50 protein-coding genes and 1 pseudogene (2 of these 51 cut by a window edge) are annotated in these 56,496 nt (G+C 71.5%); 31 read left to right on the top strand and 20 right to left on the bottom strand.

Annotation, left to right across the window (positions count from 1 at the left end):
- A protein-coding gene (locus ACF09C_RS24185) for an amidohydrolase family protein (RefSeq protein WP_392094157.1) crosses the window boundary here: on the bottom strand, nt 1-1,474 show its 5' portion. It extends 155 nt beyond the left edge of the window; the window shows 1,474 of its 1,629 coding nt (coding positions 1-1,474); its start codon is at nt 1,472-1,474; its stop codon lies beyond the left edge, outside the window.
- A 14-nt stretch (nt 1,475-1,488) separates the two neighbouring features.
- On the bottom strand, nt 1,489-2,787 hold the full coding sequence (locus tag ACF09C_RS24180) for an amino acid deaminase (RefSeq protein ID WP_392094155.1): 1,299 nt from the start codon (nt 2,785-2,787) through the stop codon (nt 1,489-1,491).
- Between the two features lie 280 nt (nt 2,788-3,067).
- Here ACF09C_RS24180 and ACF09C_RS24175 point away from each other — a divergent pair, with 280 nt between their 5' ends.
- The 4 genes from ACF09C_RS24175 to ACF09C_RS24160 all read left to right on the top strand — a co-directional run bounded on the left by ACF09C_RS24175 (nt 3,068) and on the right by ACF09C_RS24160 (nt 6,956).
- On the top strand, nt 3,068-4,153 hold the full coding sequence (locus tag ACF09C_RS24175) for a sugar kinase (protein WP_392094366.1): 1,086 nt from the start codon (nt 3,068-3,070) through the stop codon (nt 4,151-4,153).
- Complete coding sequence (locus ACF09C_RS24170) at nt 4,150-4,911, top strand: IclR family transcriptional regulator (RefSeq protein WP_392094153.1); 762 nt, start codon at nt 4,150-4,152, stop codon at nt 4,909-4,911. Before ACF09C_RS24175 ends, ACF09C_RS24170 begins: the two co-directional genes overlap by 4 nt.
- Nucleotides 4,908-5,318: a RidA family protein gene (locus ACF09C_RS24165; protein WP_362423577.1), complete on the top strand. Its 411-nt coding sequence runs from the start codon at nt 4,908-4,910 to the stop codon at nt 5,316-5,318. Before ACF09C_RS24170 ends, ACF09C_RS24165 begins: the two co-directional genes overlap by 4 nt.
- 171 nt (nt 5,319-5,489) lie before the next feature.
- Nucleotides 5,490-6,956: a GntP family permease gene (locus ACF09C_RS24160; protein WP_392094151.1), complete on the top strand. Its 1,467-nt coding sequence runs from the start codon at nt 5,490-5,492 to the stop codon at nt 6,954-6,956.
- A gap of 65 nt (nt 6,957-7,021) precedes the next feature.
- Here ACF09C_RS24160 and ACF09C_RS24155 read toward each other — a convergent pair whose 3' ends face one another.
- Complete coding sequence (locus ACF09C_RS24155) at nt 7,022-8,359, bottom strand: M14 family metallopeptidase (protein ID WP_392094149.1); 1,338 nt, start codon at nt 8,357-8,359, stop codon at nt 7,022-7,024.
- Between the two features lie 308 nt (nt 8,360-8,667).
- Here ACF09C_RS24155 and ACF09C_RS24150 point away from each other — a divergent pair, with 308 nt between their 5' ends.
- Nucleotides 8,668-9,942 (top strand): serine/threonine-protein kinase, encoded by a 1,275-nt coding sequence (locus ACF09C_RS24150; protein ID WP_392094365.1) that lies wholly within the window; start codon nt 8,668-8,670, stop codon nt 9,940-9,942.
- A gap of 73 nt (nt 9,943-10,015) precedes the next feature.
- Here ACF09C_RS24150 and ACF09C_RS24145 read toward each other — a convergent pair whose 3' ends face one another.
- Nucleotides 10,016-11,710, bottom strand: a complete 1,695-nt coding sequence (locus ACF09C_RS24145; RefSeq protein WP_392094147.1) for a chitinase — start codon at nt 11,708-11,710, stop codon at nt 10,016-10,018.
- Between the two features lie 394 nt (nt 11,711-12,104).
- Here ACF09C_RS24145 and ACF09C_RS24140 point away from each other — a divergent pair.
- From ACF09C_RS24140 to ACF09C_RS24080, 13 genes and pseudogenes are all read left to right on the top strand, one after another.
- A pseudogene (locus tag ACF09C_RS24140) lies at nt 12,105-12,965 on the top strand (hypothetical protein); the annotation flags it as partial.
- 364 nt (nt 12,966-13,329) lie between these two features.
- Nucleotides 13,330-14,046, top strand: a complete 717-nt coding sequence (gene cpaB / locus ACF09C_RS24135) for a Flp pilus assembly protein CpaB (protein WP_392094145.1) — start codon at nt 13,330-13,332, stop codon at nt 14,044-14,046.
- A gap of 7 nt (nt 14,047-14,053) precedes the next feature.
- Nucleotides 14,054-15,346 (top strand): CpaE family protein, encoded by a 1,293-nt coding sequence (locus tag ACF09C_RS24130; protein WP_392094143.1) that lies wholly within the window; start codon nt 14,054-14,056, stop codon nt 15,344-15,346.
- Between the two features lie 3 nt (nt 15,347-15,349).
- Entirely contained in the window at nt 15,350-15,727 is a 378-nt protein-coding gene (locus tag ACF09C_RS24125) for a TadE/TadG family type IV pilus assembly protein (protein ID WP_392094141.1), read from the top strand.
- A complete protein-coding gene (locus tag ACF09C_RS24120) occupies nt 15,724-16,176 on the top strand; it encodes a TadE/TadG family type IV pilus assembly protein (protein ID WP_392094139.1) in 453 nt (150 codons plus the stop codon). Before ACF09C_RS24125 ends, ACF09C_RS24120 begins: the two co-directional genes overlap by 4 nt.
- Before the next feature lie 5 nt (nt 16,177-16,181).
- On the top strand, nt 16,182-17,525 hold the full coding sequence (locus tag ACF09C_RS24115; protein ID WP_392094137.1) for a CpaF family protein: 1,344 nt from the start codon (nt 16,182-16,184) through the stop codon (nt 17,523-17,525).
- 15 nt (nt 17,526-17,540) lie between these two features.
- Nucleotides 17,541-18,482, top strand: coding sequence for a type II secretion system F family protein (locus ACF09C_RS24110; RefSeq protein ID WP_392094135.1), 942 nt, complete (start codon nt 17,541-17,543; stop codon nt 18,480-18,482).
- A gap of 22 nt (nt 18,483-18,504) precedes the next feature.
- Nucleotides 18,505-19,392, top strand: coding sequence for a DUF5936 domain-containing protein (locus tag ACF09C_RS24105; RefSeq protein ID WP_392094133.1), 888 nt, complete (start codon nt 18,505-18,507; stop codon nt 19,390-19,392).
- 12 nt (nt 19,393-19,404) lie between these two features.
- A complete protein-coding gene (locus ACF09C_RS24100; RefSeq protein ID WP_392094131.1) occupies nt 19,405-20,106 on the top strand; it encodes a response regulator in 702 nt (233 codons plus the stop codon).
- A 159-nt stretch (nt 20,107-20,265) separates the two neighbouring features.
- Nucleotides 20,266-20,481 (top strand): Flp family type IVb pilin, encoded by a 216-nt coding sequence (locus tag ACF09C_RS24095; protein ID WP_392094363.1) that lies wholly within the window; start codon nt 20,266-20,268, stop codon nt 20,479-20,481.
- Between the two features lie 5 nt (nt 20,482-20,486).
- Nucleotides 20,487-21,146 carry a pilus assembly protein TadG-related protein gene (locus ACF09C_RS24090; protein ID WP_392094362.1) on the top strand — a complete coding sequence of 220 codons (660 nt, stop codon included), beginning with the start codon at nt 20,487-20,489 and terminating at the stop codon, nt 21,144-21,146.
- Between the two features lie 20 nt (nt 21,147-21,166).
- Nucleotides 21,167-21,754: a hypothetical protein gene (locus ACF09C_RS24085; protein WP_392094129.1), complete on the top strand. Its 588-nt coding sequence runs from the start codon at nt 21,167-21,169 to the stop codon at nt 21,752-21,754.
- An 11-nt stretch (nt 21,755-21,765) separates the two neighbouring features.
- Nucleotides 21,766-22,371 (top strand): OmpA family protein, encoded by a 606-nt coding sequence (locus ACF09C_RS24080; protein ID WP_392094127.1) that lies wholly within the window; start codon nt 21,766-21,768, stop codon nt 22,369-22,371.
- Nucleotides 22,372-22,824: 453 nt separating this feature from the next.
- Here ACF09C_RS24080 and ACF09C_RS24075 read toward each other — a convergent pair whose 3' ends face one another.
- The 3 genes from ACF09C_RS24075 to ACF09C_RS24065 all read right to left on the bottom strand — a co-directional run bounded on the left by ACF09C_RS24075 (nt 22,825) and on the right by ACF09C_RS24065 (nt 25,155).
- On the bottom strand, nt 22,825-23,364 hold the full coding sequence (locus ACF09C_RS24075; protein WP_392094125.1) for a GNAT family N-acetyltransferase: 540 nt from the start codon (nt 23,362-23,364) through the stop codon (nt 22,825-22,827).
- Nucleotides 23,365-23,893: 529 nt separating this feature from the next.
- Nucleotides 23,894-24,361, bottom strand: a complete 468-nt coding sequence (locus ACF09C_RS24070) for an HIT family protein (RefSeq protein ID WP_392094123.1) — start codon at nt 24,359-24,361, stop codon at nt 23,894-23,896.
- 236 nt (nt 24,362-24,597) lie between these two features.
- On the bottom strand, nt 24,598-25,155 hold the full coding sequence (locus tag ACF09C_RS24065) for an endonuclease domain-containing protein (RefSeq protein WP_392094121.1): 558 nt from the start codon (nt 25,153-25,155) through the stop codon (nt 24,598-24,600).
- 916 nt (nt 25,156-26,071) lie between these two features.
- Between ACF09C_RS24065 and ACF09C_RS24060 the strand changes: the two genes are divergently transcribed.
- Together ACF09C_RS24060 and ACF09C_RS24055 are read left to right on the top strand one after the other, a co-directional pair.
- Nucleotides 26,072-26,437, top strand: a complete 366-nt coding sequence (locus ACF09C_RS24060; protein ID WP_392094120.1) for a hypothetical protein — start codon at nt 26,072-26,074, stop codon at nt 26,435-26,437.
- 148 nt (nt 26,438-26,585) lie between these two features.
- On the top strand, nt 26,586-27,761 hold the full coding sequence (locus ACF09C_RS24055; RefSeq protein ID WP_392094118.1) for a hypothetical protein: 1,176 nt from the start codon (nt 26,586-26,588) through the stop codon (nt 27,759-27,761).
- Between the two features lie 77 nt (nt 27,762-27,838).
- Here ACF09C_RS24055 and ACF09C_RS24050 read toward each other — a convergent pair whose 3' ends face one another.
- Nucleotides 27,839-28,231, bottom strand: a complete 393-nt coding sequence (locus tag ACF09C_RS24050) for a DUF192 domain-containing protein (protein ID WP_392094116.1) — start codon at nt 28,229-28,231, stop codon at nt 27,839-27,841.
- Between the two features lie 40 nt (nt 28,232-28,271).
- Here ACF09C_RS24050 and ACF09C_RS24045 point away from each other — a divergent pair, with 40 nt between their 5' ends.
- Nucleotides 28,272-29,042, top strand: coding sequence for a prepilin peptidase (locus ACF09C_RS24045; protein ID WP_392094115.1), 771 nt, complete (start codon nt 28,272-28,274; stop codon nt 29,040-29,042).
- Between the two features lie 46 nt (nt 29,043-29,088).
- The gene (locus ACF09C_RS24040) at nt 29,089-30,576 is read left to right on the top strand and encodes a DUF2079 domain-containing protein (protein WP_392094114.1); all 1,488 of its coding nucleotides are present in this window, start codon (nt 29,089-29,091) and stop codon (nt 30,574-30,576) included.
- A gap of 33 nt (nt 30,577-30,609) precedes the next feature.
- Here ACF09C_RS24040 and ACF09C_RS24035 read toward each other — a convergent pair whose 3' ends face one another.
- The gene (locus ACF09C_RS24035) at nt 30,610-31,785 is read right to left on the bottom strand and encodes a winged helix DNA-binding domain-containing protein (RefSeq protein WP_392094113.1); all 1,176 of its coding nucleotides are present in this window, start codon (nt 31,783-31,785) and stop codon (nt 30,610-30,612) included.
- Between the two features lie 97 nt (nt 31,786-31,882).
- Between ACF09C_RS24035 and ACF09C_RS24030 the strand changes: the two genes are divergently transcribed.
- Nucleotides 31,883-32,335: a winged helix-turn-helix transcriptional regulator gene (locus tag ACF09C_RS24030; protein WP_392094112.1), complete on the top strand. Its 453-nt coding sequence runs from the start codon at nt 31,883-31,885 to the stop codon at nt 32,333-32,335.
- A 435-nt stretch (nt 32,336-32,770) separates the two neighbouring features.
- Here ACF09C_RS24030 and mgrA read toward each other — a convergent pair whose 3' ends face one another.
- On the bottom strand, nt 32,771-33,808 hold the full coding sequence (gene mgrA / locus ACF09C_RS24025) for an L-glyceraldehyde 3-phosphate reductase (protein WP_392094111.1): 1,038 nt from the start codon (nt 33,806-33,808) through the stop codon (nt 32,771-32,773).
- A 110-nt stretch (nt 33,809-33,918) separates the two neighbouring features.
- Here mgrA and ACF09C_RS24020 point away from each other — a divergent pair, with 110 nt between their 5' ends.
- The 5 genes from ACF09C_RS24020 to ACF09C_RS24000 all read left to right on the top strand — a co-directional run bounded on the left by ACF09C_RS24020 (nt 33,919) and on the right by ACF09C_RS24000 (nt 39,816).
- On the top strand, nt 33,919-34,680 hold the full coding sequence (locus tag ACF09C_RS24020; RefSeq protein WP_392094109.1) for an isoprenyl transferase: 762 nt from the start codon (nt 33,919-33,921) through the stop codon (nt 34,678-34,680).
- A 329-nt stretch (nt 34,681-35,009) separates the two neighbouring features.
- Nucleotides 35,010-36,332 (top strand): PhoH family protein, encoded by a 1,323-nt coding sequence (locus ACF09C_RS24015; protein ID WP_362428619.1) that lies wholly within the window; start codon nt 35,010-35,012, stop codon nt 36,330-36,332.
- A 431-nt stretch (nt 36,333-36,763) separates the two neighbouring features.
- Nucleotides 36,764-37,453 carry a transglycosylase SLT domain-containing protein gene (locus ACF09C_RS24010; protein WP_362428616.1) on the top strand — a complete coding sequence of 230 codons (690 nt, stop codon included), beginning with the start codon at nt 36,764-36,766 and terminating at the stop codon, nt 37,451-37,453.
- Nucleotides 37,454-37,567: 114 nt separating this feature from the next.
- The gene (locus ACF09C_RS24005; protein ID WP_392094107.1) at nt 37,568-39,124 is read left to right on the top strand and encodes an AI-2E family transporter; all 1,557 of its coding nucleotides are present in this window, start codon (nt 37,568-37,570) and stop codon (nt 39,122-39,124) included.
- Nucleotides 39,121-39,816 (top strand): hypothetical protein, encoded by a 696-nt coding sequence (locus tag ACF09C_RS24000; protein ID WP_392094106.1) that lies wholly within the window; start codon nt 39,121-39,123, stop codon nt 39,814-39,816. The genes ACF09C_RS24005 and ACF09C_RS24000 overlap by 4 nt, the downstream gene beginning before the upstream one ends.
- 120 nt (nt 39,817-39,936) lie before the next feature.
- Here ACF09C_RS24000 and ACF09C_RS23995 read toward each other — a convergent pair whose 3' ends face one another.
- Nucleotides 39,937-40,470: an alkyl hydroperoxide reductase gene (locus tag ACF09C_RS23995; protein WP_147980985.1), complete on the bottom strand. Its 534-nt coding sequence runs from the start codon at nt 40,468-40,470 to the stop codon at nt 39,937-39,939.
- A 6-nt stretch (nt 40,471-40,476) separates the two neighbouring features.
- Nucleotides 40,477-41,031: a peroxiredoxin gene (locus tag ACF09C_RS23990; protein WP_137993611.1), complete on the bottom strand. Its 555-nt coding sequence runs from the start codon at nt 41,029-41,031 to the stop codon at nt 40,477-40,479.
- A gap of 131 nt (nt 41,032-41,162) precedes the next feature.
- Between ACF09C_RS23990 and ACF09C_RS23985 the strand changes: the two genes are divergently transcribed.
- Complete coding sequence (locus ACF09C_RS23985) at nt 41,163-42,128, top strand: LysR substrate-binding domain-containing protein (RefSeq protein WP_392094104.1); 966 nt, start codon at nt 41,163-41,165, stop codon at nt 42,126-42,128.
- Nucleotides 42,129-42,172: 44 nt separating this feature from the next.
- On the opposite strand, the gene ACF09C_RS23980 is transcribed toward ACF09C_RS23985, so the two are convergent.
- Genes ACF09C_RS23980 through ACF09C_RS23970 form a run of 3 tightly spaced genes read right to left on the bottom strand, consistent with a single transcriptional unit; the run spans nt 42,173 to nt 45,722 of the window.
- The gene (locus ACF09C_RS23980) at nt 42,173-44,521 is read right to left on the bottom strand and encodes an FtsX-like permease family protein (protein WP_392094102.1); all 2,349 of its coding nucleotides are present in this window, start codon (nt 44,519-44,521) and stop codon (nt 42,173-42,175) included.
- Nucleotides 44,518-45,201, bottom strand: a complete 684-nt coding sequence (locus ACF09C_RS23975; RefSeq protein ID WP_362428599.1) for an ABC transporter ATP-binding protein — start codon at nt 45,199-45,201, stop codon at nt 44,518-44,520. Before ACF09C_RS23975 ends, ACF09C_RS23980 begins: the two co-directional genes overlap by 4 nt.
- Complete coding sequence (locus tag ACF09C_RS23970; protein WP_362014608.1) at nt 45,198-45,722, bottom strand: PadR family transcriptional regulator; 525 nt, start codon at nt 45,720-45,722, stop codon at nt 45,198-45,200. Before ACF09C_RS23970 ends, ACF09C_RS23975 begins: the two co-directional genes overlap by 4 nt.
- A 262-nt stretch (nt 45,723-45,984) precedes the next feature.
- On the opposite strand from ACF09C_RS23970, the gene ACF09C_RS23965 reads away from it, so the two are divergent.
- Nucleotides 45,985-48,192: a transglycosylase domain-containing protein gene (locus tag ACF09C_RS23965; RefSeq protein WP_392094100.1), complete on the top strand. Its 2,208-nt coding sequence runs from the start codon at nt 45,985-45,987 to the stop codon at nt 48,190-48,192.
- 81 nt (nt 48,193-48,273) lie between these two features.
- Here ACF09C_RS23965 and ACF09C_RS23960 read toward each other — a convergent pair whose 3' ends face one another.
- The 4 genes from ACF09C_RS23960 to ACF09C_RS23945 form a co-directional block, all read right to left on the bottom strand.
- Nucleotides 48,274-49,716 (bottom strand): catalase, encoded by a 1,443-nt coding sequence (locus ACF09C_RS23960; protein WP_392094098.1) that lies wholly within the window; start codon nt 49,714-49,716, stop codon nt 48,274-48,276.
- Between the two features lie 146 nt (nt 49,717-49,862).
- Nucleotides 49,863-51,845 (bottom strand): SpoIIE family protein phosphatase, encoded by a 1,983-nt coding sequence (locus ACF09C_RS23955; RefSeq protein ID WP_392094096.1) that lies wholly within the window; start codon nt 51,843-51,845, stop codon nt 49,863-49,865.
- Between the two features lie 289 nt (nt 51,846-52,134).
- Complete coding sequence (locus ACF09C_RS23950) at nt 52,135-52,800, bottom strand: DUF402 domain-containing protein (RefSeq protein WP_392094094.1); 666 nt, start codon at nt 52,798-52,800, stop codon at nt 52,135-52,137.
- A gap of 44 nt (nt 52,801-52,844) precedes the next feature.
- Nucleotides 52,845-54,248 carry a class II fumarate hydratase gene (locus ACF09C_RS23945; RefSeq protein ID WP_392094092.1) on the bottom strand — a complete coding sequence of 468 codons (1,404 nt, stop codon included), beginning with the start codon at nt 54,246-54,248 and terminating at the stop codon, nt 52,845-52,847.
- A 105-nt stretch (nt 54,249-54,353) separates the two neighbouring features.
- Here ACF09C_RS23945 and ACF09C_RS23940 point away from each other — a divergent pair, with 105 nt between their 5' ends.
- Entirely contained in the window at nt 54,354-55,880 is a 1,527-nt protein-coding gene (locus ACF09C_RS23940; protein WP_392094090.1) for a ricin-type beta-trefoil lectin domain protein, read from the top strand.
- A gap of 85 nt (nt 55,881-55,965) precedes the next feature.
- Here ACF09C_RS23940 and ACF09C_RS23935 read toward each other — a convergent pair whose 3' ends face one another.
- Nucleotides 55,966-56,496 carry the 3' portion of a lipoprotein gene (locus tag ACF09C_RS23935; protein WP_392094089.1) on the bottom strand. 111 nt of this gene lie beyond the right edge of the window, so the window shows 531 of its 642 coding nt (coding positions 112-642); its start codon lies beyond the right edge, outside the window; its stop codon occupies nt 55,966-55,968.

Below are 56,496 nucleotides of genomic sequence, written 5' to 3'. Positions count from 1 at the left end.
CCGGGTCGAAGAGGACCAGGTCCGCGACGTAGCCCTCGCGGACCAGGCCGCGGTCGGGCAGGCGCAGGCGGGCCGCCGGGCGGGAGGTCAGGTGGGCCACGCACTCCTCCAGGGTGAGGACGCCCTCCTCGCGCGCGTACTTCCCCAGGTACTGCGGGAACGTTCCGTACGCCCTCGGGTGGGGCTTGAAGCCCTGGAGGATGCCGTCCGAACCGCCCGTGTGCACACGGTGGCGCATGATCGTGCGGACGTTCTCCTCGTGACCGACGTGCTGGAGGATCGTCGAGCCGAGCCGGTCGTCGATCAGGAGACGGCGGGCCGTGACCCACGGGGCCTCGCCGCGTATGTCGGCCGACTGGGCGATCGTCCTGCCCACGCACGACGCCAGGCCCGGGTCGCCGACCCCCGAGATCTCGATCGTGTCCCACTCGATCGGCACCCCGTGGCAGCCGTCCGAGCCGACCTCCTCCAGGTGGTGGCGGATCCGCTCCGCCGTCTCGTCGTCCTTCAGACGGGCCAGCAGCGCCTCCGGGCCGCCCTCCGCCGCCCAGCTCGGCAGCATCGCCACCAGGGTCGTGCACCCGGGGGTGTAGGGGTAGGTGTCCAGGGTGATGTCGGAGCCGCCGGCGAGGGCCTCGTCGAGCAGGGCCAGGAGCTCCGGCGCCCTGCCCTTGTTCACACCGAAGTTCATCGTCGCGTGCGCCAGGTGCAGCGCGCAGCCCGCGTCCCGGGTGAGGGCGACCATCTCCTCGTACGCCTGGAGCGCACCGGCGCCGTACGAGCGGTGGTGCGGGCAGTAGTAGCCGCCGTACTCCGCCACGACCTTGCAGAGCTCGCCGAGTTCGGTGTCCTTCGCGTACATCCCCGGGGTGTAGGTGAGGCCGGACGACATGCCGACCGCCCCCTGCTCCAGGCCCTCCGCCACAAGACGCCGCATCCGGTCCAGCTCGGCGTCGGTCGCCGGGCGGTCGTCCCAGCCGACCGCGTACATCCGCACCGTCCCCTGCGGGATCAGGTACGCCGCGTTGACCGCGATGCCCCGGCCGCCGTGCGAGCGGTCCAGGCGGTCCAGGTACTCGCCGACCGTGCGCCAGTCGAAGTCGATGTCGGAACCGTCGCCGTTCCAGCCGGTGATCGTCCGGCGGACCTCCGCGAGCGTGCGGTCGTCGACCGGGGCGTACGACAGGCCGTCCTGGCCGAGCACTTCGAGGGTCACGCCCTGCGCGGCCTTCGCGGTGTGCTCCGGGTCGCGCAGCAGCGCGAGGTCGGAGTGCGCGTGCATGTCGATGAAGCCGGGGGACAGGGCGAGGCCCTCGGCGTCCAGGACGCGCCGGGCGGTGGGGCGCTGGCAGCCCGCCGCCGCGCCCTCCTTGACGATGGCGGCGATACGGCCGCCGTCGACGGCGACATCGGCGCGGTACGACTCCCCGCCGGAGCCGTCGATGACGTCCACGTCGCGGATGACGAGGTCCATGGTGGCCGGCTCCTCTAGAAGAACGTACGGATGTAGTCGACGACCGTGCCGTCCGCCTCGACCAGCGGGATCAGCTGCCACTTGTCGAAGGACGTGCACGGGTGGGACAGGCCCATGCCGAGCCAGTCGCCGACCTCCAGCTCGGCGCCCTCCTCCGTACGGACCCAGCCGTGCTGGTCGGAGAGGCCGGTGACCGTGAGGCCGTCGGCGGGGCGGATCGCGCCGGTGCGGGCGTCGCGGACGACCTGTGCCTCGGGGAGGTCGAGGTCGTACGCGGCGTCGCGCTTGCCGCCGTTGGTGAAGGCCTGCTCGGCGCTCGGGCGGGAGACGACCTGCGCCCAGAGCCGGAACGCGGGCTCCAGCGCGCCCTCCTCGGGGACCCGGTTGAAGGGGGTGAGCTTGCGGTAGTGGCCGGAGTCGTGCGAGACGTACGCGCCCGAGCGGAGCAACTTCAGTACGGGAAGGGAAAGTTCGGGGATCTCGGCGAAGACGTCGGCGACCGCGTCGAACCAGGCGCTGCCGCCCGCGCTGACCACGATCTCCCCGATCCCGGCGGAGAACCGGCCCGCCTTGTCGAACTCGACGGCCAGCGAGGTCAGTCGGCGCAGCCAGGCGTGGACGCGCTCGGCGTCCGCCTTCGGTACCTCGCCCTCGTAGCCCGCCACGCCGACCAGGCGCAGGGTGCGCGTGCCGGCGACCGCGTCCGCGACGGCGGCGCAGTCGGCCTCGGTACGGGCTCCGGTACGGGCCCCCTCGCCTGCGCCCAGTTCGACGACGACGTCCACCGGGCGGGCCGCGCCGGCCTCGGTGAGGGCCGCGTCCATCAGCTCGACCCCGCGGACCGAGTCGACGTAGCAGATGAAGCGGAAGCCGGGGTCGGCGTCGAGCTCGGCGGCCAGCCAGCGCAGCGCGGCGGCGTCGACGAGCTCGTTGGCGAGGAAGATCCGGGCGATGCCGTGGGCGCGGTAGACCCGGGCCTGGTGCGGGACGGCGGCGGTGATGCCCCAGGCGCCGTGCTCCAGCTGACGGTCGAAGAGCTGCGGGGCCATGGAGGTCTTGCCGTGCGGCGCGAAGGCGAGGCCGTGGTGCTCGGCGTAGGCCTCCAGGAGGCGCAGGTTGTGCTCCAGCGACTCGGCGGAGAGGGCGAGGACGGGGGTGGTGAAGCCGCCGGTGAAGAGATTGCGCCGCTGGGCGGCCAGCTCACCGACGGTCAGCCCCTCGGCGTCGGGCGGCAGGGCCTTGAAGCGGTGGTCGACGCGTTCGTCCGCGAGCCGGTGGGTGGCGGTGGGGGTGGGCTGCTGCTTGTCCTGCATGGGGCTCCTCCAGGCGTCGCCGCGTCGGTGCGCCGCATCGGTGCGGCGCGTCGGTGCGGCGCATCGGGCGTCGCATCAGTGTGTTGCATCAGCGCGTCGCATCAGGGCGTTGCATTATGTGCAACAGCCATTGCGTATATCGCTTAAGGGTGTCTAACATCCGGGCCAACGCCGGGTCAATGGACCCTCATGATCGACAAGGAGCCCGCAGGTGACCGTGGACGGAGACCGACCGACCGTGGACGCGCCACCCGTGGACGTCGTCTGCCTCGGCGAGTCCATGGTCACCTTTCTGCCCTCGCGGCCGGGACGCCTCGCCGACGTGCCCACGTTCACCCGCGCCATCGGCGGCGCCGAGTCCAACGTGGCCTGCGCGCTCGCCGCGGCCGGACACCGCGCCAAGTGGGTCAGCCGGGTGGGCGCGGACGGCTTCGGCGACCACCTCGTCGAGGCGATCGGGGCGTACGGGGTCGACGTGTCGGCGGTCGGGCGGGACGCCGAACGGCCGACCGGGATCTACTTCCGCACCGCCACCGACCGGGCGACGGCCGCGCACGAGGTCGCGTACTACCGCGCCGGGTCCGCCGCCTCCGCGATGTCACCGGCGACCGTCCCGTACTCCTCCGTCGCGGACGGGCGGATCCTGCACCTGTCGGGGATCACCGCCGCGCTGTCCGAGGAGAGCCTGGAACTGATGCGCGCGCTGACCGAGCCCCGGGCGGGGCGGCCGGTCGTCTCGTTCGACGTGAACTTCCGGGCCGGGCTGTGGCGGGACGCCATGGTCGGTGGGCGGGTGCTGCTGGAGCTCGCGCGCGGGGCCGACCTGGTCTTCGTGGGGGAGGACGAGGCGGAGGAGGCGTGGGGGCTCGAAGGGCTCGACGCGATCCGGGACGCGCTGCCTGAGCCGGCCGAGCTCGTGGTGAAGCGGGGGGCGGCGGGGGCGGTCGTGTTTGAGAGCTGCGCTGGGCCATTCCCCACCCCGCCCCTTCCCGAACTGGGGGCTCTGCCCCCAGACCCCCGCGCCTCAATCGCCGGCGGGGCTGGATTTGCCGGCGGGGCTGGATTTGTCCCCGACACCGTGACCGCCGTCCCCTCCCCCCGGGTCGACGTCGTCGCCGCCGTCGGGGCCGGGGACGCGTTCGCCGCCGGGTTTCTGTCCGGGACCCTGCGCGGACTGCCCGTGCGGGAGCGCATCCGGCACGGGCACCTGATGGCCGCCGCCGCGCTCACCGTGCCCGGAGACCTCGCCTCCCCTCCCGCCCGCGACCACGCCGACCGGCTCGTCGCCCTCGACGCCGCCGCCTGGGAGACACTGCACCTCGGCCCCGGGTGGACGGGGGAGGACCAGGAGGTACGTACACCATGAGTCAGACTGTCGACCGCGCGCTGAGCATCCTGCCGCTGCTCGCCCAGGGACCCGCCGACCTCGGTCAGGTCGCCGACCGGCTCGGGGTGCACAAGTCCACCGCCCTGCGCCTGCTCCGCACCCTCCACGAGCACGGTCTCGTCTACCGGCAGCAGGACCAGCGCTACCGCCTCGGCGCCCGCCTCTTCGCCCTCGCCCAGGAAGCCGTCGAGAACCTCGACATCCGCGAGATCGCGCACTCCCACCTCACCGCGCTCAACGAGCAGATCGGACACACCGTCCACCTCGCGGTCTACGAGGAGAGCGAGGTCCTCTACATCGACAAGGTCGAGAGCCGCTACCCGGTCCGGATGTACTCCCGCATCGGCAAGCCCGTCGCGATCACCGTCGCCGCCGTCGCCAAGCTGCTCCTCGCCGACCTCCCCGAGCCCGAGCGGCGTGCCGTCGCCGGCAAGCTTGACTACCCCATGTACACGCCCCGTTCGACCCCCAACGCCGCCGCCTTCCTCAAGGAGCTGGCGACCGTACGCGAACAGGGCTGGGCCACCGACCTCGGCGGCCACGAGGAGTCCATCAACTGTGTCGCGGCGCCCATCCGGGGCGCCGACGGCCGGGTCGTCGCCGCCATGTCGGTCTCGGCGCCCAATGTGGTCGTGACCGCCGAGGAACTCCTCACCCTGCTCCCGCTGGTGCGCCGCACCGCCGACGCCATCAGCCGGGACTACTCAGGCAACACCCCTACCAAGGACCGGACATGACCGAGAAGATCGCGCTCACCCCCGCCACCCACACCGCCCCGCCCGCGAAGTTCTCGCACGGCGTCAAGAAGGGCAACATCCTGCAGGTCGCCGGCCAGGTCGGCTTCCTGCCGGCCGTCGAGGGCCAGCCGCCGACGCCCGCCGGGCCGACCCTGCGCGAGCAGACCCTGCAGACCTTCGCCAACGTCAAGGCGATCCTGGAGGAGGGCGGCGCGAGCTGGGACGACGTGATGATGATGCGCGTCTACCTCACGGACGTCGACCACTTCGCCGAGATGAACGAGATCTACAACGCGTACTTCGAGGAGCAGGGACTCAAGGCCCCCGCCTCGGCCCGTACGACCGTTTACGTCGGCCTGCCCAAGGGGCTCCTCATCGAGATCGACGCCCTCGCCGTCCTCTCCTGAGCCCACGCCGGACGCACCGCCCGGGCCGGAGCCGGACCCCGATCCAGAGCCCGCGCCCTCACACCCCCCACCACCTGAGCTGATTCCGCTGAGCCCGCCGCTTCACGGCACGGCGTCCGTCCCCGGGACGCCGTGCCGCGCTCCCCCCTACCCAAAAACGAGGCCCCCGCCATGCTGCTCGCCGCCGCACCCCCCGCCGCCGAGGCGCCACCCCACACCGGAGGACTGCTCCTCCTCATACCCGGCACCGCCGGACTGCTGACCGTCGCCGCCCTCGGCATCGCCCTCCTGCTCTTCCTGATCATCAAGGTCAGGCTGCAGCCCTTCGTCGCGCTGCTCGCCGTCTCCATCAGCGTCGGCCTCGCCGCCGGACTCTCCGTCACCGAACTCTTCGGCACGGTCCAGAAGTCCGCCGCCACCTCGGTCATCGAGAACGGCATGGGCGGCATCCTCGGCCATGTCGCGATCATCATCGGCCTCGGCACCATGCTCGGCGCGATACTCGAGGTCTCCGGCGGAGCCGAGGTGCTGTCCTCCCGCCTCCTCGGCCTGTTCGGAGAGAAGCGCGCCCCGCTCGCGATGGGCCTGACCGGCCTCATCTTCGGCATCCCCGTCTTCTTCGACGTCGGCATCTTCGTCCTCGCGCCGATCGTCTACGCCGCCGCCAAGCGGTCCGGAAAATCGATTCTGCTCTACTGCATGCCGCTGCTCGCCGGCCTGTCGATGACCCACGCCTTCCTGCCGCCGCACCCCGGCCCCGTGGCCGCCGCGGGACTGCTCCACGTCTCGCTCGGCTGGGTCATCCTCATGGGCGTCGTCGTCGGCGTCCCCGCCGTCCTCGCCGCCTGGGCCTACGCCGCCTGGATCGGCAAGCGGCTCTTCGTCGAGGTCCCGCAGGACATGCTGGAGGCCGCCGAGGACGCCAAGGCCCAGGTCGCCGCCGAGCGCAAGGACGGCGCCTCCGAGGCGCCCGTCTCCCTCACCACCGTGCTCCTCATCATCGGTACGCCGCTGGTCCTCATCCTCGCCGCCACGTTCTCCTCCATCGCCCTGGACGAGTCGACCGCCCGCTCCGTGATCGAGTTCTTCGGCAACCCGTTCGTCGCCCTGACGATCGCCCTGGTCCTCGCCTACTACCTGCTCGGCATCCGGCGCGGCTGGACCCGCAAGTCCCTGGAGCAGGTCTCCACCTCGTCCCTGAAGCCGGTCGGCAACATCCTGCTCGTCGTCGGCGCCGGCGGTGTCTTCGGCGCCGTACTGAAGGCCAGCGGTGTCGCCCAGGCGCTCTCCGACACCTTCAACGACGTCGGTCTGCCCGTCATCGTGCTCGCCTACCTGATCTCGCTCGTGCTGCGCGTCGCCCAGGGCTCGGCGACGGTCGCGATCGTCACCACGGCCGGTATCGTCCTGCCGCTGGTCGAGGGCGGCGACCACTCGCAGGCCTTCCTCGCCCTCGTCATCATGGCCATCTCGGCCGGCTCGATCTTCGCCTCGCACGTCAACGACGGCGGCTTCTGGATCGTGTCGAAGTACTTCGGCATCTCCGAGCGGGACACCCTCAAGTCCTGGACCGTCCTGGAGTCGGTCCTCTCCCTGGCCGGATTCGCCGTCGCCGCCGCGCTCAGCCTGGCCGTGTAGCGGGTACGACAGGCGAGGGCGCCCCCGGAGTTCCGGGGGCGCCCTCCTCGTACGCGTACCGAGCGTCAGCTCGTGCAGTACTGCGCCTGCTTGCCGATCGAGCGGTACATGCAGTCCGCGTTCTCCAGAAGCTGGAGGACGGCGTCCCGGTTACGGCTCGTCTCGCGCTCGATCACCTCGTCGGGCGGGTAGAAGCCGCCGTTCCAGGACGAGGCCGGATACATCTCGAAGGTGTACCCGAAGATCTTCTGCGCGCCCCACAGCCAGTCGTCGATCGACCCGTCCGTGATGTAGAGGTCGCTGGACTGCTCGGCCGTGTAGCCGTTGCTCGCCGCCATCTTCCCGCCGACCGCCGCGAACGCGTCCCGGTCGTCCTGCGTCAGGCCCGGCGCGGTGTTCGCCGTGGTCCAGCCGTACGGCCAGAGCACCAGCTCGCTGTACGTGTGGAAGTCGATGCCCGCCTTGATCTGCTGCTTGCCGCCCACCACGCGCGAGCGGACGAAGTCGGCGACGACCTTCACCTCGGGGGCCGACTCGGGGGCCGTGCCCCGGTAGGTCTCCGAGCTCTTGGTGCCCGAGGAGCCGCCGCAGCAGCCCCACTTGTAGTCCCAGTTCCGGTTCATGTCCGTACCGACGTAGGAGGAGCCGGCGTTGGGCTGCCGGTTCTTGCGCCAGCTGCGGTACGAGCCGGAGGCGATGTCGTACTCGCCGCCGTCCGGGTTGAGGTCCGGCACGATCCAGATCTCGCGGTTGTTCACCATGTTCGTGACCCGGCTGTCGGTGCCGTAGCCCGCGCCGAGCTCGCGCAGCAGATACAGCGCCATCTCGACCGTCAGGTGCTCGCGCGCGTGCTGGTGGTGCGTGAAGAGGACCTCGGGCTCGGCCTCGTCCGTGCCCACGTTGTCGCTGACCTTGATGGCGACGATGTCCCGGCCCTGGTAGGTCTTGCCGATGACCCGCTTGTTCATGAGGGTCGGGTACTGGGCGATGCGCTGGTCGATCTCCGCGTTCATCTCGGCGAAGTTGTGGTACTTCGAGTCGGCCGAGGGGAAGTCGAAGGGTTCGACGGCCAGGCCCTTGACCGAGCGGTCCGGCGGCGCGGGCAGCGCCTCCGGGCGGTGGCCGAGGGCACGGAGCTTGCGCAGCTGGGCGGCGTTGGCGCTGACGACGACGCTGTGGTCGTCGGCCTCGTCGATGGAGACGCCGGTGGCGGCGAGCGCGGTGCGTTCGGCGACGGTGGACGGGCCGTGGATCTCGTACTGGCGGATCACTTCCTCGGCGGCGGGGGTCGGCTCGGATTCGGCGCCGGCCTGCTGGGCGCCGAGCGAGAGCGGCGCCGCGAGGGCGAGCGCCAGAAGGGCCGCGAGAGCGGCGGACCTTCTGCCGCGGGTTCGAAGTCGCATGCTGTCTCCTGGGTGGGGAGGGTGGGGGGTGCGACAGGCTGTGCGGGTTCGCTGTGCGGTTTCGTCGTGCGCTTTCGTCGTGCGCTTTCGTCGTGCGCTTTCGTTCTGCGGGTGTTGCGGTGCGGATGCTCTGTTCGGGTGTCTTGCGCGGGTGTTCGGGCACATGGTGCGGCCATGACATGGACGGGTCAAGAGTGTGGTTCGGCCACGATCGCCACGGTCGCCTCCGTGACGGGCTGACAGGAGATCACATCGGACGGCGAAAAGGCCGAAAGGGCGGCCCTTCGGCGATACTGTGCCGCGTGGGGATGCTGATCGGCACGTACGAGATCGAACGCAAACTCGGCGAGGGCGGCATGGGGACCGTCTGGCTCGCCCGTTCGCGCGGCGGCCGCGCCGTCGCCGTCAAGGTGGCCCGGCCGGAACTCGCCGCCGACCCCGGTTTCCGTGAGCGATTCCGGGCCGAGATCGTCGCCGCCCGGCGGGTCGGCGGCTTCCACACGGCGCAGGTCGTCGACGCGGACCCCGAAGCCGAGGCGCCCTGGCTCGCGACCGCCTATGTTCCCGGCCCCACCCTCGCCGGCCTCGTGGCGGCCGAGGGCCCCATGGACGAGCGGCGGCTGCGCGGGCTGGGCGCCGCGCTCGCCGAGGCCCTGGAGGCCATCCACGGCTGCGGGCTCGTCCACCGCGACCTCAAGCCCGGCAACATCGTCATGGCCGCCGACGGCCCCCGCGTCCTCGACTTCGGGATCGCCCGCGCCCTGGAGTCGACCCGGCTCACCGCCACCGGATCGGCCTTCGGGACCCCGGGCTACCTCGCCCCCGAGCAGGCTCTCGGCGAGGAGGTGACCGGCGCCGCCGACGTGTTCGCCCTCGGCGGTGTCCTCGTCGCGGCCGCCGGCGGGCGGGTGTTCGGCGACGGCACCCCGATGGGCCTCATGTACCGCACGGTCCACGAGGCCCCCGACCTGGGTGCCGTACCGGAGGAGCTGCGCGAGCTCGTCGGGCGCTGCCTCGCCAAGAACCCGACCGAGCGGCCCACCCCCGCGGAGCTGCTCGACGTGCTGGCGGGTGCGGGTGCGGGTGCGCAGGCGAGTGCGGTTGCAGGTGCGCAGGCGGGTGCGGCGCCGACGCCGACCGTCGTGTCGGTGCCCGCACCCGCTGCGGGTGACGCCGTGCAGGACGCCGTGCCCGCGCCCACGTCCGCCGCGGGCGGCGGTGTCCAGGACGCCGTACCCGTACACGTACCCGTACACGCGCGGCCCACCGTCGCCGTACCGCCGCCGCCCGCGGCTCCGCCCGGGCCCGCGCCGACGTTCGAGGCCGCCGACGGGGCGTCCGGGATCGCCGTCGACGCCGAGGGCGTGGTCTTCGTGATCGCCGACGTCGAGGCGGAGTTCGGCTGGGAGGAGATCGGGTCCGTCACGTACGCGCGGACCCGGCGCGGCCGGCGCCTCGCCGTCACCCTCACGCTGTACGACGGCTCCACCTACACCTGCGACGTCGACGGCCGCGGCGCCGAGCGCGCCGCTGCGTGGGAGCGTCATCTGGACCTGGTCCTGAGCCGCTATCTGCCCGCCTGACGGACATGGCGCGGCGCCGCCACCGGAGGGTGACGGCGCCGCGGTCCGATCGGTGTCGCGGGTCGTGCGGGTGTTACGGCAGGTTGTGGACGTGCGGGCCGACCGCGTTGGACCAGGCGTTGCCGGCCGTCGCGTCCCAGTTGGTCGACCAGGTCATCGCGCCGCGCAGGTTGGGCCAGGTCTGCGAGGGCTTGAAGGAGCCGCAGTTGGTGCCGCGGGCCAGGCAGTCGAGCGCGTTCTTCACGATCGACGGGTCGACGTAGCCGCTGCCCGCGCCCCGGGTCGAGGCCGGCACGCCGAGGCCGACCTGCGAGGCGTCGAGGCCGCCCTGGAGCTGGATGCAGGCGAGCGCGGTGAGGAAGTCCACCGAGCCCTGGCTGTACACCTTGCCGTCGCAGCCGAGCATCGAACCGCTGTTGTAGTACTGCATGTTGACGACCGTGAGGATGTCCTTCACGGCCAGCGCGGTCTTGAAGTACTCGGTGCCCGTGTTCTGCATGTCGATGGTCTGCGGGGCCATCGTGAGGACCATCGAGGAGCCGGCCTTCGCGGAGAGCTGGCGCAGCGCCTTCGTCAGGTACGTGGAGTTGATGCCGTGCTCCAGGTCGATGTCCACCCCGCTGAAGCCGTACTCCTGCATCAGGGCGTACGCGCTGTCGGCGAAGGCGGTCGCCGAGGCGTCACTGTTGATGGTGACGTTCCCCTTCTCGCCGCCGACCGAGATGATGACCGACTTGCCCGCGGCCTTCTTCGCGGCCACGTCGGCCTTGAAGTCGGCGACGGAGGCGTAGCCGACGGCCGGGTCGAGGTTGAAGACGATCTGGCCGGGCGTGGTCGTCGAGTCGGCGAAGGAGACGGCGATGATGTCGTACTGCGCCTGGACGTCCCGCAGCTTCTGGACGGTGGCGCCGTTGTTGAAGTTCTGCCAGTAGCCGGTCAGGGCGTGCTTCGGGACGGACGGGCCGGGGCCCGGGTTCGTCGTACGGGCCGAGACGGCCGTCGACTTGGCCGACTCGCCGGCGGCGTTGGTCGCCGAGACCTGGAACTGGTACGTCGTGTTGGCCGCGAGGCCCGCCACGGTGGCGGAGGTGCCGGAGACGGTCTGCGCGAGGGACCCGTCCCGGTACACCTTGTAGCCGGTGGCGCCGGTGACCGCGTTCCAGCTCAGGCCGACCGAGGAGGACGTGATCGAGCCGGTGGCGAGGCCCGCCGGGGTCGCCGGGACGACCGGGTCGGGGTCGACCGGACCGCCGCCGTCGGGGCCGAAGACGGAGACGTCGTCCACGTGGTAGGCGGCCTGGCCGTACCAGCCGTGGGTGTAGACGGTCACCTGGGTGGTGCTCGCGCCCGTGGTGAAGGAGGTGGTCAGCTGCTTCCAGGACGGGCTGTCGGGGGTCCAGGTGGAGACGTCGGTGGTTCCGGTGCCGGTCGCGCCGAGGTAGGCGTACCCACCCTGCACCCAGGCGCTCAGCGTGTACGTCGAGTTGGGCTTGACGGTGACGACCTGGCTGCAACGGGCGTTGTCCTGGCCGGCCGGGGTCGCCTTGAGGGCGCCCGCCCCGGTCCGTACGGGCGAGGAGACGGCGGCGCCGCTGCCCGCCGTACAGCTCCAGTTGGACAGGCCGGACTCGAAGCCCGCGTTCCTGGCGACGTTGACGTCCGCGGCCTGGGCCGTGCCGGTGCCGCCGACGAGGCCGAGGCCGGAGCCGACGGCGAGCGCGAGAGCGCCGCCGATCCATCTGCGCGAGCGTGTGGTGGTGCGGTCCACTTGCTGCCTCCGGTGGGGGAGATGGGGGAGGGGAGGGGAGGGGAGGAGAGGGAAGGGAAGGGAAAGGGAGGTAGGTAGGTCACGGTGGCCACCGTTGGGGCAACAAGCTGGTCCAGACCAATCGAGTTGTCAAGACCTCTGGCGCGGAAGGGGAGTTGGGCCGGTGGGTCTCAGGGCCCATGGCGGGCCCACTCCCGGGCCCAGGCCGGGACCCAGAGCGAGGCCCAACGCGGGGCCCAGTCCCGGACCCACCACAAGACCCATCCGGGCCCAGATTTCACGTTGCGCTTGCCGGATTGTGTGTTCACCAGCCCACAGGTCGTGGATAAAGTGCACAGCATCGCGCTGTGCAGTAACGCGGTGAACGCAGTGAGTCATGGCGATGTGCTGCGCCATGGGACATGGGGACTTGGGACTTGGGGACGGGGAGCCCGACGTGCCGACAGCTATCGCGGTCACCAGTGCCGACCTGGTGCTGCCACCGACCGACCAGCAGACGCCCACCGCCGCCGTCCTGCCCGCGCCCGAGACCCAGCCGCTGGCCTCCGCCGTGGCCGACCTCCAGCTCCTCCTCGACCGCTACGGGCATGTGATCGTCCTCTGCCCGACCTCCCTGCCCAAGACCGCCGAGCAGCGGCTGCACGCCATCCGCTCCCTCCTGGAGAGCGACCGGATCGCCCTGGTCAAGACCGACCTGCCGCCCCTGGGCACCGCCGTACTGGCCCGGCAGCTGCGGCAGCTCTCCGCCTGCGACTTCAGCCCCGGCGTCATCGCCTCGGCGGCCCGGCTGCTCACCCACTACATCTACGCCGGCGCGGTCCTCGGCTCCGTCGCCAAGCTCGACCGGGTGCCGGTCACCCTGAAGTCGCACGTCAAGGGCTGGCTCCCGGGCGCCCAGTTCGCCGTGCTCGCCGCCCCCACCCCCCAGCTCCTCCGGATCGGCCCGGGCGTCGCACCGCCCGCGGGACCCGAGTTCGCCACCCAGCTCCTCGTCGCCCGCGGCCAGCTCCAGACCGACTGGGCCACCGGCACCCTCGCCCCCACCTGGCAGGTCCAGGCTGTCCACGAGGCGCCGCTGCCCGCCGAGTCGCCCCGCTGGTGGGGGACCGGGCGACTGGTCGAGTTCACGGCGTACCTCCCCGACATCGCCGTACTCCACCGGCTGGTCGCCTCCGTACGCCGCGAGACCTGCAACTGGTGCCGGATGGAACTCATCGGCGACCGCTGCGGCTTCTGCTCCGCGCCCTGGTCCGCGCTCGCGCCCACAGCGCCTTCGCCGGCCCGGGCGTCCCGGGCGGCCCCGGCGGTCGGGACGGCCGCGCCCGCGGGTGCGCGGTCCGTCGCGCCGGCGGCGCCGGAAGCCGACCGGTCCCTCGCCGCACGCCAACGCCGCGCGCTGGCCTCCCCGGCACCGACGGCGCCCGCGGCAGCAACTGCACTCGCGGCACCTGCCGCACCGACGGCACCTGCCGCACCGACGGCACCCGCGGAAGCCCCCTGGCCGTCGACGCCGTCACCGCCACCGCCCGGAGACATCCCGCCCGCCGCGTACCCCGTCCGCTGAGCCATACGTACCCGTCCGCCGAGCCACACGTACCCCCGATCGAGGTTGTCCGGCAATGAACTCCCGCCAGCGTCGTGGCGTCATCCTGCTCCTGCTGTCCGTCCTGTGCGCCCTCGCCGCGTTCGCCGGCGTCCTCTCCGTCATCGACGACGTCAACTCCAAGGTCGGGCCCGAGGTGACCGCGTACCGCGTCAAGGCCGACGTGGCACCCCACACCCCGCTCAGCGACGGGCAGTTCGAAAAGACCTCGATGCCGGAGCGCTGGCTGTCGAAGACCGCCGTGACCAACCTCGACCAGATCAGGGGGAAGATCGCCGTCACCACACTCAAAGCCGGCTCCCTCCTCCAGTCGGACATGATCGTCCAGCGGCCCGCGCTCCGGCCCGGCCAGCAGGAGATCGCCATCATGATCGACGCGGCCACGGGCGTCGCGGGCAAGATCACCGCCGGCTCGACGGTCAACATCTACGCCACGTTCGCCGGCGAGAAGGGTGGCAAGGCCGCCCAGTCCAAGGTCATCGTCAGCAACGCCCGCGTCATCGACGTCGGCAAGCTCACCCCCATCTCCGACCGCAACGACCGCAGCAACGGCCCCACCGAAGCCGTACCGATCACCTTCGCCCTCTCCACACTCGACACCCAGCGCGTGGCCTACGCCGAATCCTTCGCCGAGCACGTACGACTCGCCCTCGTCGCCCCCGGCGCCACTCCCGGTGGCGAGCCCACCCTCACCCCCGACGACCGCACCTACACGCTCGACAAGGACAAGTGAGGCCGGTATGACCACCAGGATCCTGCCGGCCGTCGCCGACCCCGACGCGGCCCGCGCCGTCATCAGCCTCCTCAGCCAGCTCCCCGGCGCCGAACCCGCCCAGCCCGTCGCCGACTCCACCCAGCTCGTCGACACCCTCGCCCGGCTGGCCGCCCAGTCCCTCGACGAACTCCCCGAAGTCGTCCTCGTCCACGAGCGGATCGGCCCCGTCCCGGCCCTCGAACTCGTCCGCGAGGTCGCCCTCCGCTTCCCCGCCGTCGGCGTCGTCCTCATCACCGCCGACGCGAGCCCCGTCCTCTTCTCCGCCGCCATGGACTCCGGCGCCCGCGGCCTTGTCACCCTCCCACTCGGCTACGAGGAGCTCGCCAGCCGGGTCCAGGCGGCCGCCCAGTGGTCCGTCGGCGTCCGCCGCCACCTCGGCGGCGGAACGGACGTGTTCGCCGGCCCCGGAGGAACCGTCGTGACCGTCAGCGGCGCCAAGGGCGGCGTCGGCACCACCGTGACCGCCGTCCAACTCGCCCTGGCCGCCCGCGCCTCCGGCCGTGACGTGGCCCTCGTCGACATGGACCTCCAGGGCGGCGACATCGCCTCCTACCTCGACGTCCAGTTCCGCCGCTCGGTCGCCGACCTGGCCGCCGTCGACGACCTCTCGCCCCGCGTCCTCCAGGAAGCCGTGTACGTCCACGAGACGGGCCTCGCGCTCCTCCTCGCCCCCGGCGAGGGCGAACGCGGCGAGGACGTCGCCGACCGCTCCGCCCGACAGATCATCGGCGCCCTGCGCGCCCGCCACGACGTCGTGGTCGTCGACTGCGGCACCTACCTCAACGGCGCCAACGCGGCGGCCGTCGAGACCGCCGACACGGCGATCCTCGTCACCACCCCGGACGTGGTCGCGGTGCGGGCCGCCAAGCGGACCGTACGGATGTGGGACCGGCTCCAGATCCGCAAGGCGGAGGAGACGACCGTCCTGGTCAACCGGCATACGCGCGGCACGGAGATCCAGCCCGCCCTCATCCAGAAGATCACCGGAACGCGGATGGCGGGCGTCGTCGTCCCCGCCAACTTCAAGGAGCTGCACGGCGTCGTCGACGCGGGCCGCCTGCACGAACTCGACGCCCGGTCGACCGTGAAGCAGGCCCTGTGGTCGCTCGCCGGCGAGCTGGGCCTCGTCGGCCCGCCGCCCGGCGCGGCCGCCGACCAGCGGCCCGCGCTCGGACCGGGCAAGCAGGCCGGGAACGGCAGGCAGGCCGGAACCGGCAGGCAGCTCGCCCGGCTGACCCGCGGCAAGGGCGGGCGCTGAGCCATGCCGACGAACCGGGGCGCGGCGCGCGGGGACGACAGGGGGCAGGTGGCCGTCGAGTTCCTCGGCATGGTCCCGCTCATCCTGATCACGCTCGTCCTGCTCTGGCAGTGCGTCCTGGTCGGCTACACCTTCACGCTCGCCGCCAACGCGGCCGACGAGGCCGCCCGCGTCTGCGCGGTGGGCGGCGACTGGGACGCGGCGGGGAAGCGGCACGTGGGCGAGGCGTGGTCGGCTCGGGTCAGCTGCCCCGCGTCGGGAGACCTGGCCCGGGCGACGGTGAAGCTCAAGGTCCCGGTCCTCGTCCCCGGCACGGTCTCGTTCCCGTTCTCGGTGACCGGTGAGGCCGGAGCCGTACGGGAGGAGGTGACCGGGGGATGACCGGACGACGGGACACCGGCACACGAGGGGGCCGCGTGCGCGACGGCGTGCGCGAGGGCGTCCGCGATGGCGGTCAGGCCCGTCGCGTGCGTGACGGCGTGCGCGACCGCGGTCAGGCCGCCGTCGAGTACCTCGGGTTCCTCCCCGTCCTCCTCCTCGTCGCCCTCGCCGGCATCCAGCTCGGCATCGCCGCCTACGCCGCCCAGCAGGCCGGCACGGGCGCGCGCGCCGCGGCCCGGGCAGCGGGCCACGACGATCCGACGCTCGACCCGCGGACGGCCGGCCGGTCGGCGATGAGCGACTGGCTCACCGCACGCGTCGGGGTGAGCGAGGGCGGCGGCGAGGCCGTCGCCACCGTCACCGTGGACATCCCGTCCGTCGTCCCCTTCTGGGACTTCGGGAACATCACGAAGCGCGCCACCATGCCCGTACCCGAGGAGGGCGAGTAGCTGCCATGAGTCTGCGAGCCCGGATCAGCACCCCCGACGACACCGGCGTCGGCGGAGCCAGGGAGGACGGCCACCTCGTCGCCACCTTCCGCGCCAAGCTCCTGGAGGAGATCGACCTCACCGAGATGTCCGCGCTCGTCGCCACCGAACGGCGCGCCCGCCTCGAACGCGTCCTCGGCCACATCATCAGCCGCGAAGGCCCGGTCCTCTCCACCGCCGAACGCGCCCAGCTGATCCGCCGCGTCGTCGACGAGGCCCTCGGCCTCGGCGTCCTCGAACCGCTCCTCGAAGACGCCTCCATCACCGAGATCATGGTCAACGGCCCCGACCAGATCTACATCGAACGCGCCGGCCGGGTCGAACTCCTCCCGCTCCGCTTCGCCTCCCACGAACAACTGATGCAGACCATCGAGCGGATCGTCTCCACCGTCAACCGCCGCGTCGACGAGTCCAACCCGATGGTCGACGCCCGGCTCCCCTCCGGCGAACGCGTCAACGTCATCATCCCGCCGCTCTCCCTCACCGGGGCGACCCTGACGATCCGCCGCTTCCCGCGCGCGTACACGCTCCGCGAGATGGTCGGCCTCGGCTCGCTCGACGAACAGATGGTGCTGCTGCTCGCGGGTCTCGTCCAGGCCAAGTTCAACGTGATCGTCTCCGGCGCCACCGGCACCGGAAAGACCACCCTCCTCAACGCCCTCTCCGAACTGATCCCCGACGGCGAACGCGTCATCACCATCGAGGACTCCGCCGAACTCCAGCTCCGTCAGGCCCACGTCATCCGCCTGGAGAGCCGCCCCCCGAACATCGAGGGCCGCGGCGCGGTCACCATCCGCGACCTCGTACGCAACTCCCTGCGCATGCGCCCCGACCGGATCATCGTCGGCGAGGTCCGCGGCGGCGAAACCCTCGACATGCTCCAGGCCATGTCCACCGGCCACGACGGTTCCCTCGCCACCGTCCACGCCAACTCGGCCGAGGACGCCCTCATGCGGCTCCAGACCCTCGCCTCGATGTCCGAGGTCAAAGTCCCCTTCGAGGCGCTCAGGGACCAGATCAACAGCGCCGTCGACGTCCTCGTACAGCTCACCCGGCACCCCGACGGCACCCGCCGCGTCACCGAGATCGCCGTCCTCGCCTCGCGCGGCCGCGAACGCTTCACCCTCGCGACCGTCTGCTCCTTCCGCGCCCAGCCGCTCGCCGCCGACGGCCGGGTGTACGGCGCGTACGCCTACCACCCGCTGCCGCGCCGCGTCGCCGACCGGCTCTACCTGGCCGGCCAGCCCGTCCCGCAGGCCTTCGGCGTCGCCACGTCCGACGACCAGCTGACCACCCGAGAAGCGCAGTAGGAGGAGGGCACACACATGCTTTCGTCGACGTGGCCGGTGACCGGCATCGTGCTGCTCGCCTGCGTCCTCGGGGTGCTCGGCATCCACACGTACGCGCGCGGCACCGCCGACCGCGCCGCCCTGGTCGCCCGGCTCGCCCAGAGCGGCGAGGCGGAGAACACCGGGCGCCGCAGGCGCCGTTTCCGTACCCTCGACCGGCGCCTGCGGCGCACCGCGTTCGGCCGGAAGCTGGAACTGCGGATCTCCGCCACCGGCCTCGACGTGACACCGGGAGAGTTCGTCGCCGCCATGACGGTGCTCGTGCTCGCCCTGTGGATCGCGGGCCAGGCCGTCCTCTCCCCGTTCTTCGGCCCCATCTGCGGCCTCGTCGGCATCTGGGTCGCCCTGGGCTTCCTCAACTGGCAGCGCCAGAAGCGCATCGAGAAGTTCATCAACCAGCTGCCCGAACTGTCCCGGATCCTGGCCAACGCCACCCAGGCCGGACTCGCCCTGCGGATGGCGCTCAGCATGGCCGCCGACGAACTCGACGCACCGGCCGGCGACGAACTGGAGAAGGTCGCCCAGCAGCTCGCCGTCGGCACGTCCATCGACGACGCGCTCGGCGAACTCGCCGAACGCCTCCCGTCCCGCGAACTCGTCGTCCTCGTCACCACCCTCGTCCTCGCCAACAAGGCGGGCGGCACGGTCGTCTCCTCCCTCCGCAACCTCACCGAGACCCTGGAGGAGCGCAAGGAGACGCGCAGGGAGGTCCGTACGCAACTGTCCCAGGTGAACCTCACGGCGTACGCGGTCCCGGTGATCGGCATCGGCTCCCTCCTCCTCATCGACAACATGCAGCCGGGCGCACTGGACCGGATGACCGGCTCGGGCCTCGGCCAGGTCGCCGTCGTCGCCGCGTTCGCGCTCTACGTCGTCGGCTTCGTGATCATCCGCCGCTTCTCGAAGATCGACGTATAAGGGACCGGAACCGGAACTGACCATGGACCTCCTCCTCGCACTGGCCGCCGCCCTGTCCGTCACCGGCATCCTCTACGGCATCCGGCTCTACCGGGCCGACGCGAAACTCCCCGACGACCTCCAACTCGCCCTCGAGATCGGCTCCACCCGCACCGGCGCCGTCTACTCCGTCGTCGACCGGCTCGGCATGCGCTACTCGGCCGCCGTCCTGCGCGCCATGGGCCCTAAGCGCGTCGCCACCGTCCGCCGCCGCATCGACCTGGCCGGAAACCCCGGCGGCCTGACCATCGACCGCTACGGAGCCCGGCGCGCCGTCTACGGCTTCCTCGGCGGCTTCGGCGGCCTGATCATGCTCTCGGACGGCGACGTCCTCGTCGCGCTGCTGCTCTTCGCCTTCGGCGCGTTCTGGACCGAGGTCGGCATCTGGTCGGCCATCCGCATCCGCAAGGACCAGATCGAACGGACCCTCCCGGACTTCCTCGATGTCCTCGCGGTCGTCGTCTCCGCCGGCCTCGGCTTCCGCCAGGCCCTCGACCGTGTGGCCGAGAAGTACGAAGGCCCCTGGGCCGACGAACTGCGCATCACCCTCCGCCAGATGGACATGGGCGTCAGCCGGCGCCAGGCCTTCGACGAACTGCGCCGCCGCAACGACAGCGAACAGGTCGCCCAGTTCGTCACCGCCCTGCAGCAGGGCGAGGAACTCGGCGCGCCGATCGTCGAGACGCTGATACAGATCGCCAACGACATGCGCCGCACCGACGCGCAGAACGCCCGCAGGAAGGCCGCGAAAGCGGTCCCCAAGGCCACGATGGTGATCACCACGCTCATGGTCCCGGCGACGATGATCCTGCTCGGCGCGGGCCTGTTCCTCGGCTCGGGCACCAACCTCGGCTCGATCACGGGGGAGTGAGGTGAGGACCCGATGACGCTCAGAGTGCTCGTCGCCGACGACAACCCGGTCGTCCGCGCGGGCCTGCGCGCCCTGCTGGACGCCGCGACCCCCGACATCAGGGTCGTCGCGGAGGCGCGCGACGGCCGCACGGCGATGGACGAGACCCGCCGCACCCGCCCCGACGTCGTGCTCCTCGACGTCCGCATGCCCGTCGTCGACGGCCTCACCGCCCTGCCCCACCTCGTGCGCGTGGCCCCCGTCCTCATGCTCACGCACAGCGTGGAGACGGAGATCGTCCAGGAAGCCCTCCGCCTGGGCGCAGGCGGCTACCTCGTCCACGGCGAATTCACGGCGGAGGAACTGGTGACAGCCGTCCGCGACGTCCGCGCAGGCCGAGCCCGCTTCACACCGACGGCGGCGAACGCCTTGGTGGGCGTGGTTCGCGGTGCGACTGCACACGGCGGCGTACGGCCAATTGTCTCGACCCACCGCAGATTTCCCACACCCTCTTCGCAGCTGCAACCAAATGTGGCACGCTTTGGGCTGAGCGTGAGGGAGGGGGAGGTGATGGACCTGATCGCATCGGGCCTCAACAACCGGCAGATCGCCGACACATGCTTCATCAGCGAGAAGACGGTCAAGAACCACATCAACCGCATCTTCGCCAAACTCCACGCCACGTCGAGAAGCGAAGCCATAGCAGCCTGGCTGGGAACAAGGGCAGCCTCATGACCGCGGACGCCGGCGACGTTGGCGACACCTCCGTCAAGAACCCCTGGGCCCGTGTTTGGGCCTACGGGCCCTGTGGGGAGGAGGTGGTGTTGACGTACCGTGCCCGTGCCGAACTCGGCAGCGGCACGGGGATGTACGAATCCGGAGGGGACGACGACCATGAGCGACCTCATGCTGAAGGCTGCGACGAAGGCAAAACTGCACTTCGACACCTGGACCCGCACGAGGACGACCAACGACCGCGGCCAGACGGCGGTCGAGTACCTGGGGATCATCGTGGTGGTCGTGGCGATCGTGGTGGCGATCAGCGGGACGGACATCGGCAACACGATCAAGACCGCCATCTCGAACGAGATCGCCGACCTGATCGACTAGTTCGCATTCGCAGAAGTGCGGATGCAGGGCAGGCGTTTCCTATCTACATCACAGTCATGGCGGGTCTGCTCTTCCTCGCATTCGCCTACTTCGTGGTCGGGCAGGCAGCTGCGACGCGGAACGGTGCGCAAACTGCAGCGGACGCGGCGGCGCTGGCTGCGGCTCAAGACGCCCGTGATCAGCTGAGGGATGGCTGGGTTTCGGTCATTGCTGACCCTTCTCAATGGGGTGAATTCCTGGCGGGCGGAGAGTACGACGTCGAGGCCGCATGCGATCGTGCTGCCTCCTTTGCGGCGAAGAACGGCACAGAGCTCTGGGGAGAAGGCTGCGTCGCTCTTCCCGCCGGGGACGACGGGTTCAGGGTGGAGGTGCGCACTCTGGAATCCGTCGGCCGCTCAGTCATTCCCGGAACAGAGAGCCAGCATGCTGTGGCCGCGGCGACCGCAGTGCTGAAGCCGCTCTGCACGTTTGACGCTCCTGAACCGACCCCCGAACCTGAGCCGTCTCAAGCGGACCCGGACCCGGAGCCCGACCCGGAGCCTACGCCGACCCAACCCGCCCCGATCGTCGGGCTCACGTGCGACGGTGTCTCGTGGACGATCGACCCCGACGATCCGGAGCTTCCTGGCGCTGCAGATCTCTTCACCGTTCGACTGGCCGGCTGACAAACGAAGGAATCCCGTTCATGAGTTCTCGGTACGCAACGACGGCCCTCAGAAGGTGGGTTGTGGCGGTCACAGCGGCCGGTCTGGTCCTCGGCGTAGCTGGCTGCGGGAGTGACGACGATCCTCCGACGACCCCTGCTTCCGCGAGCTCCTCCAAGCCCAGAGGCGAAGGCGACAAGGAGCCTCAGTCGGAGGAGCCACAGGCGCCTGAGGAAACCTTGGCTGTACTCAATGGACAGGACGGCTTCGAGTTGACGATCACGTCGGTCCAGCGCGACGCCGGGGGCTTCCTGACTGTCAAGGGAAGGCTGACGAATACCTCGGAGAGGGCCAGGGCGCTTCCTGCGGGAGTGAAGGGCAATGAGACCGAAGTGCTGGAGCACGGAAGCTCCTTGGGAGGTGCGACTCTGGTGGACGCCATCGGGAAGAAGCGCTACTACGTCCTCCGAGACACGGACGGCAGGCCACTGACCACCACCGGCCTCGACATCTTCCGGGCGCAGGCCTCGTCCGAGGTCTTCATGCAATTCCCCGCACCCCCCGCCGGCACCACCGAAGTCACCTTCCAACTCCCCACCTTCGAACCCGGCACCATCAAACTCTCCTGACGGACGCCGCCATGACACCCCGCCGCCTCGCCCCCCTCGCCGCCCTCACCCTCCTCCTCTACGCCACCGCCGCCGGCCCCGTCCTCGCCGACGATCCCCCCAACTCCACCTCCAGCGCCTCCCCACCCCCCGAGATCGACGCGAACTCGCCCGAGCTGATGCTGCCCGACGGGGCCACCCTCGCCGCGCCCAAGGTCCTCGACATCAAACAGGTCGTCGAGGAGGAGGGCGGCGAACAGCGGCGCGAGGACACCAACGTCGACGTGACCTTCGCCCTGCAGGCCGAGGTGCTCTTCGCCAAGGACAGTGCCAAACTCGGCCCGGCCGCCACCGCCCGTATCGCAGCCATCGCCGTCGAGATCAACAAGCAGAACTCCAGCCGCGTCCGCGTCTTCGGATTCACCGACGACCTCGGGACGTACGAACACGGGCTCAAGCTCTCCAAACAACGTGCCGACGCCGTGCAGCAGGAGCTCGCCAAAACGCTTGACCCCGGCAAGACCTTCGACATCCGCGGCTACAGCGAGGACTACCCGATCGCCTCCAACGCCACCGAAGAAGGCCGCACCAAGAACCGACGGGTCGAGATCTCGTTCCCCCGAACGTCGAGCAATTGAGGGAGCCTCGCCGTCCACGCCGACATGCGACACGTCCTCGGCGCGGAGAGGTGGCCCGGGGCGGGCCCGGTACGTGAGTCTCTGGCGCCGGCCGCCCTCGTTCCGAGCGTGGCACCCTCCGGCGGTGCGTCAAGGGCGCTCCCTGCGGTCGCGTCGGCTCCGCCGATTCCGCTCCGCTCCACCCTTGACCCACCACCTCCGGGCGCCCTTGGACACTCGGAGGGCGGCCCGGGGTGAGGGCCGCGCTGGAGCCCGTCCGGTGCCCGGGGCCGCGCAGCGGCTGCAGGTCAGAACGGCGCGGCAGCGCGATGGGGCGGCCCGGCCACGGCTCAGCGTGGAACGCCGGGCTGGTGGCAGAGGCTCGTACTCCGCTGGTGACGGTCCGGTGAGCGGCGAGCGGCGAGCGGCGAGCGCCAAGCGGCGAGCGGTAAAGCGGTGAGCGACCCGGGCGGATCAGAGCGGCGCGAGGAGCATGAGGATCTCATCGCGGTCGTCGCCGGCGGCGAGCCACAGAGCGCCGGGCCACCGACCGACCTCCCTCCACCCGAGCCGCCCATAGAAGTCCTCCAGGCCGGCACCGCCCCGAGCGGCGAGGCGCAACTGCTCCAGCCCCATCTCCTCCTTGGCGACCCTGCGCACCTCTTCCAGGAGGGCACGCCCGACACCCCGTCCACGTACGTCCGTACGAGTCTGAACGTGGTGGACGGTGCCCCAATGCGCGATCAGCTCGAACCGGTCGCGACGGACATTGAGCCACCCTGCGAGTTCCCCGTCCAGGGAGGCCAGGAGCAGCCGGCTCGTATCGGGTGAGAGCGACTGGGCCAGGCGATCGAGAGCCGGAACCACCGTCGCGGCGTCGACGGGCGCGAAGGGAAACCCTGCCGCTCCACCCGCATTCGTCACCTCCACCCAACACGCGGCGAGCGCGCGCCGCAGCCGCGGTGTCGCGTCGTCCGGAGAGACGAGTTGCTGGAAAGCGAGCACGGAGGCCATTCCGCGATCATGCCACCCACCCTCGACCGTGTACGCGCCCCAGTTCGGCCGTAACTGCGACGTACTAGAAGAGAGAGCGGCACGGCACGCCGCCGGGAACCGTATTCCCGCCGCCACGCGGTCAGTTCGCTGCGCTTACGGCACCGCTAGCTGCCCATACGCCGTGGCCGCACTCACTCGTCGCTCATACGATCCCGGCATGACGAATACGGCGTGGCGCGTCGCTCTCGGCGCGGTGGCTGCCGGCAGCAGGTGCCTTCTTCGGCGCCGTCTCGTGTCTTCTCATGGGCCAGCAGACGCGGCACTGGGTCGCTGCCGCCGTCCTGGCGTTGATCGGGTCCGCCCTGCCGCCGCTTGTCGTCCACCTGCGGAATCGCATGCGGCGTGCCGGGCGTCGAGCAGATGCGAACGGCTAGCCGTCCTGGACGCGGGCCGGGCTCGTCCGCGTAGAGGGAACCATGCGCGGGGTTCGGCCAGACCGCGCAGATCGGGAACGGGTTCGGGTTCTGACTCGGACCCGGTGATCGGGTCAATGAGCCTTCGGGTGCCCCTGAAGTTGAGCGCGGAGTGAGTGGGCGATCCGGTCTGCCTGGTCAGGCGTCACTCGCTCCTGCTCCGGCCGCCGAAGCAGCTCGAAGATGCCCGGCCCACGATGCTCCCGCTGCAGATCCGTCATGCGCGGAACGATGTGGAAGTGCACGTGCGCGAAGCCTTCGGCTTCGGCGAATTGCACGACATAGGTCTTGGTGCAACCCGTCACGCTCCGCAGAGCACGGGAGAGTTTGACCTGCCACACCCCCAAGGCAGCCGCCTCGGCGTCGGTGAGGTCATGAACCGCGGCAACGTGACGCCGAGGCAGCAGCACCAGCCAGCCGGGCAGCGCGGTGTTGAAGGCGTGGACCACCCGCCAGTGCCGGTCATGAGCCACGCACTCGCGTGGTGGAAGGTCGTCGAACCCTGCTTCTTTGCTGCATGGGTAGCAGTCGGGAGTCGTCATGAACTGAGAGCGTATTGACGCGTACCCGCCCACGGTGCCGTGCCCCGGACCGAGCTGCCGCGCCCGGCCCCCACCCCGGCCGCCCTCCGAGTGTCAAAGGGCGTGCGGAGGTGGGCGGTCAAGGGTGGGCGCAGCCCATCGCGTAGCGACGCGACGCAGGAGCGCCCTTGAGGGCCCGCCGGAGGACGCCACGCTCGGAGAGAGGGCGGCCGGTGCCAGAGGCTCACGTGGGACGCTCACGTCAAGTACCCCAGCGTCGCGCGGATCGTGGCGACCACGGCGTCCGGGCGGCGGAAGACGTCCTGGGCCGTGAAGCGCAGGACCCGGCGGACCTCCGGGCAGTCGGCGAGGTCGTTGTAGCGGCGGACGTCGCGATCGTGGGCCTGGCGGGTGCCGTGATAGGCGTACCCCTCGATCTCGACGGCCAGCCCCGCCCGCCGGAACAGGAAGTCCGGGCGCAGCCTGCGGCCTGAGCGGGACCCGAGGAGTGGCTGGGACTCCGGGCGCAGACCGGCGTCGCGCATGTGGAGGCGGGCGACCGTCTCCGCCGGCGAGCCGCACGCCGGGTCCGCGAGCTTCAGCCACCTCCGGGCCGGGGCGGCACCGGGGCGAGGCGCCGCCAGCTCGGCCACGAGCTGGGCGTGGTGGACGAGCGGTTCGCGGCGGACGCCCCGGACCGTGCGCCGGGACAGCGCCGAGTCCGCCACCACAACCGCCGCCTCGCGTGTCACGCACCTCCGCATCAGGTCGCCGACCGTCCGCGCCGGACCCGTCGTCCGGAGACCCGCGCGCATGACGCAGTCAGCGTCGGCCAAGTAATCCGTGGAGTACACGCGCACGCCCTCGGCCGACCTAGACGAATGCGGACGGCTCACGGTGAACTCGACGACATCCACTCCGCCAAAACCGCCAGGACTACCAGAGCCGCCAAAACCGCCAGAACCGCCAGAACTACGCGAGCCGCCAGAATCGCCGGAGCCGCCGGAGCCGCCGGAGCCGCCGGAGCCGCCGGGGCCGTTCGCGCCGTCCGTACCGCCCGTGCTGCGCGCTCCGTCCATGCCGTCCGCGTTGCCGGCGCTGGTTCGGCAGCCGTTGGCCCCGGGGCTGCCGCGCCCGCCCGCGCCAGCCGCACGGACCGGCCCACCTGCACCGCCCGGTCCACCCGCACCGTCCCTGCCACCCCGGCCAGCCGCGCCACCCCACCTACCCGCGCCGCCCGCGCCGCCCGCGCTGCCTGTCCCACCCGCGCCGCCCCGGCCGTTCGGCCGGTCCGGCGTGCCACCTCCTCCCGGGGGGTCCCCCACCCCCACCCCCTCCCCCCAACCCCCGAGTACCTCGATCCGGTGCAGTGCTGCCGCCGTGCCGTGGCTGCACACCAGCTCCGGGCGGAGCAGTTGGTGGGCGCGGGCGCGGACGCGCCAGTCGACGTCCTTGCCGGGGACCGCCCACGCGCCGCGGCAGATGCGCTGCCAGCCCTCCGCGCGCAGCTGTCTCCCGATCTGGCCGCCGCCCATCGGCCACCCCGCTTCGTACGCCCGCACCGTGAGGAGCACCCCGCCCCGGGCGACCCTCACCAACTCCTCCGTCTCTCCCGCCATGACTCAACGATCCACGGACGGGGGATTATTCGCATCCCCTGTGGATAACTCCTGCCGTCATGCCGCATCCTGGTGCGAACGGGCGCAGGGCCCGCACCGAAGTGGACTGCCGATGACGACCACATCCCCCAGCGTTCGGCTGGTCAGCGACCTGGTGACACACATCCCCGAGTTCCGGGGAGCGTACGAGTCCCATGTCTTCAGCCAGGGCGGTGTGCTGCCGCACGTCTTCTTCTGGGACGTCGTCCAGAACTGCGTGCGCTCCTTCCTCGGGGAGGATCCGGGCGCGGCCGACTGGCGGCGCACGCTCGACTTCCTGGAGGAGCAGAGCGCGCGCGGGGAGCTCGGTGTCGACGAGGTCATCGTGACCTCGTTCCTCAACGACCTGCCGTACCCGCACGAGCCCGGCCACGCCATCGTCCAGGAGCTCGGCCCCGTCATGGCGGCGAGGTTCGTCCGCATCCGCCCCGGCGGCTGACAGCCCGCCCCCGAGCCGGCCCCGGACCTCCTCCCTCCCCGGACCTCCCCCCGACACCGCCCTCCCGGGCCCCCTCCGCGCGCCGGACATAATCGAGCGCATGTCCCCAGACCGGCCCCGTCCACCCGGCGAGCCCGATGGAAGCGACGTGCCCGATGCGCGCCGATCCGTCGAAACGCCCGCCGCCACCCCCAGCCCCACCCCCGTTCGCACCTCCACCCCCGTTCGCACCCCCACCCCCGTTCGCACCCCCACCCTCGCGCTCGTCGGCTACGCCGCCACTCGCGCCATCGGCCTCGCGATCCTCGCTCTCGCCGCCGTCGCGACCGGCAAGGACGGGCTGCACCGGCTGAGCGGCCGCTGGGACTCGGTCTGGTATGTGCGCATCGCGGAGAACGGCTACGGCCACCAGGTCACCCTCGCCGACGGCAGCGTCCACTCCGACCTCGCCTTCTTCCCCCTCCTCCCCGCGCTCGAGCGAGGCCTGTCCGCCGTCCTCCCCGTCGACGCGGCCACCGCCGGGCTGCTCGTCTCCTGGACGGCCTCGCTCGCCGCCGCCTGGGGTATCTACGCCGTCGGCGCGCATGTCGCGGGACGGCGGGCCGGGGTCGTGCTCGCCGTCCTCTGGGGCGTGTACCCGACAGCGTTCGTCCAGTCCATGGCGTACACCGAGACGCTCTTCACCGCTCTCGCCGCCTGGTCGATCCTGGCCGTGCTGCGCGGGCGCTGGATCCTCGCCGGCGCGCTGTGCGCGGTCGCCGGGCTCACCCGGCCGACGGCCGCCGCGCTCATCGCCGCGCTGGGCATCACGGCCGTCGTCACCGTCGTACGGGAACGGAAGCTGCCCGCCCGCATGGTGGCCGGTGTTCTCCTCGCGCCGCTGGGCTGGCTGGCGTACGTCGTCTACGTGGGCGTCCGCGAGGGCAGCGCCACCGCCTACTTCGACGTCCAGGCCGCCTGGGGCAACTCCATCGACGGCGGGGTCGCCCTCGCCCGCTTCATCTGGGGCCTGCCGCCGCTCGCCGGGCTCGGCCTGGTCGCCGCGCTCGCCCTGCTCGGCTGGCTCGTCGTCCTCTGTGTACGGCAGAAGCAGCCCTTGCCGCTCCTCGTGTACACGATCGCGGTCGTGGTGATCTCGCTCATCGGCGCCGCGTACTTCGGTTCCCGGCCGCGCCTGATGATGCCCGCGTTCGGGCTCCTCCTGCCGCCGGCCGTGGCGCTCGTACGGCTCCGGCCCCGCAACCAGGTCCTCGTGCTCACCGGCCTCGCGCTCGCGTCCGGCGCCTACGGCGCCTTCACGCTGCTGGGTTCGGGACCTCCGTGACCTGTACGTACGCGCACTCCGACACGCGTACTCCGACACGCGTACTCCGACACGCGTACTTCTACACGCGCACTCTCCTACACGCGCACTCCTACGCGTACACCCTTCCGCAGTCCCCAGCCCGCCATGGTCCCCGCCTCCGCCTCCAGCACGTGCCGGGCGCGCGGGCGCACCAGGCCGAGCCGTCCGGGCTTCATGGTCACCACGTCGAGGACGGTGAAGTCGCGGTCCAGGTATGCCACGTCCAGGGCGAAGCGCATGCCGAAGGTGTGGATGCTGTTGGTCGGGGTGATGAGCATCGCCCCGTCGATGCCGTCCCTGCCGAGCAGGCCGCGCCGCCGGGCCCGGTAGGAGGCCGCGATCTCCAACGGGATGGGTGGGATCGGGCGGGCCGGTTCGGTCCCTGAACTGTGATCGTCCCCTACGAGCAGGCTCCCCGTGCCGTCGCGCCACTTCCCCGGTCTCCCCATGGGGGAGACGGTAGCGGTGCGGCTGGGTAGGGTGCGGCGGGTGTTCGCCACGCTGATCGCCGTCGCCGCGCTCTGGGGTGCCGCAACCGGGCTGCTCGTGCCGCGCGCCGCGTACCGGCTGTCGGTCGAGCCGGAGGAGCCGTGGCGCGACACCTGCGAGGCCGGTCACGTCCTGGCCGGCCCGGCGCGCGGCTGGATCGGCGCCCCGGGCTGCCCGGCCTGCCCCGGACGGCCACGTTCCCCCGTCCCCGCGCTTACCTCCACCCCCGCCTACGCCCTCACCCCCGTCCTCCTCACCGCCCTTTCCTGCGCCGTGCTCGCCGCCGCCACCGGGCCCCGGCCCGAGCTTGTCGTGTGGCTGCTCTGCGCGCCGTTCGCCGTGCTGCTCGCGACCGTCGACGTGCGCGTGCACCGGCTGCCCGACCTGCTCACGCTCCCGCTCGCCGCCGCCACCCCGCTCCTCCTCCTGGGCGCCGAACTCCTCCCGTACGACGCCGGTTCCTGGCTCCATGCGCTGCTGGGCGGAATCGCCCTGGGGGGTGGCTACTTCGTGCTGCACCTGATCCGGCCGGGAGGGATGGGCTTCGGCGACGTCAAGCTCGCGCTCTCCCTCGGCGCGGCCCTCGGCTGGTACGGCTGGGGTGTTCTCTTCGCCGGGACGTTCGCGGGCTTCCTCCTCGGCTCGCTGTACGGGCTCGGTCTCGTCCTCGTCCGCCGCGGGAGCCGGAAGTCGGCGATTCCGTTCGGGCCCTTCATGATCGGCGGGGCGCTGCTCGGGCTGCTCCTCGGCGCGCTCTCCGCCTCCCCTTGAGGTTCGCGACCTAGCATTCGGGCACATGCGGACAATCAGTGACAATATGCCCGTTGAGCTCGCTGCGTCGGACCCGCCCAGGGAGGACAAGGCCCCCACCCCCTGGTACCGGCGTCCCGCCGTCCTCCCCTGGGCGTGGGCCGCGGGCCTGTGCCTGCTCTACGCGACCGTCGCCGTCCGCCGCCACCAGCTCCTCCGGACCACCGGCTACGACCTGGGCATCTTCGAGCAGGCCGTACGCGCCTACGCGGAACTCCGCGCCCCCGTCGTCCCCTTGCGCGGCCCCGGCTTCAACCTCCTCGGCGATCACTTCCACCCCCTTCTCGCCGCCCTCGCGCCCCTCTACCGCCTCTGGCCCTCGCCTCTCTGCCTGCTCCTCGCCCAGTCCGCCCTGCTCGCCCTCGCCGTCGTCCCCCTGGCGCGCTGGGCCCGGCGGGTGCTCGGTGTGCGCGCCGCGCACGCCGTCGCCGCCGCGTACGGGCTCAGCTGGGGCATCGCCTCGGCCGCGGCCTTCGACTTCCACGAGGTCGCCCTCGCCGTACCGCTCCTCGCCTTCTCCCTCGAAGCGCTCGCCCACCGTCGCTGGCGCGCCGCCGTCGTCTGGGCCGCGCCTCTCCTGCTCGTGAAGGAGGACCTAGGTCTTACGCTCGCCGCCGTCGGGGTCTACGTGGCGGTCAAGGGGCCCCGGAGGCTCGGGATCGCCACCGCCGCCGTCGGGCTGCTCGGGGCGCTCGTCGAGATCAAGTTCCTGCTGCCCGCCTTCAACCCCGGCGGCGACTACGCCCACGGCGGCAACCTGGCCGACGGCCACGGCTCGCTGCTCTCCACCCTGGCCCACGCACCGCTCGACGTCCTGCGCCCCGACGTGAAGGCGCTGACCCTGATCCTGGTCTTCGCCCCGTCCGCGCTGCTCGCGCTGCGCTCGCCGCTCGCGATGATCGCCGTGCCCACGCTCGCGTGGCGGATGGTCTCCGAGAACCCCTTCCACTGGGGCACCGCGTACCACTACAGCGCGATCCTCATGCCCGTCGTCCTCGCCGGCCTGATCGACGTCCTCGCGCGCGAGAAGTCCGCGCGGAACGTGCGTGCCTCGCTGGCCACGGTTCTCGCGGTGACGGTCGTGTTGCTGCCGTCGTTCCCGCTGGCCCAGCTCGTCCAGCGCACCACCTGGCGGACCACGCCCCACATCGAGGCCGCCCGTGCGCTGCTCGCGCGCGTCCCGGACGGCGCGACCGTCGCCGCCTCCAACCGGCTGGCCCCTCAGCTCACCTCGCGCTGCGAGGTCGTCGTCTTTCCCACGTTCCCGGTGGACACCCGCCTCGACCGGCGCGAGACCGGCCCGCTGCCCGCGCCGACGGCCGAGTGGATCGTCTACGACTCCGTACCTCCGGAGGCCTGGCCGCAGAAGAGCGGCCCCTGGCCCTACCCCGCCGAGCAGCAGGAGGCCGAGCTGCGGGCGGCCCGGGAGAAGCACGGGTACGAAGTGGTGGCCGCCCGGAACGGCGTGACCCTCCTGCGCCGCACCGCCTCCTAGCCGCCCCCGCTTGCGCCGCTACCCGCCCACCCGTCACGCGTGCGGGCCCACCGTCACCGGGCCCACCACCAGTTCCGCCCGGCCCTCAAGGATCGTCGCGACGCGGGTGGCCTGGGCCTCCAGGGCCCGCAGACGGGTCGCGCTCGGCGGGTTCAGGGTCTTCAGGTTCTTCAGGGGCTCGACGGTCACCGTGATCCGCTTGCCCGAGCGGCGCTGGTGCCAGACGCCCGCCACCGTGCCGTCGATCAGGAGCACCGGATAGTTGCCGGCCTGGCCGCCGGCCAGCGCGCGGCCGTACGCCTCCCCGGGGAAGAGCGCCTCGCGCGGTTGGGAGGCGATCGTGAAGGCGTCGAAGTAGGGCAGCAGCCGCACCCCGCGGGCCGGCCGCTCGTCCGGGAACTCGGTGTCCCCGGCGACGACCCACCCCGGCGCCCCCTCGAACTCCACCTCCTCGATCCGCCCGGCCCCGGCCAGCGAGGCGAACAGCTCGGTGGCCCAGCCGACCGGAGCCGCGAGCCACTTGGCGAAGTGCCGGGGGACCGCCGGGCCGTACGCGTACAGATACCGCTCCACGAGGTCGCCGAGCGCCGCCGTGCCTTCCGCCCGGCGCACGCCCGGGTTGGTGTACGTGACCTTCCGGCCGCGGTCCCGGCCGAAGCACAGCACTCCGCGGTGGGCCGCCAGGTGGGTGATCTGCCGCCAGCGCGGCCACTTGTCCTGGAAGGCCTCCATGACCCGGTCGCCCGCCCAGGGGCCGGTGCGGGCCACGATCGCGTCGGTCAGTTCGTCCACGGTGAGTTCGGTGTCCGTGAGGGCGTCGGCGATGGCCGCCAGGACCTGCTCGGTCTGTTCCTCCGTCATCCGTACGTCCGGCGGCATCGGGTTCGCCCCGGTCGGGATGGCTGACAGGGCCCCGGTCCACATCGGCAGGTCGGCGGCGGGCAGCAGGTGGACCGTGCCGCGCGGGCCGTGCGTCTTGACCAGCGTGCCGTCCTCCCAGAGCGCCGCCCGTACGTCCGCCCGGGTGCCCTCCGTCATGCGCAGCGCGAGGGACAGCTCGGCGGCGGAGAGGACCTGGGCGTGGGCGCCGAGCATCGCGGCGGCGACCGTCGCGGGCGGGGCGTCCGTGGGTTCGGCCAGGAACTGACGGTGGATCCTGCGGGCGTCGGCGCGTGCCCAGGTCACCTGTGGCGGGGTGGACGTCGTCATGCCCCGACCGTAGACGCGGAATAGGTCAGGGCCTGTCCGCCTTGCCCTACAGGGCGGCGGCCGACGCCGAGGAGCGGGGACGGAAGAGGAGTTGGCTTTGGCCAGAGGGAAGATCGCGTACGGCTGCGGGCTCGACGCGGCGGTCGATGTCGTCGGCGGCAAGTGGAAGCCGCTCATCCTGTGGGCGCTGCACGCGCACGGCACGACCCGTTTCGGAGAGCTCAGGCGGCGGATCGTCGGGGTCAGCGAGAAGGTGCTGATCCAGCAGTTGCGCGAGCTGGAGGCGGACCGCGTCGTCCACCGGGAGGTCTACCCGGAGGTACCGCCACGGGTGGAGTACTCCCTCACCGCACTCGGTCAGGCACTGAACACGGCGCTGCTGCCGCTGGGTGACTGGGGTGAGACCTTCATGGCGGAGATCCTCGCCATCAAGGAGGCCCAGCGCGCGGACGCGGACGCGAACGGTGATCCGGGCGGGGACGCGAACGGGGATACGGACGCGGATGCCGACACGGACGCGGACGGGGGCACGGCCGAGGAGGCCGCCTGACCTGTGGCGGGCGGTGGTCGTCCGTCAACCGGAGGACCATCCGGGAGGGTCCCTCTTGGGAGGTACGGAACACGCCGCCACGCCGGGGCGCAAACCCGCCACGTGGCCGCGGGACCCTTGTCCCGACTGGCCTCCGAGAAAACCGGGAGGGACCGGCCGTGCAGGGTGGCACGCAGCAGCGCTTATGAAGGGTTATGGTGGAAACCCCCCCTCGGGCCGGTCCGTATCCCCCCCACGGACCGGCCCGTTTTCTTTGCCCGGGCCCACCCGGGCCCACCCAGGGCCACGACGGCTCCCCCCGGCCCCGAGCCCACCCCGGCTCCCCCCGGCCCCAGCCCCCCCCGGCCCCAGGCCCACCCGGCTCACGCCGGCACCCCCCTGCCCCAGGCCCACCCGGCTCACGCCGGCACCCCCGGCCCCGCCCGGGGAGAGGGCTCAGCCCCGGCCGGCCCAGATGTTGGTGCCCGCGGTGTCCACGGCGAAGGAGTCGATCTCCTTCAGCTCGTCGTCCGTGAGCGGCGGCGCCGCCAGCGCGGCCACGTTCTCCTCCAGCTGGGCGACGCTGGACGCGCCGATCAGCGCGGAGGTCATCCGCTCGTCGCGCAGCACCCACGACAGCGCCAGCTGCGCCAGCGACTGGCCGCGCTTCTCGGCGATGTCGGCCAGGCCGCGCAGTCGGCGCAGGACCTCGTCGGAGAGCAGGTTCGGGTCGAGGGACTTGCCCTGCGTCGCCCGCGAACCCTCCGGGATGCCCTTCAGGTACTTGTTGGTGAGCAGCCCCTGGGCCAGCGGCACGAAGGCGATGCAGCCCATGCCGGCCGCCTCCAGCGTGTCGAGGAGGGCGTCCTCCTCGGTCCAGCGGTTGATCATCGAGTACGACGGCTGGTGGATGAGCGCGGGGACGCCCATCTCCTTGAGGATCCGCGCGGCCTCGGCGGTCTGCTCGCTGGTGTAGGAGGAGACGCCGACGTACAGCGCCTTGCCCTGCTGGACGGCGGAGGCGAGCGCCCCCATCGTCTCTTCCAGCGGGGTGTGCGGGTCGAAGCGGTGCGAGTAGAAGATGTCGACGTAGTCGAGGCCCATCCGCTTCAGGGAGGCGTCGAGCGAGGACATCAGGTACTTGCGGGAGCCCCACTCGCCGTACGGGCCGGGGTGCATCTCGTAGCCGGCCTTGGTCGAGACGATCAGCTCGTCCCGGTAGGGCGCGAAGTCCTGGGCGAAGATCTTGCCGAAGTTCAGCTCGGCGGAGCCGGGCGGCGGCCCGTAGTTGTTCGCCAGGTCGAAGTGGGTGACGCCGAGGTCGAAGGCGCGGCGCAGGATCGCGCGCTGGGTGTCGAGCGCCTTGTCGTCGCCGAAGTTGTGCCAGAGGCCGAGGGAGACGGCGGGGAGCTTGAGTCCGCTGCGGCCGGTGCGGCGGTACTCCATGTGTTCGTAGCGCTCCGCGGAGGCGGTGTAGATCGGGGAATGAGTCACGTATCTCTGCTTATCACGGACTTGTGACAGTCCCGGGCTGGGAGCCTGTGACCCGTCCGCAGTAGGGTGTCGGCTTCGGGGACCGCCGCGGCATGGAGGGGTTAAGAACAGTGAACCTGCGCGACCTGGTGTACGGGCTCTACGCACGCCGGGTGGAAGGCCGCCTCGACCACGCCCAGGTGCCCAAGCACATCGGCGTCATCCTGGACGGCAACCGGCGCTGGGCCAAGGCCTCCGGTGGGACCCCCGAGCAGGGCCACAAGGCCGGCGCGGACAAGATCCAGGAGCTGCTCGGCTGGTGTGCCGAGACCGACGTCGAGGTCGTGACGCTCTGGATGCTCTCCACGGACAACCTGAACCGGCCCGAGGCGCAGCTGCGCCCGCTGCTCGCCATCATCGAGGACGCGGTGCGCGCGCTGGCCGCGGACGGCCGCTGGCGGGTGCATCACGTGGGCACCCTGGATCTGCTGCCGGCCCGTACGCAGTCCGTGCTGAAGGAGGCCGAGCAGGCCACGCACGACAACGCGGGGATACTCGTGAACGTCGCGGTGGGCTACGGCGGCCGCCAGGAGATCGCGGACGCGGTCCGTTCGCTGCTTCTGGAGCACGCGGAGAAGGGGACGAGCTTCGAGGAGCTCGCCGAGATCGTCGATGTCGAGCACATCTCGGAGCACCTGTACACGCGGGGCCAGCCCGACCCGGATCTGGTGATCAGGACCAGTGGCGAGCAGCGGCTGTCCGGTTTCATGCTGTGGCAGAGCGCGCACTCGGAGTACTACTTCTGTGAGGTCCACTGGCCGGCCTTCCGCAAGGTCGACTTCCTGCGGGCGCTGCGCGACTACGCGGCGCGGCACCGCCGCTACGGATCCTGAACCACCCTCGTCACCCCCGGCACCCTCTTCACCCTGGTCCGTCCGCGGGAGCGATCACCGGACGTTCGACTCTGTTCACGAACACGTCGTCATATGCCATGGCATGGCGGCGCGTGATCGAGGGCATATCCCTTCCAGAGTGAGCGGCACGGAGACCGCCACCCGGGAGGCCCGTTGCACCAGGACGACCGTGCAGGACATGTACGGACGGAGCGGAGGGCCGGAGCTCGGCCCGCGCATCGTGGCCAGAGCCCGGTCCCATCCCGCAGCGACACCGCTTCCGTCGCGCCCCGACCTCTCAGGGGTCGTCAAAGGGGGTCTGTCCTTCCGTGGTGACCAGCACTAAGCGCCGCTTGTCCGACAGGCGCACCTATGTTCTCGACACCAGCGTCCTGCTGGCCGACCCCAACGCCGTGTCACGGTTCGACGAGCACGAGGTCGTGCTCCCGATCGTCGTGGTCACCGAGTTGGAGGCCAAGCGACACCACCCCGAGCTCGGCTACTTCGCCAGGGCGGCCCTGCGCCTCCTGGACGACTTCCGGGTCCGGTACGGGCGTCTGGACGCCCCGCTCCCCATCGGGGACCTGGGCGGCACCCTGCGTGTCGAGCTGAACCATTCGGACCCCGGTGTCCTTCCGGCCGGCTACCGGCTGGGGGACAACGACTCCCGGATCCTGGCCGTCGCGCGCAACCTGCAGGCCGAGGGGTACGACGTCACGGTCGTCTCCAAGGATCTGCCGCTGCGCATCAAGGCGTCCTCGGTGGGCCTGCTCGCCGAGGAGTACCGCGCGGAACTCGCCATCACGGACTCCGGTTGGACAGGAATGTCCGAACTGGCCCTCTCCGCCGACCAGGTGGACCTGCTGTACGACCAGGAGACGCTGTACGTGCCGGAGGCCGCCGAGCTGCCGGTGCACACGGGTCTGGTCCTGCAGTCCGAGCGGGGCAAGGCGCTCGGCCGGATCACGGCCGAGGGCAACGTCCGGCTGGTGCGCGGCGACCGGGAGGCGTTCGGCATCCGTGGCCGCAGCGCCGAGCAGCGGATCGCGCTCGATCTGCTCCTCGACCCGGACGTCGGCATCATCTCGATGGGTGGCCGGGCCGGTACGGGCAAGTCGGCGCTGGCCCTCTGCGCGGGCCTGGAAGCGGTCCTGGAGCGCCGGCAGCACCAGAAGGTGATGGTGTTCCGTCCGCTGTACGCGGTCGGCGGCCAGGAGCTTGGCTATCTGCCGGGCAGCGAGGCCGAGAAGATGAGCCCGTGGGCGCAGGCCGTCTTCGACACGCTGTCGGCCGTGGCGGGCCGCGAGGTCATCGAGGAGGTGCTCGGCCGGGGGATGCTGGAGGTCCTGCCGCTCACGCACATCCGGGGCCGCTCGCTGCACGACGCGTTCGTGATCGTGGACGAGGCGCAGTCGCTGGAGCGGAACGTCCTGCTGACCGTTCTGTCCCGGATCGGGGCGAACTCCCGTGTCGTGCTGACCCACGACGTGGCGCAGCGGGACAACCTGCGGGTCGGCCGGTACGACGGAGTCGTCGCCGTCGTCGAGAAGCTGAAGGGGCATCCGCTCTTCGCGCACGTCACGCTGACGCGTTCGGAGCGTTCGCAGATCGCCGCACTGGTGACCGAAATGCTGGAGGACGGTCAGATCTGAGTCAGTTCAAGCGGATTAGGTGGATCAACCGGTTGGTCCAGTTGATCCGGTTAGCCCGATGAGGGGCTTCCCGTACAGGTACGGGAGTTGGCGCCGCCCGGCAGAGCGCAGGAGCTTAGCCGGGCGGCGTCCTGCTGTCCGGGAAATCCGTCAAAACTTCAGTGACTTACGAGGTGTGAGCTTTCACACGCAACTCGGAATTGCCTTGCGGTGTCGGCGTCCGGCAGAGTCTTGCTTCCGTCAGGCCCCCGCATACGGCACACGTGCACCCTCAGGGGTGCGGCACCACACAACTCAACAGCCGTTCGCCGTATGCCGCCCACAGCACCACGGGCCCGTGTCTTCTGTGACCCAGTACGTCGGAGACCAGCGCCAGGGGCACGATTTCGCCCGCTTGGTCACCTCTGCGAGCGATGCTGGAAGGAAACCGTGTGAGCCGGATCTCGGTCCGGGGATTCGCGGTGGCTTCGGCCACTGCGGTCACCACCGTCGGCGCCGTCGTGGGTGTCGCCTCGGGCGACACCCAGCCCTCGGGCGACAACTTCGAGGCCACTGCGGCCGACACCACGCTGCTCGCGGACATTCCCGCGGGCGAGCAGGCCCAGGTACAGGTCTCCTCGCTGTCGGAGCAGGCCAGCGTCCAGGCAGCCGCGGCAGACTCGGCCGCGAAGAAGTCCGCCGAGGAATCGGCACGTCTTCAGGCCGCCAAGGACGCCGAGGCGAAGAAGAAGGCCGCCGACAAGGCGGAGAAGGAGCGCAAGGAGGCCGCCGAGCGCGCCGAGCGTTCCTCGGTCCGCGACGCGTCGAGCTTCTCCGCGCAGGGCTCCTACTCCATCGCCGAGGTCAAGGCGATCGCCCGGCAGATGATCCCGGCCTCGCAGTTCCAGTGCTTCAGCAACATCGTGGACCACGAGTCCGGCTGGAACTACCGCGCGACCAACCCGTCTTCGGGCGCGTACGGCCTCGTCCAGGCCCTCCCCGGTTCGAAGATGTCGTCGGCCGGTGCCGACTGGCAGACGAACCCGGCCACCCAGATCAAGTGGGGCCTGAACTACATGAACAACCGCTACGACAGCCCCTGTGGCGCGTGGAACTTCTGGCAGGCCAACCGCTGGTACTAGTACCGGCGCCTCAACCTCGCTGAGCCCCTCACCGTCCTACGGTGGGGGGCTTCATGCGTGTAGGTTCGGGCGCACGTGCTCCCCGGGGGAGTGAGCGGGGGAAGAGGGAAGAGGATGTCGAGACTGCCAGGATGGCTGAGCCGGCTGGGCGACGGGCTCAGCCGCATGGGCGAGCGCCGTCGCGCCCGCGCGGAGCGCGCGGACGACCTGGGCGTCGAGCCCGTCACGGGCGCCGAAGCCGCCACCCGCGCCGAACCTGCCACCGGCAACGGCAGCAACGGCAGCACTGGCGGCAACGGCCGACGAACCGGCGACGGCAGCGACGGCAGCGACAGCAGTGACGGCAGTGACGGCACCGGCAACGGGCGGGAGTCACGCCAGGAGTCGCCCGGCGAGACCGGCGGTACGTCCGCCGCCGACGCGGGGACGCCGGCCGGCGAGCGGTGGCCCGGGCGGCGCGCGCCTCGGGGTGGCGTCGCCTCCGTACCCGCGCCGCCGGACTACGCCCCGGCCATAGCCGCCCGCCCCGACCCGGTCGCCGCGATCCCGTGGGGCATGCGGGTCGCCGCCGAGGCCGGCTGGCGGCTGCTCGTGCTCGCGGGCACGGTCTGGGTGCTGATGAAGGTGATCAGCGAGGTGCAGCTGGTCGTCCTCGCGTTCGTCGCCGCGCTCCTCATCACCGCCCTGCTCCAGCCCACCGTCGCCCGGCTGCGCGGGATGGGGCTGCCGCGCGGGGTCGCCACCGCGATCACCGCCGTCGCGGGTTTCGTGATCATGGGCCTGGTCGGCTGGTTCGTGGTCTGGCAGGTCATGGACAACCTCGACAACCTGTCGGACCGGGTCAGGGACGGTATCGAGGAGCTCAAGCGCTGGCTGCTCGACAGCCCGTTCCACGTGACCGAGAAGCAGATCAACGACATCGCCAAGAACCTCAGCGACACCATCGGCGCCAACACCGAGCAGATCACCTCCGCGGGGCTGCAGGGCGTCACCGTCGTCATCGAGGCGATCACCGGGATCCTGCTCGCGATGTTCTGCACCCTCTTCCTGCTCTACGACGGGAAGAAGGTCTGGCACTGGTCGCTCAAGCTGGTGCCCGCGCAGGCCCGCCCCGGCGTGGCGGGCGCGGGGCCGCGGGCCTGGCGGACGCTGACCGCGTATGTGCGGGGCACGGTCCTCGTGGCGTTGATCGACGCGGTCTTCATCGGGCTCGGCCTCTACTTCCTCGACGTGCCGATGGCCGTCCCGCTCGCCGTCTTCATCTTCCTGTTCGCGTTCATCCCGCTGGTCGGCGCCGTCATCTCGGGCGCCCTCGCGTGCGTGGTCGCCCTGGTCACCAACGGGGTGTTCACCGCCCTGATGGTCCTGGTCGTGGTCCTGGCCGTGCAGCAGATCGAGGGGCACGTGCTGCAGCCGTTCATCCTGGGCCGCGCGGTACGGGTGCACCCGCTGGCCGTCGTCCTCGCGGTCGCGGCCGGCGGTCTGACCGCCGGCATCGGCGGCGCGGTGGTCGCGGTGCCGCTGGTCGCCGTGACCAACACCGTGGTCGGCTACCTCCGCGCGTACAGCCACGAACAGGCCCTGCTCAGTACTCCGGAGCCGCGCGGCGCGACCGCGTGGCGGGTGGCGCCCACGCCCGCGCCGGGCTCCAAGGGAAGGGACGAGGAGTGATATCCGAGCCGGAGCTGGTGGGCGGGGAGGAGTTCCCCGCGGCTGAGGTGCCGACCGCCGAGACCGTCGCACCGCCCGAGTGGCCGAACGGCCCGGGCCGCCCCTGGCTGTGGGCGCTCGGCGGCGCGGTGGCCGCCTCGGCGGTGTGGGCCGGCGGGCTCTACGCGTACGAGCGGAGCCAGGACGACGGGCCCGATCTCGCGGGCTACGTCACCGTGGCGGACCTGTGCGAGCGGGCCGAACTGAAGGGGCTCGCCGAGGTCCTGGGGCCGAAGGGCGTGGACGCCGGGGCGGCCTCGGAGAACCACGAGGCGCTGGACACGGCGAACTGCTCGGCGACGATGGGGAATCCGGCGACCGGGCACGGCGTCTCGATCACCTACCGGCTGCACAAGGTGACCGACCCGGGGCCGGAGTTCCTCGCCCGCTACGAAGGGTCCTCGTGGGGGGACTTCCAGCGGGTCGACGGGGTGGGGGAGCGGGCCTTCTTCCTGCTGCACCCGGGCGACGAGGGCGCGGAGATGGCCGTCCTGGACGGCCAGGTGGAGCTGGATATCTCGGTCAGCACGAACACCGTGTGGGACGCCGAAGCCGGCGAGGAGACCACGGACACCGAGGCGGTCGACCTGACGGGCATCGACACCGTCCTCGCGCAGGACCTGACCGCTCTGATGGCGGCGCTGAAGAAGTGACGTGACGGCGGAAGGGCCCCGGGGCTGCTGCCCCGGGGCCCTTCCTGCGCACGGTTCCGCTCGCACGGTTCCGCTCGCACGGTTCCGCTCGCACGGTTCCGCTCGCACGGTCTGCTCGCCCTACTCGGCGAGGAGCGCCTCCGCGTCGAGGGTGACGCCGACCGCCTGGATGACCGAGGCGATCTTGACGGCCTCCTGGATCGTCTCGCGGTCGACACCGGCCTTGCGCAGGACCTGCTCGTGCGAGTCCAGGCACTGGCCGCAGCCGTTGATCGCGGAGACGGCCAGCGACCACAGCTCGAAGTCGACCTTCTCGACGCCCGGGTTGCCGATGACGTTCATCCGCAGACCGGCGCGCATCGTCCCGTACTCGGGGTCCGACAGCAGGTGCCGGGTCCGGTAGAAGACGTTGTTCATCGCCATGATCGCGGCGGCGGACTTGGCCGCCGTGTACGCCTCGGGCTTGAGGTTGGCCTTCGCCTCCGGCTCCAGCTCCGCGAGGACCTTCGGCGAGCGCGAGGCGATCGCGCAGGCGAGGACCGTGCCCCAGAGCTGCTGCTGCGGGAGCTCGCTGTTGCCGATGACCGAACCGAGGTTCAGCTTCAGGTCCTTGGCGAAGTCCGGTATGGCGGACTTGAGTTCGTCGAGAGCCATGTCAGATCACTCGCCCGACAGGAGCGCGGCCGCGTCGAGGGTGTTCTCGCCCTTGTTCCAGTTGCAGGGGCACAGCTCGTCGGTCTGCAGGGCGTCGAGGACCCGCAGGACCTCCTTGGGGTTACGGCCCACGGAGCCGGCGGTCACCATGGTGAACTGGATCTCGTTGTTCGGGTCCACGATGAAGACGGCGCGCTGGGCGAAGCCGTCCTCGCCCTCGACACCGCAGTCGCGCATGAGCTCGTGCTTGGAGTCGGCGAGCATGGGGAAGGGCAGGTCACGCAGGTCGGCGTGGTCCTTGCGCCAGGCGTGGTGGACGAACTCGGAGTCGCCGGAGACGCCGAGGATCTGGGCGTCGCGGTCCGCGAACTCGTCGTTCAGCTTGCCGAAAGCGGCGATCTCGGTCGGGCAGACGAAGGTGAAGTCCTTGGGCCAGAAGAACACCACACGCCACTTGCCCTCGTAGGACTTGTGGTCGATCTGCTCGAACTCCTTGCCGCTCTCCAGCGACACGCAGGCGGTCAGGTCGTAGGTGGGGAACTGGTCACCGACAGTGAGCACGCGCTCTCCTTGCAGGTTGGAAGATCCCTTTTGGGGCTTCCGTGAGGGGTTGGACGGTCGTCATCCTGGCACGGAGTGCATTGATCAGTGAAATAGCTAGACTGGGTCGGGTTGATCGAAGGTGGTTATCAGTGGTGTCGGTGCGGCGTGTGAAGCAGCCCAGCTTGTCCCAGCTCAGAGCGTTCGCGGCGGTCGCGGAGCATCTGCACTTCCGGGACGCGGCGGCGGCGATAGGGATGAGTCAGCCGGCGCTCTCGGGCGCCGTCTCCGCCCTCGAAGAGGCACTGGGTGTCCAGCTCCTTGAGCGTACGACGCGGAAGGTGCTGCTCTCGCCCGCCGGGGAGCGGCTCGCGGCGCGGGCCCGGGCCGTCCTGGACACGGTGTCGGAGCTGATGGAGGAGGCCGAGGCGGCGCAGGCCCCGTTCACCGGGGTGCTGCGGCTCGGCGTGATCCCGACCGTCGCCCCGTACCTGCTGCCGAGCGTCCTCAGCCTGGTCCACGAGCGCTACCCGGAGCTCGACCTCCAGGTCCACGAGGAGCAGACGTCCTCGCTCCTTGAGGGGCTCGCGGCCGGGCGGCTCGACCTGCTGCTGCTCGCCGTGCCGCTCGGGGTGCCGGGGGTCACCGAACTCCCGCTCTTCGACGAGGACTTCGTGCTCGTCACCCCGCAGGGTCATCCGCTGGCCGGGCGGGACGACATTCCGCGCGAGGCCCTCAAGGAGCTCAACCTGCTCCTGCTCGACGAGGGGCACTGCCTCCGCGACCAGGCTCTCGACATCTGCCGGGAGGCCGGGCGCACGGAGGGGGCGCCGGTCACCACGACCGCCGCCGGGCTCGCCACGCTCGTGCAGCTGGTCGCGGGCGGGCTCGGGGTGACCCTGCTGCCGCGTACGGCGGTCAAGGTGGAGACCGCGCGGAACGCGGCCCTGTTCACGGGGTGCTTCAGCGACCCGGCGCCGACCCGGCAGGTCGCTCTCGCGATGCGCACGGGTTCGGCGCGGCAGGCCGAGTTCGAGGAGCTGGCCGGTGCGCTGCGGGGCGCGATGAAGCGGCTGCCGGTACGGGTGGTGGGCGCCGGCCCCGGCCTCGGCGCCTGACCGGCGCCGAGGCCCCCGTACCCGTACCCGTACCCGTACGCCCGCTACTCCGTCCTGAGGCCGTCCGCGCGCATCAGGCGCCACAGGGCCGGGAGGGACAGCAGGGTGACGAGGGCGACCATCGCCGCTCCGACGCCCGCCACCGGCAGGAACACCCACCAGTCCACGACCTGCTTGTCGATCATCCTGAGGAGCACCACACCGAGGCCGAGTCCGCCCGCGACGGCGAGCACCATGCCGAGGCCGATCGGGATCGCCGTCTGCCAGAGGACCGACAGGCTCAGGGTCGTGCGCCGGGTGCCGAAGGCGACCAGCGAGGACAGCAGCCTTCTGCGGTCGCGCAGTTGCTCCAGGGTCGTGACCAGGAGGGAGGCCGCGACCAGCAGCATCGTCGCGGTGGCGCCGACCAGGATGCCGGTGCGGACGCTGGTGTACTGCTCGTCCCGCTCGATGTTCTGCAGCGTGCGGACCCAGGCCAGCGGGGTGATCGCCGCCGCCGTGTTCCGTACGTGCTCAGTGGCGTCCGGGACCGCCGGGTCGATCCGTACGAGCGCGGTCGCCTCCGGCGCGTCCAGCCGGGTCGCGTCGATCGCCGCCGGGGTGGCGAAGATCCCGAACTGGTACTTGCCGACCGGGTCGACGCGCGCCTCGACCGTGCGGGCCGAGGCGGGGACGCGCCAGGTCGGCGGCGCGGTGCGGCTCGTCGCCGGGTCCCTCAGGGCGACGTCGGCGCCGGCCCGGGCGGTCTCCTTGACCCAGGCGTCCTCGGCCGCGCCCAGCTTCCCGTGGGCGAGGGCGACGAAGACGTCGCCGTCGGTGCAGGAGGGCAGGTCGGCCAGCTCCCTGAGCGAGGCGCAGTCGCCGACGACGAGCGGGGTGATCGGGCCGAACTCCTCGCCCTTCCGGAGGGGGCCGGGGCGCCAGGCGTGCGACTCTATGGTGCCGACGACGGCGGTGACGCCCTCGGTCTTCGAGAACTTGTCGATCATCTCGCGGGCCTCGCCGCCGTCCTCGGCGTCGATCGACGACTGGATCTGGGCCCGCGTGGTGTCGATGCCGTTGACGGTCATGAAGTCGTTCTGCATGGAGTGGAACAGCATCTGCAGCGCGATCGCCCCGGCCGCCGCGACGACGATGCCGCTGACCGCCCTGGCGGCCGTACCGCTGCTCAACTGCAGCCGTCGGGTCGCCAGTTGCCAGGCGACGGGGCCGCCACGGAACCGCTTGACGCAGGCCTCCACCAGCCAGGGCAGCAGCGTGGTGAGGCCGACCAGGGCGAGGGTGGCGCCGCTCGCGACCGCGCTGGTGTCGATCGCGGTGTCCGAGAGCGCGATGCCGCCGGCCATCGGCAGGAGCAGCGCGAGCCCGGCGGCGACGAGCAGCAGCCGCCACCACAGCCTGCGGGGGCGGGGCGTGGAGGACCGTACGACCCCGAGCGGTTCGATGGCGACCCCGCGCAGCGCGAAGAGGCTCACCACGACCGCCGCGACCGGGACGACGGTGAGGACGAGGGCGGCGAGCGGCAGCAGCGGTACGACGTCGGACGGGAAGGCGTTGACGTCCCAGACCGTCACCAGACCCACGGCCTGCCGGCCCAGGACGAAGAAGACACCGCCGAGCGCGAGGCCGAGGAGCGCGCTCGCCAGGGACTCGCCGGCGGCGATCCGGCGCACCATGGCGGTGTCCGCGCCGACCAGACGCAGGGCGGCGAGCCGCCGGTCGCGCTGCTCGCCGCCGAAGCGGACGGCGGTCGCGACGAAGACGAGGACCGGCAGGAGGAGGACGACGCAGGCGATGACGACGAGCAGGAGCAGGAAGGCGTTGAGCGGTTCCTCCGGCACCGACCAGCCGTAGGCGCGGCCCCGGCCGTCGTAGGTGTCGGTGGTGAGGGTCGCGCTGCCGGCCACGTACCGCAGCTCGCCGGGGCCGATGAGGCCCGCCTCGCCGATGGTGCCCGCGACCTTGTACGGCAGCCGCTTGTGGAGCAGTTCGCCGGAGGGGGAGTCGAGGAGGGCGCCGAGCGCGGGGGAGACCCACATCTCGCCGGCGGCGGGGATCTTCCGCAGTCCCGGCGGTGCGGGCGCGTCGGGGCCTTCGGGGCGCATGACCAGGCCCGTCACGACGTCGCCCCGGAAGACGGTCTCGGGCTTCGCGTACAGGAAGGAGTCCGCGGTGGGGTTGCGGTTCTCCTGGCTCGCGTCGACGCTGCGCTGCGACTCGCGGACCTCGCGGGCGAAGGACATGTGGGGCACGGCGGAGGCGACGAGCAGCAGGGCCACGCCGAGGCCGATGCCGACGGCGGTCAGGGTCGTCCGGATCCAGCCCCTGCGGCCGCCGGTGACGGCGAACCGGGCGCCGAGGGCCAGGTCGCGCGCCCAGGTGCGGAGCCTCATACCGCCCACTCCGCGTCGCGCACGGAGCCGTCGCGGACGACGATCTCGCGGTCCGAGTAGGCGGCGACCCGGGCCTCGTGGGTGACGAGGACGACGGCGGCGCCGGTGTCCCGGGCCGCGTCCGTGAGCAGGGCCATCACACGCTCGCCGTTGAGGGAGTCGAGGGCGCCGGTCGGTTCGTCGGCGAAGAGCACGCGGGGGGCGGTGACCAGGGAGCGGGCGACGGCCACGCGCTGGCCCTGGCCGCCGGATATCTCGCCGGGCCGCTTGCCGGCGATGTCGCCGACCTCCAGGCGGTCCAGCCACTCCCGGGCGCGGGCCTCGGCGGCCTTGCGGCGCTCGCCGCCGAGCCGGAGCGGCAGGGCGACGTTCTCGGCGCAGGTCAGTTCGGGCACGAGCTGGCCGAACTGGAAGACGAAGCCGAAGTCGGTGCGGCGGAGCGCGCTGCGGGCGCCGTCGGTGAGGGCGGTGAGTTCCCGGCCGTCGTAGGTGATGGTGCCGGCGTCGGGGCGGACGATCCCGGCCAGGCAGTGCAGGAGGGTGGACTTGCCCGAGCCCGAGGGGCCCATGACGGCGACGACCTCGCCGGCCCGGATGGCGAAGTCGGCGCCGGAGAGCGCGGGCGTGGGGCCGTAGGCCTTGGTGAGGCCGCTCGCCCGGAGCAGGGGGGTGGTGGTCATCGGTGGAGCTCCTCGGCGAGCCGGTCGAGCCTGGCGGCGGTCAGTTCCAGCCAGCGCAGGTCGGCTTCGAGGTGGAACAGGGCGTGGTCGCAGATCAGTTGGTCGGCGAGGTCGCCGTCCTTCTTGCGCCGGGTGAGCTCGCGCATCAGCCGCAGGTGTTCGGCGCGCTGCACGTCGAGCACCTGGGCGGCCTCGCGGCCGGTGAGGAGGGCGAGGACGACCTTGGTGTAGAGCGTGGACTGGAGGTACGGTTCCGGCTTCTCGGGCCGGCCGATCCACTGCTCGACGTCGGTGACGCCGGCCTCGGTGATGGCGTACCGCTTCCGCTCGGGGCCGCCGCCGGCCTCGATGCCGTCGACCTCGACCAGGCCGTTCTTCAGCAGCCGGGACATGGTCGAGTAGACCTGCCCGTAGTGCAGGGGCCGGTCGTGGCCGAACTTCTCGTCGAAGGCGCGCTTGAGGTCGTAGCCGTGGCGCGGGCCGGACTCCAGGAGTCCGAGGAGCGTGTGACCTATGGACATGGCGCCACTCTACACGCGGTGTATACGCACGATGTATAGCTGTCGCTCCGCCGCCGGTATCAGCCCCGAAGGAGTGGATGTGACCGGCGCCGCACAACCATCCGGGCCCCATACGCGTCGGTTCCACCGGGACAGGTGCTGATTGTCACGTCCGGAAAGACCGGATCGATCGCCCTTTGTCAGCATCGGCGGTGTTAGCTTGCTGAGCTGATTCGGATGCGGGACACGCCCCGACACCACGACGAGCGGAGCGACGGAGGACATGGGCCGAGCGGACAAGAGCCAGGGGAAGAAGGGCGGGCGGATACGCCGCCTGTTCACCTGGAAGAAGATCCTGGGCACGTTCTTCGTCGGCTGCCTGCTCCTGATGGGCGCCTTCTACGCGATCTACCTGATGGTCCCGGTGCCGCAGGCCAACGCCCAGGCGACGATGCAGAGCAACGTCTACAAGTACGCCGACGGCAAGATCCTCGCCCGCACCGGTGAGATCAACCGCGAGATCGTCGGCCTGGACAAGATCCCGCTCGAGGTCCAGCACGCCTTCGTCGCCGCCGAGAACAAGACCTTCTACAAGGACAACGGCATCGACATCAAGGGCACCCTGCGCGGTGCCGTGAACACGGTGACCGGCAAGGGCAAGCAGGGTGGTTCGACCATCACCCAGCAGTACGTGAAGAACTACTACCTGGACCAGGACCAGACGGTCACCCGCAAGCTCCGCGAGATGGTCATCGCGCTCAAGGTCGACCAGCAGCTGGAGAAGCCCGAGATCCTCGCCGGGTACATGAACACCAGCTACTACGGCCGCAGCGCGTACGGCATCCAGGCCGCCGCGCAGTCGTACTACGGCGTCGACGCGGGCAAGCTGAACATCGCCCAGGGCGCGTACCTCGCCTCCCTGCTCCAGGCCCCCAACCAGTACGACTGGACCGCCGCCACCCCGACCGGCAAGAAGCTCGTCGAGGACCGCTGGAACTACACCCTCGACAACATGGTCGAGGAGGGCTGGCTCGACGCGACGAAGCGGGCCGGGCTGAAGTTCCCCGCCCCGCAGAAGGCCAAGCCCGCCCCCGGCATGGAGGGCCAGCGCGGCTACCTCGTGGAGGCCGCCAACCAGGAGCTGGTGCGGCAGGGCATCCCCGAGGAGGACATCAAGGCCGGCGGCTGGACGATCACCCTCAACATCGACGAGCAGAAGCAGAAGGCCCTGGTCAAGGCGGTCGAGCGGCAGCTGGAGGAGAAGCTCGACCGCAAGGGCGACAAGAAGGACGCCACCGTCCAGGCTGGCGCCACCTCCGTCGACCCGAAGACCGGCAAGGTCGTCGCGATGTACGGCGGCATCGGCGCCACCGAGCACTGGACGTCGAACGCCACCCGCCGCGACTACCAGCCCGCCTCCACCTTCAAGCCGCTCGTCCTCGCCTCTGCCCTGGACAACAAGGCCGAGACGCAGGACGGCCGCAGGATCGGCCTCGGCACGATCTACGACGGCACCAGCAAGCGCAAGGTCGTCGGCAGCAGCATCCCGTTCAGCCCGGAGAACGAGGACAACCGCAGCTACGGCCCTGTCACCGTCCAGAAGGCCACCAACAGCTCGATCAACTCCGTGTACGCGCAGATGATCGTGGACGTCGGCGCGGGCAACACCAAGAAGACCGCCCTCGATCTCGGCATGAAGGACGGCGCCGACTTCGGCGAGACCCCCGCGATGTCGCTCGGCACCATGGGCGCCTCAACCTGGGACATGGCCGGCGTCTACGCCTCGCTCGCCAACCACGGTGTGAAGGTCACCCCGACCATCGTGAAGTCCGCCGAGCACAAGGACCGCAAGGCCGACCCGGTGAAGTCGACGGGTGAGCAGGTCATCAGCCGCGAGGCCGCCGACACCGTCACCAAGGCGATGACCGGTGTCGTCCGCAACGGCTCCGGCATGCGGGCCGCGGGCGACTACCAGGCGGCGGGCAAGACCGGCACCTCGGAGAACAACCGCTCCGCCTGGTTCGTCGGCTACACCCCCGAGCTGGTCACCGCCGTCGGCCTGTTCGGCGAGGACGTCAAGGGCAACCAGGTCACCCTGACCGACACGATCAACCCGGGCCGCGCCAACGGTGGCCGGACCCCGGCCCAGATCTGGGGCGACTACACCACCGCCGCGCTCGGCGGCGGCTCCGACGCCCGCTTCGACCTGGAGACCGACGGCAGCTCCGGGGACTCCGTGGTGCCCGACCCGACCTCGACGCCGACGGGCGAGACGCCGACGTCGACCCCGCCGCCCACCAGCGGCACCACGGACCCGACAGCCCCGCCCACGTCGACTGCGACCACGCCGCCGCAGCCGACGGACACGATCACCGTGCCGCCGCCGCCCACCGCGACCACCGACCCGGTGCCGCCCACGACCGAGCCGCCGACCGGTGGCGGAGACGCCGACGGCGGCGAAGCCAACAGCGACGGACGCCCGCCGCGATGACACGCCCGCCGCGATGACCGGACGAAGGCCGGACCCGAGAAGGGTCCGGCCTTCGCCGTTCGCCCGGGCAGCCGGAGGGTCTCAGCCGCCGTCGACCTGCTTGGCGATCCGGTCGCCGAGCTCCTGGTCGACCGACCGCCAGTACGCCAGGGCCCGCTCCAGGACGGGCGCGCTGACACCGTCCCGCAGATGCCCGGCGACGTTCGACACCAGGCGCTCACGGGCCGCGTCGTCCAGGACCCGGCGGACCATCGTGCCCGCCTGCCCGAAGTCGTCGTCCTCGCTGTGCGGGGCGTACGCCTCGCGGACCATCTCGCCGGCCGCCGCCCAGCCCGCGGGGTCGCCGAAGGAGCGCACATCGGCCTCGGGGCCGCCGTAGGAGTTCGGCGCGTACGGCCGGGCGGTCGCGGCCGGCTCGTAGCGCATCGGGCCGTCCTTCGCGTACGAGGCGAGCGGTGAACGCGGCCGGTTCGGCGGCAGCTGCGCGTAGTTCGGGCCGATCCGGTACCGGTGGGTGTCCGGGTAGGAGAAGAGCCGGCCGAGGAGCATCTTGTCCGGGGACGGGCCGATGCCCGGCACCAGGTTGGAGGGCTCGAAGGCGGCCTGCTCGATGTGGATGAAGTAGTCCTCCGGGTTCTGGTTCAAGGTCATCCGGCCGACCTCGATCAGCGGGTAGTCGCCGTGCGGCCACACCTTGGTCAGGTCGAACGGGTTGAAGCGGTAGCCGGGGGCGTCCTCGAACGGCATGATCTGGACGTTCATCGTCCAGCTCGGGGCGTCGCCGGAGTCGATCGCCTCGTACAGGTCGCGGCGGTGGGCGTCCGGGTCCTGGCCCGCCAGCGCGTCGGCCTCGGACTGGGTGAGGAACTCGATGCCCTGGTCCGTCTTCAGGTGGTACTTCACCCAGAAGCGTTCGCCGCCGCCGTTGACCCAGAGATACGTGTGGGAGCTGTAGCCGTTCATGTGGCGGTAGTCCCGGGGGATGCCCCGGTCGCCCATCAGCCAGGTCACCATGTGCGCGGACTCGGGGGACAGCGTCCAGAAGTCCCACTGCATGTCGTGGTCGCGCAGCCCGTTGTCCGAGCGGCGCTTCTGCGAGCGGATGAAGTCCTGGAACTTCTGCGGGTCACGGACGAAGAAGATCGGGGTGTTGTTGCCGACCAGGTCGTAATTGCCGTGCTCCGTGTAGAACTTCAGGGCGAAGCCGCGTGGGTCGCGCCAGCTGTCGGGGGAGCCCTGCTCGCCCGCGACGGTCGAGAAGCGGGCCAGCATCTCGCAGCGCGCGCCCGGCTGGAAGAGCAGCGCCCTTGTGAACTGGCTGACGTCGTTGGTGACTTCGAAGATTCCGTACGCGCCGGCGCCCTTGGCGTGCACCACGCGCTCGGGGACCCGCTCCCGGTTGAACTGGGCCATCTTCTCGATGAGGTAGTGGTCCTGGAGCAGGATCGGGCCGTCGGGGCCGATGGTGAGCGAGTGCTCGTCGCTCTCCACCGGAATGCCGGCGTTGTTCGTCGTGTGGGTCACGAGCGTCCTCCCGTCGGTGAGGAGCTGGGTGGGGTCGCTTCGTCCACTACCGAAGTCAACTCCGCCGACGGGAGAGAAGCAACATTTGTCCGGAATTGGACGTGGTCGCGACTAGGGCCTGCCGGGCGACACGCGTGTCAGGCGTGTCAGGTACGAGTCGCCAGCTCGAACCAGACGACCTTGCCGCCCGAGAGCCGTGTCGCGCCCCACCGCCGCGCGAGCCGGTTCACCAGGAAGAGACCGCGACCGCCCTCGTCGGTGTCCCGCGCCCGCCGCTGCCGGGGCAGCTGCGGCGAGTCGTCGCCGACCTCGCAGCGCAGCACGTCGGTCTTGAGCAGCCGCAGGGTCACCGGCCGCTCCGCGTACCGCACGGCGTTCGTGACCACCTCGCTGATCAGCAGCTCGACGGAGTCCGAGAGGTCCTCCAGGTCCCAGCGGGCCAGCGCCCGCCGGGCGAGCCGCCGGGCCCGGCCCGGCGCCGCGTCCTCCGGTTCCAGGAACCAGTACGCCACGTCACTGGGCGCGATCCCGTCGAAACGGGCCGCGAGCAGCGCGATGTCGTCGTCCCGGTCACCCGGGCCGAGCATGTCGAGGACGTCGTCGCAGAGCGCCTCCAGGGGCGGCGAGTGGTCCGGGCCCGTCAGCTGGGCGGTGGCCGCCAGGCGCTCCCGCAGCTGCTCTATCCCGGTCCACACGTCCCGCAGCCGGGACTCGACCAGACCGTCCGTGTAGAGCAGCAGCGTGGCGCCCGCCGGGGCGTCCAGCTCGACCGCCTCGAAGTCGACCCCGCCGACGCCGATCGGCGCGCCGGGCGGGACCCGCAGGACCTCCGCCCGGCCGCCGAGGTGGAGCAGTATCGGCGGCGGGTGGCCCGCGTTGGCGATGGTGATCCGGTGCGAGACCGGGTCGTACACCGCGTACATGCAGGTCGCCATCCGGTCCTGGCCGAGCCGCTGGGCCTGCTCGTCCAGGTGGTGCAGGACCTCCTGCGGCGGCAGGTCGAGACCCGCCAGGGTCTGCGCCGTGGTCCGCAGCTGGCCCATGATCGCGGCGGAGGTCATGGAGTGGCCCATGACGTCGCCGACGACCAGCGCCACGCGGCTGCCGGGCAGCGGGATCGCGTCGTACCAGTCGCCGCCGACCCGGGCCGTCTCGGCGGCCGGGAGGTAGCGGGAGGCCAGCCGGACGCCGGTCGGCTGCGGCAGCGAGTCCGGCAGCATCGTGCGCTGCAGCTCGTCGGCGATGTACGCCTCCCGGCCGTACAGGACGGCCTTGTCGATGCCGAGCGCCGTGTGCGTGGCGAGCTGGGCCGCGACGAGCAGGTCGTTCGGCTCGAAGGCGGGCCGTTCGGGGCGGCGCAGGAAGACGGCCGCGCCGATGACCCGGCGCCGCCCCCGCAGCGGGGCCAGGATCGCCCGGTGGCCGCGGGGCAGTCCGTGCTCGGGGCCGAGCAGCTCCGGCAGCGCGGCGCGGGCGGCGGCGGAGTCGCCGAAGACCGGCCGGACACCGCGCAGCACCTCGGCGAGGGCCCCGCCGGAACGCACCTCGCAGAGTTCGGCCGCGGGGGTCGGGTCCGGGTCGGGGACGAGCGCCAGCTCCTCGCCGTCCACCTCCGTTAACCGCAGCCGGTCCGTGCGGCGCAGTCGCAGCACGAAGGGGGCGACGGGCCGCTCGTCGCCGACCGGGAGCGGGTCGCGGAGGTAGACCAGGATCGCGTCGGAGAACGTGGGCACGGTCGCCCGGCACAGGCCGAGGACGATCTCGTCGAGGTCGATGCCGCGCGCGATCCGCCGCGTCGCGGCGCCGACGAACCGCAGCCGGTCGCCCTCGCGGCGCGCGGCGGCGACGTCCGGCGCGAGCGGGGTGCTCGCCGCGCCGGCGGAGGCGGTGACGGCCATGGCGGCCGCCGGAGCACCGGGCTGTGCGGCCGGCTGGCCGGTCGCGCCGCCGCCTGCCGGGGCCGGCGGGTGCGCGGCGGCCTGCCCGGGCGCGGGACGGCCACCGCCGTCGGGCGCGCCGGGCTGGGCCGGTACCGGTGCCTCGGCCGCCTGCTGCCGGGGGCGGGTGCGCTCATGCGGCCGGGCAGCCAGCGGCTGCCGGCCTTCGTGGGAGGTGGGATGCTCCGTCACGCGTGGGGTTCCGTCCGTCCGGGCCGGTGGTGCGATGCACTCGCTCTTCTCGCCGATGCCGCGCCTTCACGGGGGATAAACCCCTGGCGCGCGGTGGATGTGAATGCCCCGCGAGCAGCGGCTACGACAGGGGTCGGCACACCCGGGCAGACGTCCGGCACTGCTCTCCCCCTCAGAATGACTTACGGTCAGGTCCTGCGCTGTGCTCTGTGGTTGACGCCTCGTCCGGTGGATCACCGCCTTGCGGAGGACGATCCTACGGTTGCACCCCGGGGGCGCATCAAGGGTCTCACGGAGCCGTGTGCGCCGGAGTGCGATCCCAGTCGGCGGGCAGCTCGGGCACGGTCCACGTCGGATCGGGCCGCCAGTTCTCCCAGCCGTCGCGGAAGGGGGCGCCCCAGGCCCGGAGGGTCGCGACGGCCGCGTCGCCCGCCGCGCGTACCCGCGCGGCCTGCGCCGCGTCCATCAGGCCGTCGCGCTGGGCCTGCGCGAACTCGTCCTCGTCCCGCCACAGCCAACTGCGGTCGGGGTTGACGGAGATGTCGAGGAAGTGGTCCTCGGAGTCGACGCCGCCGGACCACCGGGTGCGCGGCTCCTCCAGGTTGACGTACCAGCTGCGGAACTGCCAGCCGCGCTCCCAGAACAGCCAGACCGACCAGGGCTCGCCGGGCCGGGCGAGCTTCAGGACGCCCTCGCCCGCCCAGTGGGCGCGGGCCGTCGTGCGCGGGGCGGTGTAGCGGGTGGCGAGCGGCTCCTGGTGCACGGGCCTGCCGTCGGCGAGCACCGGTTTGACGCACTCGGTGCCCGGCGCCATCCAGACGGCCAGCAGCTCGGGGGTGTCGCGCACGACGGTCACCGGCCGGCAGATGTGCACGTCGCCGGAGCCGTTGTCGCGGTAGCGCCAGAGGATGTGATCCCCCGGCGCCCAGTGCTGTGAACCACCCGATCCTGTCATGCGCAGATATTAGGGGGGCGCCTCACCGGCCGCTGCGATCCAGGTCACGGATGAGTCATGCGCAGCACGTCGAGCGCCTCGTCCAACTGCTCGACCGTCAGCGCGCCCTGTTCGACGTACCCGCTCTCCAGGACGACCTGCCGAATCGTCTTGCGTTCGGCCAGCGAGCGCTTGGCGACCTTGGCGGCCTCCTCGTAGCCGATGTACCTGTTCAGCGGGGTGACGACGGACGGCGAGGACTCGGCGTACTCGCGGGCCCGTTCGGCGTTCGCGGTGATCCCGTCGACGGTGCGGTCGGCGAGCAGCCGCGCCGCGTTGGCCAGGAGTCGTACGGATTCCAGCAGGTTCTTGGCCATGACCGGGAGCATCACGTTGAGCTCGAAGTTTCCGGCCGCGCCCGCCACCGCGACCGTGGTGTCGTTTCCGGTCACCTGCGCGGCGACCATGAGGACGGCCTCGGGAATGACCGGATTCACCTTCCCGGGCATGATCGAGGAGCCGGGCTGGAGGTCGGGGAGGTTGATCTCGGCGAGGCCCGTGCGCGGGCCGCTGGCCATCCAGCGCAGGTCGTTGGAGATCTTCGTGAGGCCGACCGCGATGGTCCTGAGCTGGCCGGACGTCTCGACCAGGCCGTCCCGGGCACCCTGCGCCTCGAAGTGGTCTCGGGCCTCGGTGAGCGGCAGTCCGGTTGCCGCGGCGAGTTCGGCGATGACGGCGGCGGAGAATCCCGGCGGCGTGTTGATGCCGGTGCCCACCGCGGTTCCGCCGAGGGGGAGTTCGGCGAGCCGGGGGAGGCTGGCCCGCAGCCGTTCGATTCCGTACCTGACCTGGGCCGCGTAGCCACCGAACTCCTGGCCGAGGGTGACGGGCGTGGCGTCCATGAGGTGCGTACGGCCCGACTTCACGACCTCCGCGAATTCGGCCGATTTCCGCTCCAGGGAGGCGGCCAGATGGTCGAGCGCCGGGATGAGGTCGTGGGTGACGGCGGCCGTGGCGGCGATGTGGATGGAGGAGGGGAAGACGTCGTTGGACGACTGCGAGGCGTTCACATGGTCGTTGGGGTGGACCTCGCGGCCCGCGGGGAGCCGCTCGCCGGCGAGCGTGGCGATGACCTCGTTGGTGTTCATGTTCGAGGAGGTGCCGGAGCCGGTCTGGAAGACGTCGACCGGGAAGTGGGCGTCCCAGTCGCCTGCGGCGACCTCGGCGGCGGCGGACACGATGGCGTCCGCCAGGTCCTGGTCGATCACCCCGAGCGAGGCGTTGACCTTGGCGGCGGCCGCCTTGATCCGGGCCAGGGCCGTGATGTGCGCGCTCTCCAGGCGCTGCCCCGAGACGGGGAAGTTCTCCAGGGCCCGCTGGGTCTGGGCCCGCCACTTGGCGTGGGCCGGAACCCGCACCTCACCCATCGAGTCGTGCTCGATCCGGTACTCGCTCGTGTCGTCGCTCATGACATCAACCTCCATACAAAGGTGAGCACTTGTCTTGTTCTGGCTATTCCCATTGCGGATACCGGCCAGTAAAAACCGTGGGTAACCCCACTTCCAGGAGGCGCAATGAGGCGCACCAGGTACAGACTCCGTTGGGCGATCGCGGCCACGGCCGCGGCCGCCGCGGCCTTCGGGACCATGACGGCCGTCGCCCCCGCCGGCGCGGCCGAGGTCACCCCCCGTACCGTCGCGGCGGTACCGCTCCCGCCCGAGCTCGAAACGATCCGGGCCGCGGAGGCCACGAAGATCTACGGCAGCCCCGAGGAGCGCCCGCTCGCGCAGCGCAGGAGCGGCCTGATCTCGCTCGGCGACAGCGAGATCTCCGGCGAGGGCGTCGGCACCTACGAGCCGCCCACCAACGGCCCCACGAACTGGTGCCACCGCTCGCCCGACGCGGCCATCCACCGCACCGGGATCGCCGCCGACCTCACGTTCAACGTGTCCTGTTCCGGCGGCTACACCGGCAACATCCGGATCGGCGGCTCGAAGCAGTACGCCGACGAGCTGGTGCAGAGCGACAACCTGGCCATCAAGGCCCGCAACACGCGGATCAAGATGGTCCTCCTCGTCGCCGGGGCCAACGACGACCTGCAGTTCGGCCCCGTCATGACCGACTGCGTCACCCGGTACCTGACCCTGCAGGGCCCCTGCGAGCCGAAGTACGCCGCCGGCTGGCAGGCCCGCGTCGACGGCCTGGTCCCCAAGGTCGAGCAGACCGTCCGCGACCTGAAGACCGTGATGCGCGACGCCGGGTACGCCGACGGCGACTACAAGCTCGTCGTCATGGGCTACCCGAGCCCCATCGGCCCCGACTTCAAGGACAATCCGAACTTCCCCGGCAAGCTCATCTGCGGCGGACTCGGCTACGACTCCGACACCGTGTGGGGCCGCAACACCGCCGTGCCCGCCTTCGAGCGCGGCATGCGCAGGGCCGCCGCCAACACCGGGGCGGTCTACCTGGACAACTCCCGGCTCTTCCACGGCCACGAGGTCTGCATGGAGGACACCTGGGCCCGGGGCCTGTACATCGACCTGTCCAAGCCCGGCACTCCGGACGAGAACTCGGTCCGGCAGTCCTTCCACCCGAACGCGAGCGGCCACCGCGCCTTCGCGTCCTGCCTCACCCAGATCTACAACTCGGGCCTGCGTGAGGCCAGTTGCGCGGACGTCAACTCCAGTGGGACGCCGACCCTCTTCCCGTACGCCTGGGACGACGTCTACCGGCCGCTGAAGAACGAGGCCACCGGCAACTGTGTGGACGTGAACGCCTCCACCAGCGCCAACGGCACCGCCGTCCTCGGCTGGGACTGCCACGGCGGCCGCAACCAGGGCTGGTGGTACGACTCCGCCCGGCAGACCGTGCACACCGAACTGACCCAGGACCGCTGCCTGGACGTGCCGGGCGCCCGCTACCGCGCGGGCGAGGCGCTCATCGTCTGGAACTGCTCGGGCGCCGCCAACCAGAAGTTCGTCCGCGACGGGGCCACGATCCGGCCGACGGCCGCGACCGGGCTCTGCCTGACGCAGGCGGCGGCGAAGCAGCCGCTGCGGCTGCAGAACTGCGACGGCTCGGCGAACCAGCGGTTCGCCTAGCGGCCCGCGCCCGCCATGAACCCGTGGCCCCCGTCCGGTGCGGGACGGGGGCCACGGTCAGGTCCGGGTGCCTGGATCCGGGTGCCTAGAGGGGCTTCAGCGTGGTGCGGGCCAGTTCGAGCGCCGGGAGCATCTCGCGGTGCTCCTGGGAGTCCAGGCCGCCGAGATGGACGATCACCGTCCCCTTCGGGGCGGCGACGGCGAAGGCCCGCTCCTCCTTCGACTCCTCCATCAGCTTGTTGTAGACCGTGTAGGTCACCTCGACGGCCGGCAGCGCGCCGGCCTTCGTCTCCTTGTACGTGACCTTCGAGGTGCCCTCCTCCGCCTTCACGAACCCTTCGAGGGCGGCACGGGCCGGGCTCTCGCCCGCCGTCCACACGCGCAGATAGCCGATGTTCCCGGCCGGCTTCGCGTCGACCTCGCAGACCATCGTGGCGGGCCCCTGCTTGCCGAGAGCGGCGAACACCTCGTCGTCGGTGGCCTTCACGGCCTGCGGCTTCCAGTCGGCCGCCAGGCCGAAGGAGACCGGCAGCGCGCAGGCGCTCCCGGCGGCCCCGAGAGACCCGGCGGCCGCCTTGGTGGCGGTCGCGGCGGGGGACTTCGGGGCGGGCAGGAC

Origin of the sequence: Streptomyces sp. NPDC014870 (genome assembly GCF_043081505.1) — a bacterium.
Taxonomy (GTDB): domain Bacteria; phylum Actinomycetota; class Actinomycetes; order Streptomycetales; family Streptomycetaceae; genus Streptomyces.
Note: the sequence above shows the minus strand (reverse complement) of the source record. Positions and strands in the feature narration are given on the sequence as shown.

Excerpts from the sequence above, each read along its gene's own strand:
- ACF09C_RS24165 (WP_362423577.1), top strand. The coding sequence starts at position 4,908 with ATGACCGAGAAGATCGCGCTCACCCCCGCCACCCACACCGCCCCGCCC.
- ACF09C_RS24160 (WP_392094151.1), top strand. The coding sequence starts at position 5,490 with ATGCTGCTCGCCGCCGCACCCCCCGCCGCCGAGGCGCCACCCCACACC.
- ACF09C_RS24095 (WP_392094363.1), top strand. The coding sequence starts at position 20,266 with ATGAGCGACCTCATGCTGAAGGCTGCGACGAAGGCAAAACTGCACTTC.
- ACF09C_RS24035 (WP_392094113.1), bottom strand. The coding sequence starts at position 31,785 with ATGACGACGTCCACCCCGCCACAGGTGACCTGGGCACGCGCCGACGCC.
- ACF09C_RS23995 (WP_147980985.1), bottom strand. The coding sequence starts at position 40,470 with ATGGCTCTCGACGAACTCAAGTCCGCCATACCGGACTTCGCCAAGGAC.
- ACF09C_RS23945 (WP_392094092.1), bottom strand. The coding sequence starts at position 54,248 with ATGAGCGACGACACGAGCGAGTACCGGATCGAGCACGACTCGATGGGT.
- ACF09C_RS24075 (WP_392094125.1), bottom strand. The coding sequence starts at position 23,364 with ATGGCCTCCGTGCTCGCTTTCCAGCAACTCGTCTCTCCGGACGACGCG.
- ACF09C_RS24120 (WP_392094139.1), top strand. The coding sequence starts at position 15,724 with ATGACCGGACGACGGGACACCGGCACACGAGGGGGCCGCGTGCGCGAC.
- ACF09C_RS24180 (WP_392094155.1), bottom strand. The coding sequence starts at position 2,787 with ATGCAGGACAAGCAGCAGCCCACCCCCACCGCCACCCACCGGCTCGCG.
- ACF09C_RS24110 (WP_392094135.1), top strand. The coding sequence starts at position 17,541 with ATGCTTTCGTCGACGTGGCCGGTGACCGGCATCGTGCTGCTCGCCTGC.
- ACF09C_RS23965 (WP_392094100.1), top strand. The coding sequence starts at position 45,985 with ATGGGCCGAGCGGACAAGAGCCAGGGGAAGAAGGGCGGGCGGATACGC.
- ACF09C_RS24005 (WP_392094107.1), top strand. The coding sequence starts at position 37,568 with ATGTCGAGACTGCCAGGATGGCTGAGCCGGCTGGGCGACGGGCTCAGC.
- ACF09C_RS24085 (WP_392094129.1), top strand. The coding sequence starts at position 21,167 with ATGAGTTCTCGGTACGCAACGACGGCCCTCAGAAGGTGGGTTGTGGCG.
- ACF09C_RS24130 (WP_392094143.1), top strand. The coding sequence starts at position 14,054 with ATGACCACCAGGATCCTGCCGGCCGTCGCCGACCCCGACGCGGCCCGC.
- ACF09C_RS24175 (WP_392094366.1), top strand. The coding sequence starts at position 3,068 with ATGGTCACCTTTCTGCCCTCGCGGCCGGGACGCCTCGCCGACGTGCCC.
- ACF09C_RS24105 (WP_392094133.1), top strand. The coding sequence starts at position 18,505 with ATGGACCTCCTCCTCGCACTGGCCGCCGCCCTGTCCGTCACCGGCATC.
- ACF09C_RS24155 (WP_392094149.1), bottom strand. The coding sequence starts at position 8,359 with ATGCGACTTCGAACCCGCGGCAGAAGGTCCGCCGCTCTCGCGGCCCTT.
- ACF09C_RS23940 (WP_392094090.1), top strand. The coding sequence starts at position 54,354 with ATGAGGCGCACCAGGTACAGACTCCGTTGGGCGATCGCGGCCACGGCC.
- ACF09C_RS24170 (WP_392094153.1), top strand. The coding sequence starts at position 4,150 with ATGAGTCAGACTGTCGACCGCGCGCTGAGCATCCTGCCGCTGCTCGCC.
- ACF09C_RS24100 (WP_392094131.1), top strand. The coding sequence starts at position 19,405 with ATGACGCTCAGAGTGCTCGTCGCCGACGACAACCCGGTCGTCCGCGCG.
- ACF09C_RS23970 (WP_362014608.1), bottom strand. The coding sequence starts at position 45,722 with ATGTCCATAGGTCACACGCTCCTCGGACTCCTGGAGTCCGGCCCGCGC.
- ACF09C_RS24125 (WP_392094141.1), top strand. The coding sequence starts at position 15,350 with ATGCCGACGAACCGGGGCGCGGCGCGCGGGGACGACAGGGGGCAGGTG.
- ACF09C_RS24070 (WP_392094123.1), bottom strand. The coding sequence starts at position 24,361 with ATGACGACTCCCGACTGCTACCCATGCAGCAAAGAAGCAGGGTTCGAC.
- ACF09C_RS23980 (WP_392094102.1), bottom strand. The coding sequence starts at position 44,521 with ATGAGGCTCCGCACCTGGGCGCGCGACCTGGCCCTCGGCGCCCGGTTC.
- ACF09C_RS23975 (WP_362428599.1), bottom strand. The coding sequence starts at position 45,201 with ATGACCACCACCCCCCTGCTCCGGGCGAGCGGCCTCACCAAGGCCTAC.
- ACF09C_RS24150 (WP_392094365.1), top strand. The coding sequence starts at position 8,668 with ATGCTGATCGGCACGTACGAGATCGAACGCAAACTCGGCGAGGGCGGC.
- ACF09C_RS24060 (WP_392094120.1), top strand. The coding sequence starts at position 26,072 with ATGACGACCACATCCCCCAGCGTTCGGCTGGTCAGCGACCTGGTGACA.
- ACF09C_RS23950 (WP_392094094.1), bottom strand. The coding sequence starts at position 52,800 with ATGACAGGATCGGGTGGTTCACAGCACTGGGCGCCGGGGGATCACATC.
- ACF09C_RS24115 (WP_392094137.1), top strand. The coding sequence starts at position 16,182 with ATGAGTCTGCGAGCCCGGATCAGCACCCCCGACGACACCGGCGTCGGC.
- ACF09C_RS24080 (WP_392094127.1), top strand. The coding sequence starts at position 21,766 with ATGACACCCCGCCGCCTCGCCCCCCTCGCCGCCCTCACCCTCCTCCTC.
- cpaB (WP_392094145.1), top strand. The coding sequence starts at position 13,330 with ATGAACTCCCGCCAGCGTCGTGGCGTCATCCTGCTCCTGCTGTCCGTC.
- ACF09C_RS24040 (WP_392094114.1), top strand. The coding sequence starts at position 29,089 with ATGCCCGTTGAGCTCGCTGCGTCGGACCCGCCCAGGGAGGACAAGGCC.
- ACF09C_RS24050 (WP_392094116.1), bottom strand. The coding sequence starts at position 28,231 with ATGGGGAGACCGGGGAAGTGGCGCGACGGCACGGGGAGCCTGCTCGTA.
- ACF09C_RS24065 (WP_392094121.1), bottom strand. The coding sequence starts at position 25,155 with ATGCGCGCGGGTCTCCGGACGACGGGTCCGGCGCGGACGGTCGGCGAC.